This is a genomic window from Streptomyces sp. NPDC030814, from assembly GCF_055572155.1.
Genome location: NZ_JBVIDX010000043.1, coordinates 1 through 46829, shown reverse-complemented (window position 1 = coordinate 46829; position 46829 = coordinate 1). Strand labels below are relative to the sequence as shown.

Below are 46829 nucleotides of genomic sequence, written 5' to 3'. Positions count from 1 at the left end.
AGGGTCCCCGGTCGTTCGGACGCCGCACAGAGCCCCGCGCCCCCCCTCGGAGTGAGCACTTTTGTGCCTCTCCCCAACTGGCACCCCCTCGCCCCCCCCCCCCCCCACTTTTCCACTCACCCCCCCCCGGGGCACCCCCCCCTTTCGCTTGCTCCCCTGGCCCGCTCTTCCCCCGGCCCCCTTTTTTTTTCCCCCCCCCCCCGGCGCCGCTCTCACGGATTCAGGAAGTGGCCTCCCGCTCCCAGCGGTAGAAGCAGTGCGCCATCGCGTCCTTCGGCGAACGCCAGGTCGTCGGGTCGTACGCGGTGACGTACGCCGACAGCCGTTCGCTGACGTCCTGGAACAGGGGATGCCGGGCCATCTTCGCGATGGCGGGTCCGGGGTCCTGCTCGGACTCGATGAGGTGCAGGTACACGTCACCGAACTGGAAGAGGCTCCGCCGGGCGACCCCCACGAGGTGGGGCAGTTCTCCCCGGTCCGACTCCCCGAACACGTCGGCGATGTCGGGGGCCGACCCCGGGGCCATACGGGCGACGATCAGAGACTGGTGCATCGTCCTGTCCTCCGTAGGACTCAGTCGGACAGCGTCGGCACGAGCCGGCGTTCCTTGGCGGCCTGCTCGATACGGTCCCGGATCAGAGCCATCTGGACCTTGGAGTTCCGGTTGATGTTGTCCGTCATCCACGCGTCGTCGACCGGTGCGTCCGGCTTCATCTCGAAGTCCTGGGTCCACACCATGCGGGTGCCGTCGGGCACCTCCTCGTACCGCCACATGATGTTCATGTAGGCGAAGGGGCCGGTCTCGACGCGGCGAGCCCGCACGCTGAGCGTGTCGCGATCCGTTTCCCGTTCCGATACCCAGCTCCACACGGTGCCGTTCTCGTCGGGGTGCATGGTCAGCCGGAAGGTGGTCCGGTTCCCCTCCCGGGAGATGATCTCGGCGGAGGCGTACTCGCTGAACAGCCGCGGCCAGTTCTCCACGTCATTGGTCATGTCCCAGACCAGGTCGACCGGCGCGCCGATGGTGATCTCGTTCTGCGTGTGTCCGGCCATGTCAGGCTCCCGCGGGCAGCGCGCTGTTGACGGCGTCGAGGAACTGACGGGGCGTCTTGCTCTTCTCCGAGTCCGGAGGCATCGGCGCGCCGTAGCGCTTCTCCAGTTCGCCCACGATGCCGAGCAGACCGAGCGAGTCGATGCCGAAGCTGTCGAACCCGTCGTCTGATCGCTGTCGGAGGTCCTCCGGGGCCACGGTGACTCCGGCGGCCTTCTTCATCAGCTCGGCCAGCTCTTCCGCGGTGATGATGTCACTCATGCGGTTTCTCTCCTTGCTCCGTGATGGGTGCTGACGAGGCCTCGTTACGAGGCGTCGGTGGCGCCGAGCCGTAGCACCAGCGCCGAGTTCGACCCCATGAGTCCTCGGCTGAGGACCAGCGCCGTGCGCAGTTCGGTGGCGCGGGCGTGTGTGGTCACGAGGTCGAGGTCGTGGCAGACGTCATGGACGTTGGGGGTGGGGGGAATCAGGCCGTGCTCCAGCGCCAGCACCGCCGCGGCGGCGTCCAGGACGGGTGCCGCGCAGTAGCCCCGGCCGATGGCGGTCTTCGGTGCCGTGACGGGGACGCGTCTGCCGTGGGCGCCCAACGCGTCCGCGATCGCCAGTGCTTCGGCGCGGTCGGCCTCCGGGACACCGAGGGCGTCGGCGAAGACCACGTCGATCTCCTCGGGGGCGCAGGCGGCCTCCTCCAGGGCGCCCCGGATGGCCTGGGCCAGCCCTTCCCTGGATTCCCGCCAGTGGGAGGCGCCGGTGAACGTCGCCGCGTGTCCCGCCAGAGTCGCCCGGCCGGGCGCGCCCCGTTCCCGGGCCGCGGTCTCGGCCTCGACGACGAGCATGGCGCCGCCCTCGGCGGGCACGAATCCGCAGGCCGCGGAGGTGAACGGGCGGTAGGCGCACTCGGGGACGTCCACCGTGCTCAGCTCCTGGTAGCCGAGCTGGCAGACCATCGAGTACGGGGCCAGTGGTGCCTCGGTCGCGCCGGCCACCAGCACGTCCGTGCCGCGCCGTACGGCCCGCGCCGCGTGCGCCAGCGCGTCGAGGCCGCCGGCCTCGTCGGCGGCGACCACACCGCAGGGGCCCTTGAAGCCGCGGCGGATGGAGATCTGGCCGGTGCTCGCGGCGTAGAACCAGGCGATGGACTGGTACGGCCCGACGTGGCGACTGCCCTTGTCCCACAGTTGCTGCAACTCCCGCTGCCCGAACTCGCCGCCGCCGGAACCGGCCGCGGTGACCACACCGACGGAGAACGGCGAGTCGTCGGTGTCGGACCGGCTGAGGCCGGCCTCGTCGATCGCCATGTCGGCCGCGGCCATGGCGAAGTGGGTGAACCGGTCGGTCTGGACGAGGTAGCGTTCCTCGACCGCCGAGGGCGGATCGAAGTCCCGGACCTCGCCGGCCACCCGCAGCGGCAGGTGCCCGCATCCTTCGCGGGTGACCCGGTCCAGCACGCTGAGGCCTTCCCTGGTGGACTTCCAGAAGGTCTCGGTGGAGGTTCCGTTGGGCGCGACCACGCCGATGCCGGTGACGACCGCGCGCCGAGTGTGCGGTTCGCTCATCGCGTTCTTCCCTTCGGCAGGGTGAGGACCACCGCGGACTGAAAGCCGCCGAACCCGCTGCCCACGGACAGGACGCTGTTCAGCCGTCGCTCGCGGGCGACGCGCGGGACGTAGTCCAGGTCGCACTCGGGGTCCGGTGTCTCGTAGTTCGCGGTGGGCGGGACGACCTGGTGGGCCAGGGCCAGCACACAGGCGACGACCTCGATCGCCCCGATCGCGCCCAGGGAGTGGCCCACCATGGACTTGATGGAACTCATGGGCGTGTCGTAGGCGTGCGCGCCCAGGACCCGTTTGACCGCGGCCGTCTCGTGCCGGTCGTTCTGCTGGGTTCCCGACCCGTGCGCGTTGACGTAGTCGATCGCCGTGCCGTCGAGCCGGGCGTGGTCGAGGGCACCCTCGATGGCCCGGGCCATCTCCACGCCCTCGGTGGTCAGACCGGTCATGTGGTAGGCGTTGCCGAAGGTGGCGTAGCCGCCGAGCTCGCAGTACACGTGCGCACCCCGCGCTCGGGCATGTTCCAGCTCCTCCAGGACGAGCACCGCGCCGCCCTCGCCCATGACGAACCCGTTGCGGTCGGCGTCGAAGGGCCGTGAGGCGTGGGCGGGATCGTCGTTGTTCGGGGAGGTGGCCTTGATCGCGTCGAAGCAGGCCATCGTGATGGGAGAGATCGGCGAGTCGGAGGCGCCGGCTATGCACACGTCGGCCCTGCCCTCCTCGATCGTCTGGAAGGCGTATCCGACCGCGTCGAGCCCCGAGGTGCAGCCGGTGGAGACGGTCTGCACCGGCCCGCGTGCCTCGAACCGCTCCGCCACCGTCGAGGCGAGGGTGCTGGGCGAGAACGCCCGGTGCAGATGCGGACCGGCCTGCCGGTGGTCCACGTCCCAGCGCTGCCCGCGGTTGCTGACCAGGACGTAGTCGTGCTCCAAGCGGGTCGTTCCGCCGACCGCGGTGCCCAGGGAGACCCCGACCCGCCAGGGGTTCTCGGCGGCGAGGTCGATACCTGAGTCCCGTACGGCCTCCTCCCCCGCGACGAGGGCGAACTGGATGTACCGGTCGCAGCGGGCGATCTGCTCCGCCTCCAGCCCGTGGGCCGCCGGGGCGAAGTCGCACTCGGCGGCGATCCGTGAACGCAGCCCGGACGGGTCGAAGAACGTGATGCCCCGCGTCGCCGTGCGGCCGCTCGCGAGGAGGTCCCAGAACGCCGGTATGCCGATCCCTCCGGGCGCGACGACGCCTATGCCGGTGACCGCCACTCGCCTGGTCATGAGCGGACCCGACTTCGCTCGGCGATCCCGTGCCCGCCCTCGTGGGCGGCCTCCGCCGCGACGGGTACGGCGTCGGTCTCCTCGGTGTCGACGTGCCCGAGCGGCGGACTGGGGGCCAGCGGGCCGAGGTGGAAGACCAGACGGGCCTCCACGTTGCCGACGTTGCGGAAGCGGTGCCGCACATGGGCGGGGATCATGAGGCCCTGCTCGGGCTGCAGCGGATGGGGCTCGCCGTCCAGGTCCACCTCCAGCTGCCCGCAGATGACGTAGACGAACTCCTCGGAATACGGGTGGTAGTGCTCAGCGATGCGGTCGCCGGGCTGCACGATGGCCACACCCATGAAACCGCTGGTGGAGCCGACGGTGGCGGGAGTGAGCATGGCGCGCAGATCGCCACCGCGCCGGGTGTTGGGCTCGATCTCACTCAGATCCACGATCGCGGGATGGCTCTTGATCACGACGTTCCTCCGAACTTGTGCTGTCGGGAGACGAGGGGTGGCCGTCGCGGCCCGGGGACTGCGGTCAGGCGCCGGGCGCGCTGCGGTCGGTGACGAGGTGCATGTGGGCGGCCGTCACGAGGCGGGCGTGGGCGCCCTCCTTCGGCGCGGAACCCGCTGCCCCGAGGGCTCCGTCGTCGAGAAGCGCCGTCAGCTCGGCCGCCTGACCGCGGTCCGGGAGACCGAGGACGGGGCCGGAGTCCGTGTCGGAACCACCGCGGACGTCGACCAGCCGCACCACGACGTCGTCGCGCTGGAAGATCGTGCTGCGCAGCACCGGCCCGTGCGCGTCGTCCGCCGCCGCCTCGTCCTGCCGGGCGAGCAGTTCGGCCAGCCGCATGCCGCAGCCCTCACGGGCCGGGTAGTAGTACGCGTGCCGCTCGGCGTCCCCGCTCTCCTGGCCGGCCGTCACATGGTGGACGGCGGGCAGGGCCGCGCGGGTGAAGAAGAGGCGGGCGGACTCGGGGTCATCGAGGTCCCGGTCCTGTTCCAGATACGGGTTGATGGCCTCCTCGACGGCCCGCACCTCGGGCTGCCGGGCGACGTGGCGCAGCGCCGCGAGCAGATCCCCCCGCACCTCGATGGCCCGCACCACCCGGTTGCCGTACATGAACAGGGATGTGCGGCACAGCCGGGTGGTGGCGTCGACCTGGGGCTCCGGCGGATCGTAGTCGGCGAGGATCTTGGCGACGATGTCCTCGCAGCCCGGCTTGACGGTGAAGGTGAGCGCATGACGGATCAGGCCGTCACCGATCCGGGGTGACGTCTGGAGCCGGCGCTTCCCGGAGGCGGCCTCCGCCACCGGGCCGCCGGTCTCACGGACGATGTGGAAGCGCAGCGACCTGGTGTCCCGGACGCAACTGTGCAGTGGCTCCACCATCCGCACGTGTTCCTCGCTGTTCACCCAGGTGAGGAAGGGCGGGGCGCTCTCCCACTCACTCGTGATGAGCCATTGGGAGGGGTTCTCGATGGACTGGCAGAGCTGGTCGCTCACGTGGCCGGGAACGGACGCGACCTGGTTGCACAGACCCTCGTACGCCTCGAGGAACTGCTGCTGGGCTCCGTCGTAGACGTCCACCAGCAGGACGACGCGTAGCCGGGAGCCGTCGAACACGGACTGGGAGACGCGCTGCGATGCCTTTGACGTCGGCGGTTCCGAAAGGCGGTCAGATGTGGTGGTCATCCTGCGCACTTCTCCTTCGTTGGGGGGAGGCGGACGAATGTCGGTTTCTCGATCCTGTGCCCGCCCCGGGAAGCGCGCGACTCGTGTGCTCTGCCCAGGTGACCGCCACCAGTTCGACGGAAGGGGCCCGCTCAGGTGGGGTGATGAGGGCCGTGGTGTGGTGCGTGCGGTCGTCGGCCGGGCGGTCGCGGTCACCCGCACAGGTGATGAGCCGGACCCGGGCCCGCTCGCTCTCCGACCGCGCCGAGGCCCGCGAGAACGGCCGGCGCCGTGGCCGCGTCGATCGACGAGAAAGCCGACGGGGCCGCCACGCGGTGAGGGCGTGACGGCCCCGTCGGCGACGTCGTCTCCTGGGTTCAGAGGGCCAGCAGCGTGCTCAGGACCTGGCGCAGTGTCGACTCGGCGTCCGGGACCCGGTCCGGGGATCGCCACGCCACGAACCCGTCGGGCCGGACGAGTACGGCGCCTGCGGGTGTCGTGCCGTGGGCGGCCGTCCAGTCCGTGTCGCCCTCGGTTGTCAGCTCGGCGTCACGTCCGCTGCCCACCCTGTACGACATCAGGGGGATGGACATCGAAGCGGCCAGGCGGTTGGCGGCCTCGTGCCATCCACTCGGGTCGTCCGCGTCGCTGAGCAGGACGAATGACCGCTCGTAGAGGTCCAGAGTGGAGATGTGTTCACCTCGGTGGCGTACCGGCACATGGGGTGCCCTGCTGCCGGGCTCCCCGGACAGGTCGAGGCGCTCCGGCACGGCCGGCGTGGCCGGGTCGGCACCGATGACGGCGCCCTGCGGATAGCGGTAGCCGAGGGCCACGTTGAGGATGCCGCGCTGTGGGCCGCCCTGTACGCCGGGGGGCGGGGCGAAGCCGGGATGGCTGTGCTCGACCGACCGGGCGGCGGCGCGGGCGCTGGTCGCCTCCGCCACCGGGCGGCGCTCGGCGTCGTATGTGTCCAGCAGCCCCTCCCCCGCCCAGCCGCCCAGCACCGCGGCCAGCTTCCACGCCAGGTTGTGGGCGTCCTGGATGCCGGTGTTGGAGCCGAACGCCCCGGTGGGGGACATTTCGTGGGCCGAGTCACCGGCCAGGAAGACGCGTCCCGACCGGTAGCTGCGGGCGACCCGCTGGGCGGCGTGCCAGGGAGCCCTGCCGGTGATCTCCACGTCGAGGTCGGCGTCCCCGACCGCGCGGCGAATGTGTGCGACGCAGCGCTCGTCGGTGAACTCCTCGAGGGTTTCGCCGCGTTCGGGGTGCCAGGGAGCGTGGAAGACCCAGTTCTCGCGGTTGTCCACGGGCAGCAGCGCCCCGTCGGCGTCCGGGCTGGTCAAGTAGCAGACGATGAAACGACGGTCACCGACGATGTCGGCGAGCCGGCGGGAGCGGAAGGTGATGCTGACGTTGTGGAACAGATCTCCGGGACCGCTCTGGGAGATGCCCAGCTGTTCACGGACCGGGCTGCGGGGGCCGTCGGCGGCGACGAGGTACTCCGCGCGGATCGTGGTGTGCTCACCCGTCTCACGGCTCTTGACCACGGCGGTGACGCCGGTGGGATCGTCGGCGAACGACATCAGCTCGGTGGCGTACCGCAGGTCGCCACCGAGCTGCGCCGCGTGATCGAGCAGCACCGGCTCCAGGTCGTTCTGGCTGCACAGACACCATGAGCTGGGGCTGAACCGGGCGAGTCCGCCTCCCGCGTCGATCTCCCGGAAGAGCCACTCACCCACGTCGCCGACCAGGGTGGGTGTCTGCAGGATGCCGTGGTTGTCGGCCAGGGTGGCGGCGGCCTCTCGGATCATCGGCTCGACACCGGCTGTCCGGAACAGCTCCATGGTGCGGACGTTGTTGCCCCGCCCGCGGGGGTGGATGGAGGTGCTGGCGTGGCGCTCCACCAGCGTGTGACGTACCCCCAGCCGGCCCAGGAACAGCGACGTCGACAGGCCGACGAGGGAACCGCCGACGATGAGGACCGGGACCTGATGGGTCGGGGGGTCGGCTTGATCGTCTCTTTGGTTCACCGCTCGCCTCCAGTGGTGCGTGGCCGTCGGCTCGGCCGCCGCGTACGGTTGTGGATCTCATGCATGCCCCGCGGTTCGGACGCCTCGTCACGCTTCACCCGCTCAACCGCCCGTTTCGCCGAGTCGGCGGCCGGGGGCGGTCCGGATGCGCGTGGCTGACAGGGCGCCGAGGCGTCAGGGCCCAGCAGTTGGACGAGATCGGCCGACCTGGGCACAAGAGGGTGACCGCCTGTGCGCGGCGGCTTCACGGGCCTTGGCAAGAGTGCCTCACGCGGCGCGGCGAGAGGGGACGCTCGATCGGCATCCGGGTCGCCGGCGTTCGGCCGCCGGAGGTGGCCTCCCTGTTCCGCCCGCCGCGCCCTGTGGCCGGGGCGGGCGGAACAGAGGGTGAGCAGCGTGGCGTCAGGGTGTGAGGCGACCGTCAGTGCGACTCGCGGCTCACCTCGGACCCGCTGGAGCCGATGAGGAAGTCCAGGTCGGCGCCGGTGTCGGCCTGTAGGACGTGATCGACGTAGAGGCGTTCCCAGCCGCGGCGCGGGGCGGCGAAGCCGTCTACGGTGGCCTGGTCGGGCGTGCGGGCCGCGAGCTCGTCGGCGGGTACGTCGACGTCGATGCGGCGGGCCGCGACGTCGAGGGTGATGATGTCGCCGGTTCGGACGAGTGCCAGGGGGCCGCCGGCGGCGGCCTCGGGGGCCACGTGCAGCACGACCGTGCCGTAGGCGGTGCCGCTCATCCGGCCGTCGCAGACGCGGACCATGTCGCGGACGCCCTGTTCCAGGAGCTTCTTCGGCAGCGGCATGTTGGAGACCTCGGGCATGCCCGGGTAGCCCTTCGGGCCGCACCCGCGCAGGACCAGCACGGAGTCGGCGTCCACGTCCAGGTCGGGGGCGTCGATGCGCGCGCGGAAGTCCTCGATGGAGTCGAAGACGACGGCCCGGCCCCGGTGTCGGAGCAGGTGCGGGGAGGCGGCCGCCGGTTTGATGAGGGCGCCGTCGGGGGCGAGGTTGCCGCGCAGGACGGCGATGCCGCCCTCGGCGACCAGTGGTTCGGCGCGGGTGCGGATGACCTCGGAGTCCCAGACCGGGGCGTCGTCGAGGTGGTCGACCAGAGGTGTGCCGGTGACGGTCAGCGCTTCCGGGTCGAGCAGGTCGCGCACCTCGCGCAGGACGGCGAGCAGGCCGCCGGCGCGGTGGAGGTCCTCCATCAGGAAGCGGCCCGCCGGTTGCAGGTCCACCAGGACCGGCACGCGCGAGCCGACCCGGTCGAAGTCGTCCAGCGTCAGGTCGATCCCCAGGCGGCCCGCGATCGCGAGGAGATGGACCACTGCGTTGGTCGAACCGCCGATGGCGGCCAGCGCCACGATCGCGTTGTGGAACGACGCCTTGGTCAGGAAGGTCGCCGGCCGCCGGTCGGCGGCCACCATGTCCACGGCCAGCCGGCCGGTGCGGTGCGCGGCCTCCAGCAGCCGGCTGTCCGGAGCGGGGGTGCCGGCCACTCCGGGGACCACGGTGCCCAGCGCCTCGGCGACCAGGGCCATCGTCGACGCCGTACCCATCGTGTTGCAGTGCCCACGGCTGCGGATCATGGCCGACTCGGAGCGGATGAACTGCTCCTGGGAGAGCGTGCCGGCCCGGACCTCCTCCGACAGCTGCCACACCCCGGTGCCGCAGCCCAGCAGGCTGCCGCGGAAGGTGCCGTTGAGCATCGGGCCGCCGGGGACCACGACCGCGGGCAGGTCCACCGAGGCGGCGGCCATGAGCAGCGACGGGATCGTCTTGTCGCAGCCGCCGAGCAGGACGACGCCGTCGACGGGGTTGGCCCGCAGCATCTCCTCGGTGGCCATCGCGGCCATGTTCCGCCACAGCATGGCGGTGGGCCGCACGTTCGTCTCGCCCAGCGACACCACCGGCAGGTCCAGGGGGATGCCGCCCGCCTCGTACACACCGTTGCGGACCGAGGCCGCCACCTCGTCCAGGTGCGCGTTGCAGGGGGTCAGGTCGGAGGCGGTGTTGGCGATGGCGATCTGGGGCCGGCCGGTGAAGGCGTCGCCCGGCACACCCCGGCGCATCCACGCCCGGTGGATGTAGGCGTTGCGGTCCTGCCCCTCGTACCACTGCGCGCTGCGGAGCCTCACCATCGAGCCCTTTCCAGTAATCGGTACGACGATCTAGAGTCTGGAACGCCATGCAGCATACGCAGACACCACACGAATCGGCAGACCTCGGCGCGGTCGGTGCGGCCGGCCCCGACGGCGGCCGCCTCGTCGGCTCGGACCGGGTGCTGGCCGTCCTGAAGGAACTGGCCCGGTACCCCGACGGCGTGGGCCTGGACGAGCTGACCCGCGCGATCGGCAGCCCCAAGCCGACCGTGCACCGGGCACTGGGCGCCCTGCGCCGGGCCGGTCTCGCCGACCAGGGCCCCGACAGCCGCTATGTGCTCGGGGACGAGTTCCTGCGCATGGCGTTCGCCCACCACGAGGCGCGGCCCGAGCACGTCCGTGTCCGTCCGGTCCTGGAGGCCCTGGCGCACCGGTTCGGCGAGACGGCGCACTACGCGGTGCTCGACGGCCGGGAGGTCGTCTATCGGGCGAAGGTCGACCCGCCCACCGGCGCCGCCAGGTTGACGTCGACGATCGGCGGCCGCAACCCCGCCCACACCACCGCGGTCGGAAAGCTGCTGCTCGCCCGGGAGTTGACGTCACCGGAGGAGGTCCGGTCGTGGGTCGGCGACTTCCCGTTGGAGCGGCGGACGCCCAGGACGCTGTCCACGGAGGCCGAGTTGCACGCCGCGCTCCGGGCCGCGGTCGCCCAGGGCTACGCCTGTGACGACCAGGAGAACGAGACGGGCGTCAACTGTCTCGCCCTGCCCGTGTACCTCACCTCGCCCACGACCCCGTCCGGCGCGGTGAGCGTCAGCGCCCTCGCCTACCGGACACCCCTGGCCGCCCTGGTGGACGCGCTCGACGAGATCCGGGCGCTGCTCGGCCCGCTCGCCGAGCCGCACCCCTGACTCATCCCGCCCTCGCCACCCCACCCTGGAGACAGCCCCGTGTATCTCATGCGCATCGGCGCCCCCGGCGCCGAGAAGCCCGTCGCCCGTATCGACGACGAGACGTACGTCGACCTGTCCGACGCCGTCACGGACTTCGACGAGCGCTTCTTCGGTTCGGGCGGCCTGGACCGCGTACGCCCCCTCGTCGCCGAACGCGCGGCCGCGGGCCGGGTGTCGCGTTTCGCCGGGGAACGCGTCGGCGCCCCCTTCGCCCGCCCGCACCAGATCCTGTGCATCGGGCTCAACTACCGTGACCACGCGGCTGAGAGCGGCATGCCCGTCCCCGACGAACCGATCCTGTTCACCAAGTCGCCCAACACCCTGATCGGCCCGAACGACGACGTGCGCGTGCCCCGCGGCTCGACGAAGACCGACTGGGAGGTGGAGCTCGGCATCGTCATCGGCCGGCGTACCAGCTATCTCGAGTCGGTCGAGGAGGCCCGCGACGCCATTGCCGGCTATGTGACGGTCAACGACGTCAGCGAGCGCGGCTTCCAGCTGGAGCGCGGCGGCCAGTGGGCCAAGGGCAAGTCCGCCGAGACGTTCAACCCGGCGGGGCCCTGGCTCGCCACCGCCGACGAGATCGACGACGTCCTCGGACTCGACATGTGGCTGGACGTCAACGGGGTGCGGCGGCAGACCGGCAGCACCAAGACGATGATCTTCGACCCGTACTTCATCGTGCACTACCTCAGCCAGTTCCTCGTCCTGGAGCCCGGCGACCTCATCAACACCGGCACCCCGCCCGGTGTCGGTATGGGCCTCACCCCGCCCGCCTACCTCCGGCCGGGCGACGTCATGGAGTTGGGCATCAAGCACCTCGGCAGTCAGCGTCAGCGGGTCGTGGCCCCCCGGTGAGCGGTGGTCGCATGCGTGCCTTCGTGCTGACCGGCCCCGGCGCGTACGAGGTGCGGGAGCTCCCCTCGCCCATGGCGGGTCCCGGCGAGGTCGTGGTCGATGTCGAGCGGGTCGGGGTGTGCGGCACCGATGTGGAGTTCTTCACCGGCGAGATGGCCTACCTCCACCAGGGGCACGCGGCCTACCCGATGCGGCCCGGCCACGAATGGTGCGGACGGGTCGCGGCCGTCGGCGACGGCGTCGCCCCCGGCTGGCTGGGCCGCCGGGTCATGGGCGACACCATGCTCGGCTGCGGCACCTGCCGCCGCTGCCTGCGCGGGCGCCGGCACGTGTGCGACAAGCGGCAGGAGGTCGGTATCCGCGGCGCCCGGGCCGGGGCGCTGGCGGAGCAACTCGCCGTTCCGGCCGCCTCGTTGCATGTGCTGCCCGACTCGGTCGACGCCGTCCTCGGCGCACTCGTCGAGCCGGGCGGCAACGCCCTGCGCGCCGCGCGAGCCGCCGCACCGGACCCCGGCGACCGTGCCCTGGTCCTCGGCCCGGGGACGATCGGCCTGCTGACCGCGATGTTCCTGCGTGCGGCCGGTGCCGAGGTCCACCTGATGGGTGCCGCCGAAGGCTCCCTCGTCTTCGCCCGCGGGCTGGGATTCGAGCACGTCTGGAGCGAGGACTCGGTCCCCGACCTGCCCTTCGACACGGTCGTGGACGCCTCGAACGCCGCCTCTCTGCCTGCGAGAGCCCTGGAACTCGTCGAGCCGGGCGGCCGCCTCGTGTACATCGGGCTGGCCGGCGAGCCCAGTCCGCTGGACACCCGCGCTCTCGTCCTCAAGGACGTCACAGCGGTCGGCATCCTGTCCGCCTCCCCCGGCCTCGACGCCACCATCCGCGCCTACGCCGACCAAACGGTCGACCCCAGGCCGCTCGTCGCCGCCACCGTGGGCCTCGACGAGGTCGGCCCCGTCCTCGCGGGCCGGCGCCCGGCGGGCGCGGGCCCCGGGCCCAAGATCCAGGTCACCCCGCGATCAGCGACCGCGAGCTGAGGACTGTCCCGCAATCCCCGGTGGGCGCACGACGCCGCGGATCACGGGACAGCCCTCATGTTCGACTTCCACCAGAGCCGGGCGGTGGAGGCGCTCGTCGCGCGGTTCCATGAGACCGGCCGGATCGTCGCCGCCGTCTGCCATGGGCCGTGCGGTCTGCTCGACGTCACGCCGATCAACGGTGAGCCCCTGGTGAAGGGCAGGAACGTCACCGGCTTCTCCTGGCGGCAGGAGGAGCTCGCCCAGCGGGCCGACACCGTCCCGTACAGCCTGGAGGACCGGCTCAGGGAACTCGGCGCCTCCTGCAGCACCGCCGTGAAGCCCTTCGCGCACCATGTCGTGGAGGACGACCGCCTCATCACCGGACAGAACCCGGGCGGCGCCAAGGCCGTCGCGTAAGGCAGTGGTCCGAACGCTGTCCTGAGGCCCCGCCCGGCATGCGCCGGGTCACTCGTCACGAAGGGGGCCGGGGCATCGCCGGCCCCCGCGCGGGTCACAGCAGCCGGAGTTCACGTGCGCGGCGTACGGCGTCGTTGCGGCGGTTCACGGCAAGCTTCCGGTAGGCGCTCTTCAGATGGGTCTTGACGGTGTTGACCGACACGGACAGGTCGGCTGCGATCTCCTCCGTCGACATCATCTCGGCGGCCCGCCTCAGCACGTCGCGTTCGCGTCCGCTCAGCTGTTCCACGATCACCGCGGTGCCGTCCGTGTCCGGGGCGCCCGCCGGGTGAGGGGTGCCGGGCTGCAGCCAGCCCGCCGCCAGTTCCCGCAGGGGCGGTGCGGCGAGGAACGGGCGGATCCAGGGGCCCGCTTCGTGGAAGGGCCGGCGCAGTTCGTCGCGGCGCGCCCGGTGGAGGGCCCGGGCGAGGAGGCGGCGGGTGGCGGCGGGGTCGCCCGCCTGGTACGCGGCCTGCGCCCGCACCAGCGTGGCGCGGACGGACACCGCGGGGCCGCCCCGCTCCTCGGGGTGCGCCCGGTCGAGCAGGTCGAGCGCCGCGTCGGGCCGACCGGTCGCCAGCTGGGCCCGGGCGGCGCCCACCGCGCAGGCCGGCTGGTCCTCGGGCACCGACCGCAGGAGTTCGGCGGCCTGTTCCGGGCGGCCCTCGGCGAGGTGGACGTCGGAGGTGACCAGCGTGGTGCCGGCCTCGGCCCAGGGCGAGACCACCTCGGCGGGGACGGACGACCGTGCGGCTCGCAGCGCCGCCCGAGTCCGGTCGCGTGCCAGCAGCAGACGGGCGGTCGTGAGGGCCTGGCCCGCGTCCAGCACCGGGTCGCGCAGCACGGACTCGGAGTCGTCCACGGACTGCAGGAGGGACTCGGCGGAGGCGAGGTCGTCGCGGTCGACGGCCACGGCGGCCAGGACCAGTCGTCCGACGCCGCAACGGGACGGCTGGGGTGCGGCGACCCGATCCGCCGCGGCCGTCGCCGCCAGCGCGGCGCGCTCCGCCCTCCCGGGCCAGCCGTGCAGCCAGTCGATCAGCGCCAGGCGGCCCAGACAGTCGGCGCGCAGGACTTCGGTGGCCGCCGCACCGGAGGCGTCGGCCACCGAGGACAGGGCGGTGCGGGCGTCCTCGAAGCGGCCGGCCCACAGCAGGGCCGAGCCCAGATGGGCCACCAGTTGTGCGGTGAGTTCCGGATGCTTCTCCAGCAGCTCGGCGGGGACCCGGCTGCTCAGTCGCTCGGCCACCGCCACCGCCCTCAGCGCCTTGCCGGGCGAACCGGTCTGCCGCGCCACCACGGCCTCCAGCAGAGCACAGCTCAACCAGGCGGCCGCGAGGTCGGTGGCGTCCTCCGCCGGGCCCCCGGCCAGGAGGCTCTCCTCCGCGTGCCGCAGGTGGGCCAGACCACGGTCGATGTCGTGCCGGGCCAGCTCACGGGCCGCGCGAACCAGGTCGGTGGCGGGGCTCGTCGCCTCGGGGCCCATCCGGGAGAACAGGTCGGCCAGTTCGTCTGAGCGCAGTCCGGTGAAGAGCTGGCCGATGGCGAGGTCGTCGACGAGGACACCGGCGGTGAAGTCCCAGACGCCCGCCGCGGCGCCGTGGTCGAGGGTCTCCGTGAGGGAGCCGGAGTCGCGCAGCCACTCGGCGGCCCTCCGGTGCAGGTCGGGTTCGAGACCGGGCGCACGCACATGCAGGTGCGCGCGGAGTATCTCCCCGAACAGCGGGTGGAGGCGGTACCAGGTGTGGCCGAGGTGCTCCACGAAGGCGTTGGCGCGGTGCAGCCCGGCCAGGATGGGTTCGGCGTCGAGGCGTCCCGTCAGCGCGTTCGCCAGGTCGGGACAGAAACGGTCGAGGACGCTGGTCCTGAGCAGCAGGTCCTGCGTCTCGGGCGTCTGCCGCCTGAGCACCTCCGCCAGCAGGTAGTCGGCCATCGGGGTGCGGTCGGCCTCGAACTCCTTCAGATACGTCTCCGGGTGCGGGCTCTCGCGCGCCGCGAGGGCGCACAGCCGCAGCCCTGCGGCCCAGCCGCGGGTCCGCTCCACGAGCGCGTCGGCCTCGGTCGGCGGGAGGCGCAGTCCGTGCAGCTTCAGCAGGGTGGCCGCCTCCTCGGGTGTGAAGGCCAGCTCGGCGTCCCTGATCTCGGTGACCTCGCCCGCCACCCGGTAGCGGTGCAGCGGCAGCAGCGGTTCGGTGCGGGTGACGAGGACCAGCCGCAGGCCCGCTCCCGCGTGGTGCAGTACGAAGTCGAGCTGGTCCGGCACCTCGGGGGCGGTCACCCGGTCGAACTCGTCGAGTACCACCGTGACGGGCTGTTCGCGGGCGCTCAGTCCGGTGGCGAGCCGGGTCAGTGTCGCGGGGTCGACCCGGCGGGCGTCCGTGAGCGGGCCGATCCCGGGCAGCCCCGCGCCGGAGAGTCGGAGGGCCTCCAGGAGGTACGCCCAGAACATGCCGCCGGCCTGGCCGACGGTGTCGGTGGTGAGCCAGGCCACGGGGCCGTCCCGTCCGGCCGCCCAGTCTGCGGCCAGCAGCGTCTTGCCCGCGCCGGCGGAGCCCTCGACGAGGGTCAGCGGCGTCAGCACCGCCTCGTCCAGGCGTTTGACCAGCCGCTCGCGCCGGAGGAACGTGGTGGGGCGCACGGGTACGGCGAACCGGGTCCGCAGGAACGGGTCGCCCTTGGGGTCGGCCCGCTCCGGGGCGGCCCCCGTCTCGTTCTCCTCGGCCCCAGCCACGGCGCTCACCACCTGCGTTTGTCAGGTCGTGGACGGGTTGTCCGTCCTCAGCATCCCAGTGTTCGCGCCCACCCGCGCGTCCGGCCGCCCCCTCCCGCTAGGCGTGCGATCACGTGGTACGCCCCACGGACAGACGACGCGGACGGCACCTCGGGGCGCGCTGGGGCCGGGCGCGCCGACAGGACCCCTTAGGACTGCGGGCGGCGGCCGCTGCGGCGGGGGGCCGGGGGTGCGCCGTCGAGGAGGGCGAGGCGGCGCTCCTCGCCGTGCTCCTCGACCTGGAGGACGACACGCCGTAGTCCGTCGGCGATGCCGCGGCACTCCTCGACGTCGAGCTGCGCGGTGACGAAGGCCTCCTCCTCGTTGAACGCGGGGAACACCCGTCGCATCAGCTCCTCGCCCTCCTCGGTGAGGCTGAGCAGCACCAGCCTGCCGTCGGTGGGGTGCCCGGCCCGCCGCAGCAGCCCCCGCTTCTCCAGCGTCCGGGAGACCCCGGTGAGCGTCCCCTTGGAGATGCCCGCCTCCTCCGCGACGTGCCGGGTCTCCGACTCGCCCCAGATCCAGACCACCCACAGGACGACGAACGCCGTCCAGGTCAGGTCCGCGCCGCGCAGCACCGAGTTCTCCAGGTGCTGCCTGACCGCGGACGCGGCCCGGTAGATGTTGGCGACGACGGCCATCTGCTCATGACGGACGGGGATGCCGCCGAGCTTCGCCTCCGCCAGCTTCTCGGCTTGCGTGATGGATCGTTGGCCGGGCACGGGCACACTCCCTTGAGCCACGAGGGCACATCGGATCTCAGCTGTCATTCGGATCCAAATTGTACGGAGCGCCGCGCCGGAAGCAGTGCTCACGTCCCCGGCCCGGGGAACACCGCGGCCCTACCATGGCGTCATGTCCGTCGATCTGTTCGCAGGCATCCTCGTCAATGACTACGAAGCGGCACTCGCCTGGTACGAGCGCCTGTTCGGCTCGCCCCCGACGTTCATCCCGAACGACACGGAGGCCGTGTGGGAGCTGGCTGAGCACCGGTACCTGTACATCGAGCACCGGCCGGGGCGCGGCGGCCACGCCCTGCACACCGTGTTCGTCGACGACCTCGACACCCGTGTCGAGGGGATCACGGACCGGGGACTGAAGCCCGCGAACCGGGAGACCTACTCCAACGGCGTCCGCAAGATCACTTACCACGACCCGGACGGCAACGAGATCGGCTTCGGCAGCGCCCCCGCCCAGCTCTGACCGCCGGCCGCCCGCCGCCCACAGGACACCCAGGACGACACCCATGGCTTCCGGTACGCCACCCACCACCCCGGAGCAGGCCGTCGAACTCGTCCGCGCCCGGTACGCCCGGCCGCGGCTCCCCGACGGCACCCCCGCCGAACTCCACGTCCACGAGTTCGACATCGGCTACCTGGTGTACGCCGTCTTCCCGCCCCGCACCGACCCTGCCGGACGCCCGCTGCCCGCTCCGCCCGGTGGCGCCAAGGTCGTGGTCGCGAAGGGGACCGGCGAGACGGTCACGGTCCCGAACCTCCCGGCCGAGCAGGCCGTCGCCCTCTACCGGCGTCACCTCGCGCGCGGCGGTCGGCGCGTCCAGTAGGTGATGTCCGGAAGCGGGCCTCGGCGCGGCCGGAACCGTGGTGGCAGACGCCGTCCTTGACGTAGCGCGTGGCGGGGCCGCGGTCGGCGACGGTCAGGACGAGAAAGTCGTCAACCCACACCTTGACGGTGCCGGTTCCGCGGGCTTCCGATGGGCGATCTTCACGTTGAACCGGGTCTCGTACACGCCGACCCTGAGCACCGTGCCGTCGTGGCGCCGGATCGTGCCGCCGCCGCTGTCGAACACGTTGCGCATGTTGTCGGTGGGACGGCACGGACGGCACGGACGGGCTGGTCCGGGACCGGCGGGTGCTGCGCGGCGGCGACGCGCTCACCGTCGGCGGCGTCGCGGACGACGGCGTCGCGGACGACGGCATCGCGGACGACGGCATCGCGGACGACGGCGTCACCGCCCTCGCCCGGCCCTGGCGCCCGGGGCTCACCACCCGCCATCGCTGAGCACACACTCACCTGGGGGCCGCGGGGATCACCCGCGGCCCCCGCGGGCGTCACCCCTTGCCGAGGAGGCGCCAGATCTGGTTCTTCTTGGTGCTCAGCGCGCTCGCCGGGTCGCAGGGCCACTGGTGGATCTTCGCGCCCGGGTCGGTCGAGATCCCGCTGACGTCCACGCACTTGCCGCTGTGCACCGCGACCAGCTGATAGTCCTTGCTGTTGCCGAGCGCGGTGACGGGCCTGAGGGTGAACATCTGGTTGGTGCTGCCGCTGCACGTCCACTGGATGACGGCGGCACCGTCGGCCGTGGAAGCGCCCGAGACGTCCAGGCACTTACCGCTGTGCTCATTCTCGATGGTGTAGGTGTTCGTCCGGCCGGCGACCGGCTTGAGGTCGAGCATCTGCTGGTAGCCGCCCTCGCAGTGGTACTGCTGGTACTGCGTGCCGTCGGCGGTGCTCAGGTTGGTGTCGTCCAGGCACTGACCGCTGTGCTGTGCGACGGCGACCGTGGAGACGGTGGTGTTCGACGGCGGCAGCAGCGTGACCGAGTAGCCGTCGGCGGCATCCGTCCACGGCACGCTCACCGAAGCCGAGTCACCGCTGACGGTCAGAGTCTGGTCGGAGACCGTCACGGGCCCCGTCACCGCGCCGCCGCTGTTGTTCGGTATGCGCTGGACCATCGCGCGCACCCGGCTGTTCTCCACCACCGAGGTGGTGTCGAGACGGTTGAGGCTGACGGTGACGTTGCCGGTGTTGCCGTTGCTGCCCAGCAGGATCTTCGCGTTGCGCGCGGAGTTGTCCTTCGTCGCCACCCCGTCGGTGTTCGTACCGGGCGTGAACTTCACGACGGTGCCGGTCTGGGATCCGTAGTAGCGGTAGAGGAACCACTCCCCCAGCGGCAGGTACCGGCCCGCGCTGTTCTTCGTGAGCAGGTTGGCCTGGAAGTCGTGCAGGTTGGCGCCCCACGCCCAGTTGGCGCGCAGGCCGTCGGCTCCGGCGCGCTCCAGACGGGAGATGTACCAGCCGCCGCGGCCGGGGTTCTGCTCGGTGTTGGCGGCGTACTCGTTGACCTGGAAGGGGCGGCTCGTCGTCATCGACCGCGCCGACAGCAGGGACTTGAGGGAGTTGCTGTGCGCGACCGGGTCGCCGGGGAGGTCGTGCCAGCTGTAGATGTCCGGCTCGACGTTGTTCGCCTTCACGTAGTCGAGGTACGTGGTCCACCAGCCGTTGTCCACGGTGGGATGGCCGCAGGTGCTCGCGCCGACGACGACGGCGCCGGGGAGGGCGGCCCGGATCTTCCGGTAGGCGCGCTTCCACATCTCCAGGTACTGGGGCATGCCGGAGTCCCAGAACCCGGGGCAGTCGGGCTCATTCCAGATGTCCCACTGGATGTCGGTCATGCCGGCCGCGCGGACATCGGAGAGCAGGCGGTCGTAGAAGGCGTCGAAGCGGGACCAGTCGCCGTTGTCACCGGGGAACGTGGGCCTGGTGGTGCCGTCGGCACCCCACAGGTCGTGCGGCAGGATGACGAAGGTGCCGCCCAGCGCCTTGGTGCGCTTGTACTGGGCCAGGGTGGAGTTCCATCGGCGGTCGTACTTGCCGGCCACCCAGCCGCCGGGATTGTCCAGTTGGGCGCCGCCGGCCCGCATGAACTTCCACTTGATGTCCTTGTAGAAGTGGTCCTGGGGCAGCGAGCCGTCCTCGGCCATTCCGTAGATCGTGCCCGAGGCGCGGTACGTGGGGGCGCCCCCGGTGGTGGCGAAGTCGACCGCGACGCCGGTGTCGGCGGCCTGTGACGGGACGGCGGGCAGCAGCGTCGTGGCCAGTACGGCCAGGAGCACGGCGACGGTCGAGGTCGCTCGTCGCCCGGTGTGTGCTGCCGGTCCGGGAGGTGCGGTGCGCAACGTCATCGTGGGGCTCCTCTGGGCGAGGGAAGGGGGGAACGTGACCGGGCCCGATCGGTCCCGGAGGTTGGGGGGAGGCGGCTGGTCAGCGGCTGCCTCGGCGGGTGTGGTCCTCGGCGAGGAGGAGGTAGGCGGCCGCGGTCCAGGTGTAGGCGCGGTCGCGCAGGCCGGTGCCGGTGAGGGCGTCGAAGTTCTCGGCGAAGCCGGATGTCTCGCACAGGGCGAGGAACCGGGTGCTGATCTCGTCGGCGAGCCGGTGGTGGCCGGCACGGCGCAGGCCGTCCTCGACGAGCACGGTGGACGGCGCCCAGATCGGGCCGCGCCAGTAGCCGTCGGAGAGGTACTGCGGTGAGGCGGGCTGTTCCGTGGCCAGGCCGTACGAGGTGAGGTGTGTCCGGATGCGGTCGGCCAGGACGGCGCTGACGGACTCCGGCAGATGCTCGCCGAGGGCGATGGGCATCAGGTCGAGCAGGCTCGCGCTGGTCCAGGTGTCTTTGGTCTCGGCCGACCGGGCGGCGAACCGGTCGCCCTGCCACAGTTCGCGGAGCATCGCGGCCTGGGTCTCGTCGGCCGTCCGTGTCCATCGGCGGGCGTCGTCCGGCCGCCCCAGTTCATCGGCCAGTCGGGCGAGTTCGCGTAGTTGCAGGGTGAGGAAGGCGGCCAGGTCGGCGGTGACGACGACACGTTCGGGGTCGAAGGTGGTGGCGTTGTCCCAGCCGCTGTCGTTGCCGTGCTGGTAGTGGGGCAGAGCGGCACCAGGTGCGCGCCGGGCGGTGAGCCAGAAGTCCGTCCAGCGGGTCAACCGGTCGTAGACCTCCGTGAGTTGCCCGTGGGTGAGCGGTTCGGGGAGCCGTCGGCGGAGCCGGTCGAGGGCCCAGCCGTGGATGGGGGGCTTGACGAAGTTGTGCAGCACCTCGGAGTGGGTGACCGAGTCGGGCAGCGCACCGGCCTCGTCCTGGTGGTCGAAGGGCAGGGAGAACTGGTCCCAGGCGAGATCGGCGGCTCCGGGGGCGAGGGCGAGGGCGTTGAAGCAGTGGTCCCAGCTCCAGACCTTGTCCATCCAGTGCTTGGACATCAGCACCGCGGGCCGGGTCACGAAGCCCCGCGGGCGGACGGTCGCCGACCACAGCACATACGCGGCGAGTTCCGCGGCCGGAGTGGCGGCCGACCGCCAGGGCGCCACGGCGTCGGCGAACGCGGCGAAGGCGGTGCGCGCGGCTGCCACGACCCGGTCGAAGGCGGTGGTCGTGGTGTAGGGGCGGCGCGCGGTCTCGTACTCCTCGACCGCGACCTCCCAGGTTCCGTCGGCCCCGGCGCCGACCGTGACACCACGCTCGGCGCCGCCCAGCGCCTGCGCGCCGGGCACCGCGGTGACGGTGCCGGACAGGACGGTGATCCGGTAGCGCCGCCCGGTCTCGTAAGAGGTGAGGACGTACGCCTCGGTGCCGGGCTCCCGGTAGAAGTAGGTGCCGCTGAACGGGGTCAGGGTCTGCGCGGCCGCCCGCAGGGCAAAGGCGAGGCCGCTGCCCCGCAGCCGTACGGTGTCCGGCGTCTCGTAGGCGAGGTCCACGCGCCCGCCCCGGCCGGTCCAGCCGAGCAGGCCGGGGGTCGCCTCGACGCGGGTGTCGGCGCGGTCGCCCGTGACCGGGTCCAGGGGAACCAGGCGCAGCACGGCGTGCATGCCGTTCTGGTGGGAGACGAGGTGGAGGTCCTCCGCGTACGTCTTCTCCGCCACCACGGGCGAGATGTCGAACCAGGACCCGTACGTGCTGAAGGGGATGTCGTGGATGGGGAAGGGCGGGCCGGACGGTGCGGCGGTCATGACGTGTCACTCGTTTCTCGGACAGGGGGGATCGCGCTCCCGACCGGGAGGCGGTGGCGCCGTGACATCAGGGAGGAGGGAGGTCAGTCCTTGACCGCGCCGGCGGTCACGCCCGCGGCGACGTACCGCTGGGCGAGGACGAGGATGACCGCGGCGGGCAGCGAGGCCACGACGGCGGTCGCCATGATGGCGTTCCACTCCTGGTTGTTGTTGCCGATGTAGTGGTAGATGCCCAGCGTGATCGGCTCATGGGCGCCGCCGTTGACGAGGGTCCCGGCGAAGACGAAGTCGGACCAGGACCACAGGAACGCGAACAGCGACACCGTGACGACGGCGTTGCGGCTCATCGGCAGGACGATCGACCGGAAGGTGCGCAGGGCCCCGGCGCCGTCGGTCCTCGCGGCCTGGAGCAGTTCGCCGGGGATGCCGGACATGAACGCGGTGAAGATGAGCACGCCGAAGGGGACGGCCAGCGTGGAGTCGGCGACGATCAGGCCGGGGACGGACTGGAGCAGGCCGAGCTGGAGGTAGATGGCGTAGAAGCCCATCGCCATGATGATGCCGGGGATCATCTGGGCGGCCAGCAGCAGGAAGCCGAGGACTCCGCCGCCGCGCGGGCGCAACTTGGCCAGCGCGTAGCCGGCGGGGGCGGACAGGGCCACGGTGAGGACGACGGTGCCCAGGCCGACGACGAGGCTGGTGCCGAGGTAGGGCAGTTGCTCGGCCAGCACCGTGCGATAGCCGTCCAGGGTGCCGTTCGCGGGGAACAGGTCCGGTGGGCTCTTGCGCATGTCGTGCTCGGGGGTGAGGGACACGTTGAGCATCCAGTAGACCGGGAAGAGCATGATCCCGGTCAGGAGGAGGCCGAGGGTCGTCTTCCACCAGGAGCGTGCGGCGCGTCGGTTCATGACAGTGCCTGCTTTCGCTGGACCTTGAGGTAGATCAGGCCGAACACCAGGGCGGCGACCACGAGCAGGTTGCCGACGGCCGCGCCCGGCCCGAAGGCGGGCAGGAGGTTGCCGAAGCCGAGCTGGTAGGACCAGGTGGCGAACGTGGTCGACGAGTCGGCGGGGCCGCCCTTGGTCATGATCCAGATGATGTCGAAGACCTTGAGCGTGTAGACCAGCCCCAGCAGCAGCGTGATCGCGGACACCGGGCGCAGCAGCGGGAAGGTGATCCGCCAGAAGCGCTGCCAGGCGTTCGCACCGTCGAGGGCGGCGGCCTCGTACAGGCTCGCCGGGATGGACTGCAGACCGCTGTGGAGGACGACCAGGTTGAACGGGACGCCGATCCAGATGTTCGCGATGATCACCGAGGTCAGCGACCAGTCGGGGGACGTCAGCCAGTTCACGGGTCCGATGCCGAGGGCGTGCAGGGCCGCGTTGACGATGCCGGAGTCGCTGTTGAGCATCCAGGACCAGGTGGAGGCGGACACGATCAGCGGCAGCAGCCACGGCACCAGGAACAGGGCGCGCAGGGTCGCCGAGAGCCGGAAGTGCTGGTGGAAGAAGACCGCGAGGGCCAGACCGATGCCGTACTGGAAGGCCAGGCACACGACGGTGAAGACCACCGTGTGGGTCAGGGCCGGGGCGAAGACCGGGTCGTCGAAGACCTTGGTGTAGTTCTCCCACCCGGTGAAGGGCGCGTCGCCCTGGACGAAGGAACGGACCGTGTAGTTCCGCAGGCTCAGGTCGAGGTTGCGGTAGAGCGGATAGGCGTAGAAGAGGGCGAGATAGAGGGTGACCGGGGCGAGGAACGCCCAGGCTGCCCACTGCGAGGAGGTCGGAGCGCGCCGTGCTCGCGTACGGGCCGGTCGAGGGGCGGCGATGGCTGCCGCCCCCTTGCGGACCGGTACGGGCCGGCGGTCCCGCATCTGTGTCACGTGGTTCATATCCGCGGACCGCCCGTTCCCGGCTACCGGGCGGCGGACTGCGCCTTGGCCAGCGCGTCCTTCGGCGACTGGGCACCGCTGAGGGCGGACTGCACGGCCTTCCACAACTGCTCGGAGATCTTCGGGTACTTGGTGCCCAGGTCGTCGCTGGTGCGGCCCTTGGCCGCCTTGACCGCGTCCACCCACGGCTTGAGCTGGGCGTTGGCCGCCACCTGCTTGTCCTGCACCTCGGTGGTGGGCGCCACATAGGACAGGGTGGTGTCGGTGTCGTACAGGTTCTGCGTGCTGGTCAGGCACATGGCCAGCTTCTGCGCGGTGGCGTAGCGTCCGGTGTCGCTCTGGACGGGGAGGGTGACGAACTCACCGCCGGTGGGCGCCGCGGCGTTGCCGCCCCCGGAGCCGGGTATGGGCAGGACGCCGTAGTCGAAGCCCGCCTTCTCGGCGTTGGCCAGCTGCCAGGTGCCGTTCTCCGCGAACGCGTAGTCGCCGCTCGCGAACTCCTGCCAGCTGGTGGTCTGCGTGTTGTTGATGACCGAGTTGGGGGCGTACCCCTTCCGCAGCCAGTCCTGCCACAGGGACAGCGCGGAGACGGCCTGGTCGGAGTCGAGGTCGGTCAGCTGTGCGCCCGAGCCCCAGAACCACGGCAGGAACTGGAAGCTGCCCTCCTCCGTGCCGATCGCGGAGAACGTGATGCCCTTCTTGCCCGCCTTCTCGACCTTCTTCAGCGCCGCCGTCAGCGACGCCCAGTCCTTGACCGAGGCGATGTCCACACCGGCCTTCTTCAGCACCTCCTTGTTGTAGTAGAGGGCGAGGGTGTTGGCGCCGATCGGAGTGCCGTAGGTCTTGCCGCCCGACTGGCCGGCCGCGAGCAGGTTCGGGTCCACCGTGGAGGTGTCCAGCTTGTTCTCGTCGGTCGTGGTGAGCACACCGGCCTCGGCCAGGGTCGACACGACGGGGTTGTCGACGATGAGCACGTCGGCGGAGTTGTCCTGCTGGGCCGCCAGCAGCGCCTTGTTCGACAGGTCGCTGGTGTCGAAAGCGGTCCGCTTGATCTTCACTCCGGCCTTGTCGCCGCAGGCGTCCAGCAGCTTCGCCCAGGCCGAGCCCTTGTCGAACTGCGGGTACGGGTCCCAGATCGTGTACGTGCCGTCCGCGTCCTTGGCGCCGGTGCTGCCCGAGCCGGAGGAGCAGGCGGTACCGACGACGGCGACGACGGTCGTCAGGGCCGCGGCGGTGAGACGACGGCTGATGGTTCTACGCATGGCGGGTTCCTTGGTTCCAGGCACAGCTGTGCCGTGAGAGGGGCGGAGAGGGGCATGCGGGCACGCCGAACGGCCGGGTGAGAGACGAGAGGCGCGGGTTCGGGTGTCCGGTGCAGAGAGGGGGGAACGGGAAGGCCCGTGATCTGCGGTCAGGAGTCGCTGTTCGGGGTGTCGCGGTGCAGGGGGTCGGGTCAGGCAGTCGCGGTTCAGGAGGGGCTGACAGGTGTCGGGGCTTCGGCGAACGAGGTGCCGCCGGCGGGTCCGGTGCTGGCCCGCAACGAGATCGGCGGTGCGAGGAGATGGTGCCGGGGGGCCGCGCCGGGGTGGTCGAGCCGTTCGATGAGCAGGTCGACAGCCCGCCGGCCCATCTCCTCCGCCGGTACGTCCGCGGCGGTGAGCTGCGGGGTCACCGTCTGAGCCCACCGGGATGCCACGACTCCGGTCACGGAGAAGTCGCGCGGCACATGGCGGCCCGCATGCGCGAGCCCCCGGTAGAGACCGCCCAGGGCGGCCTCGTTCAGGGTGACCAGGGCCGTGGTCGCGGGGTCGTCGTGCAGGATCTGCTCCAGGCAGGCCTGGCCCGAGGCGGCGTCGTCGCCGCAGCGGTACGTGCGCACGGTCAGTCCGCGTTCCGCCGCGGCCTTGGTGAAGCCGTCCAGTCCCCGGTGCGCGGACTCGTAGCCCGCCCGCAGGAGCTGCTCCGGCCGGTTGACGAAGGCGACCCGGCGGTGGCCGAGGTCCGCGAGGTGGTGGACGCACGCCGCCGCCAGCGCGGTGTGGTCCAGGCCCACCCACCAGGTGCCCTCGGGCCGCGCGGTGCGCCCGATGGTGACGGAGGGGAAGTCCAGCTCGGCCAGGTGATCGACCCGGTCGTCCTGCAGCCTGATCTCCATCAGGATCGCCCCGTCGACCCGTCGCTCCCCCAGCAGCCGCTGGAACGAACGGTCGCTGTCCACTCCGCTCGGCGAGAGCAGCACGTCGTAGTCGTGGACGGCCGCGGCCTCCACCACACTCCCGATGAAGTCCAGCTGCATCCCGGTGTAGTGGTTCCCGGCCGGCGGGAACACCAGGCCGATCGTGCTGGTGCGGCCATTGGCCAGGGCACGGGCGCTCGCGTTCGGCCGGTACCCCAGCTCGTCGATGACCCGCTGGATCTTCTCGCGGGTGTCGTCCGACACCGGGCGCTTGCCGCTCAGCGCGTACGACACGGTGCTCCGCGAGACACCGGCCCGCTTGGCGATCTCACCGATGTTCACGGCACTCCTTCGTCGAACCGGTTCGAGAGCGAATCGGTTGTCGAACCGGTTCGCGTGAAGGGAAGGTAGGAGCCGACCGGGGCACTGTCAATCCCCTGCGCCGCACGTCCGTCCCGCCTCGCGCAATCCATGTCGTACGTATTGCTGGACGTGGTCGTCGATGCTAGTTTCCGGCGAACCGGTTCGACAGAGCCGCACAACCCGTCGCAGCACCCCTGGCTCGCCCCCGGGATGCCGGGCTCCCCCCATCCCCCATCCCGTCGAATCGGTTCGACCTGGGGACGGATCACCTCACGGAGACCTCAGTGCGACGCACTCGCAGCAGAACAAGAGCCGGAGCCGGAGCCACCGCGGCCACGGCCCTCGCCACCCTGCTCGCCGTACCCGCCGCGGGCACCGCCGACGCAGCCGAGCCGGAACGGCTCGTCATCGACCTCGGCACCGACACCGGCGCCTTCCACGGCGGCGCCTCCGGCTCCCTGTACGGCGTCTACGGCGACGGCGTGCCGAGCCGCAACCTCATCGAGGGCATGGGCCTGCGCACGGTGTCGACGAAGGCCCAGGACGGCCCCCAGCACCCGGGCGCCGACGCGCTGGAGATGCTGCCGCCCTTCGTGGACTCCGGCGGCAAGGACGTCTACATCTACATGACCGACATCTACCGTGGCTTCCCCTACCAGTGGCCGGGCGCCGACGGCCCCGCCCGGCTCGCGGACTTCCTGGAGAAGATCAGGAAGCAGGTCGCCCAGGTCAAGACCATGGGCAGCTACAAGGACCATGTCGTCTACGTCCCCTTCAACGAACCCGAGGGGAACATGTTCGGCACGGGCGAGTGGAGCTACAACAAGATCTCGTGGCTGAACGACCCACAGCACTTCTTCGCGGCCTGGAAGGACACCTACCGGCTCATCAAGGACCTCGACCCCGAGGCGCGGATCGCCGGCCCCAACACCTCCGTCCTCTACGACCAGATCAAGGGCTTCCTCCGGTACGCGAAGGCGAACGACGTCGTGCCGGACGTGATGACCTGGCACGAGCTGTCCTCGCCCGCCAAGGTCCGCACGAGCGTCGCCACCTACCGGCAGTGGGAGAAGGAGATCGGGGTCGGCCCGCTGCCGGTCAATGTCAACGAGTACGGCCACAACTACCACCTGTCGGTGCCCGGGCAGGTCGTCCAGTGGGTCTCCGCCATCGAGGAGTCCAAGATCGACGCCGACCTGGCTTACTGGAACATCGACGGCAACCTCAACGACTCGGCGGTGGAGGCCAACAAGGGCAACGGCCAGTGGTGGCTGTTCCACGCCTACGGCCAGATGTCCGGGCACACCGTCGAGGTGACCGCGCCGCACCCCAACCAGCAGTACACCCTCCAGGGCGTGGCCACCCTGGACGAGGACAAGCGGCAGTCCCGGGCCCTCTTCGGCGGCCAGGGCGGTGACGCGGACATCGTGTTCAGGAACATCGACCCCGCGCTGTTCGGGAAGACGGTCCGGGCCACGGTCCAGGAGATCCCGTGGACCGGCCAGGTCGGTGACTCGGCCCAGCCGCTGCGGCTCTCCGACGAGGACGTGACGGTCGGCGCCGACGGCTCGGTGACCCTGCCGATGACCGGCATGAACGAGATGTCGGCGTACCAGGTCATCCTCTCCCCCGGCGGCAACGGCGGGCATCCGGCCGCGCCCTCGGTGAGCTGGCGCCGAACCTACGAGGCGGAGAACGCCACCTACACCGGCAGGGGCTACTCCAGGAACGGCCCCGAGGGCACGCCCTCGGACGTGGGCAGGTTCGCGACGTCCGGCGCCTACAACGTGGGCGGGCTGCGCACCGGCTCCGACGGGGTCCTCGCCTTCGACGTCGAGGTCCCGCGGGACGGCGCCTACGACCTGAGCGTCTTCGCCAACTCCTACAACCTGTACGACCTGGTGAAGGAACAGGGCCCGACCAATGTCTTCCTGCGTGTCGACGGCGAGGACCCGCGGGAACTGCGCCTGCCGCTCGGCTACAAGTGGGTCGTCTGGGGCCACACCGACACCAGGGTGGAGCTGACCGCCGGCAAGCACCGGATCACGCTCGCCGCGCGGGACCCCGAACTCGGTGTCACCAAGGGCGACGCGATCATCGACAAGATCGACCTCGCCCTGCGCGACGACCACGTGACCGCGCCCGCGATCTACGAGGCCGCGTACGCGTCGCTCTTCGGGGCACGACCCGACTACAGCAGGCCTGGCGCCTCGGGTCCCGGCACGGTGCCGCTGGCCGAGGGCGACTCGGCGACGTTCTGGGTGTACGCACCCCGCGACGGCGCGGCGACGGTGTCGGTCGACCACCTCGGCGGCGGCCGGGCGGCCCTCTCGCTCAACGGCGAGAGACTCGATGTCCCCGAAGCGGGAGGCGCCAAGAAGGGCACGGACCGGGTCCGGGTCTTCCTCTCCGGTGGCATCAACAAGATCACCGTCACCGGCGCCGCCCGTGAACTCGCCCTCGACCGGCTCCGGGTCGCCCCGTCCACCGGCGCCCTGAAGACCCGGGTGTACCAGGCCGAGGACGGCACGGTGACGGGGGCGGCCAGGGTGACCGACGCGTACACCTTCGCGACCGGCGGCAAGGCGGTCACCGACATCGGCGACGGCAGGGCCAACGCGCTCACCTTCGACGTCGTCGCCGACCGACCCGGCCGGCACGCACTGACCATCCGCTATTCCAACGCGGAGCAGGCGCCCGCCACCCACTACAACCCCGACCCGATCGCCCGCCACGCCGACCTGTCGGTCAACGGCGGCCCGGCCCGGCGTGTCCTGTTCCCGACGACCTTCCACTTCAACAACTTCTGGGAGCTGACCGTCCCCGTCACCCTCCGGATGGGCAGGAACCAGCTGACCTTCACGGCCGAGGAACTGCCCGACTTCGACGGCGCCACCTACAACCAGTACGACCAGCGGTCGCCGTACGCCCCGGTCATCGACCGGATCGGCGTGACACCGCTGACGGCGAGGTAGCGGGCGACGGTTCCCCGTACGTCATCCGCCCGGGGCCTGCGCGCACCACGCGGCCGTGCCCTCACAGGCCGGCGGGCGCCGCTCCGTCCTCGCAGCGGCGCCCCTTTGCCGTCGCAACGGCACCGAGGCGTCGCTGGGATCGGCCTCGGCCGGCAGCGGCAACTCCTGGAACACGGGCGGAAGTTGGCTCGTGGCCGGGAACGGCACCGGCACGATCACCGGCCCCGGACGGCCGGCGGTGCCATTCCCCCGCCGGACTTCCAGCGTCCCGTGAACGAGGCGGCCGTCCGGGCGCGGTTCCGAGGGCACCCGCGCGCGAGTCTCCGTTCCGGGTCGGCGCAGGGTGGCGCTCGTAAATCGGTGGAGCGGCGCCCTCGTGCGCCACTACCGTGCTGCCGACCCAAGTCGTCGGACCAAGGACGTGCCGTTGTACACCGTGTGAGACCTCCCGAGTGCTGATTGGTCGCGCGTCGCGCCCGTTCGTGCGCCGCGCCGCTTCCTGCTGCGGACTTTCTCACTGAAACCGGTGTACTTCTGTGCTCACCAACTGGGTGGTCATGCCCACCTGCCTGCCGTTCGTCGTGCGTCGCTGCCCCGCGTGCACGTCCGACCGCTTCCGGGCGAACGGCAAATTCCGTGTCAACGCGAACCACAAGCTCCTCGACGCCTGGCTCCTCGTGCTCTGCGCGGGGTGCGGGGACACCGCGAAGCTCACGGTCCTGGAGCGGGCGCCTGTGCGTTCCGTACGACCCGGACTGCTGGACCGGATGCACGGCAACGACCCCGCTCTGGCGGCTGAGTTGCTCCAGGATCCGGTCGTGCGGCGCCGCAATCGCGTCGCCCTCGACTGGGACGGCGCCTGGCGACTCGACACCGGCGGTTCGGATCATCTGGACCGCGAGGTGATCGACGTGTCGGTCCGCTTCGCGGCGCGGATCCCGGTCCGCCCGGTACGGCTGATCGCTGAGGGCTGCGCCCTCTCCCGGTCCGCGGTCGAGAGGCTGGTCACGGAGGGGAACCTCGTCTCGGCGGTCCGGCTGACCAGCAGACTCTCCGGCGACTTCACCTTCACGCTCAAGCGCTGAGCGCTCTTCGCCGGCTGGGGCCTGTCCGGCGACGCCTGCCGGACAGGCCCCCGGGCTCTCTCGGCGCTGAGGAGTCACCGGGCGGGGAGGAGGAGATCCGCCGGGGATGGACGGGCGGGCAGCGATGTGTGTGCACGCGGCCGAGCGGGCCTAAGGTCCCGGTATGAGCAACATACGGATCTCGGCACGTGCCCGGGCGGTCGCCCCGTTCTACGCGATGGAGTTCGGCAAGCATGCCGCCGCCCTGGAGGCCCAGGGCAGCCACGTCGTCAAACTGAGCCTCGGGGAACCGGACTTCGGTGCGCCGCCCGCCGTTCTGGACGCGATGCGGGACGCCATGGACGGACGGCCCCTGCCCTACACGGCGGCCCTGGGGCTGCCCGCACTGCGGCAGGCCATCGCGCGGTTCTACGCGGACCAGCACGGCGTCGAGGTCGATCCGGCGCGGGTCGTCGTGACCGCGGGTGCCTCGGCGGCGCTGCTGCTGGCCGCCGCCGCGCTCGTCGACCCCGGTGACGAGGTGCTCATCGCGGACCCGGCGTACCCGTGCAACCGGCAGATCGTCGAGAGCTTCGGCGCCCGCGTCACCCTCGTCCCCACCAGCGCCGAGGGCCGGTATCAGCTGACCGCCTCGTCGGTGCGGTCGAGCTGGACGGGCAGCACGCGCGGGGTCATGGTGGCCACTCCGTCGAACCCCACGGGCACCTCGGTGCCGGCCGACGAACTCGCGGCGATCTGTGAGACGGCCCGCGAACGGGACGCGTGGCGTCTCGTCGACGAGATCTACCTCGACCTGGGCGACCATGACGCGCGGGGCCGGCCGCCCCGCAGTGCGCTGTCGTTCGACCCCGGTGCCGTGGTCATCAACAGCTTCTCGAAGTACTTCGGGATGACCGGCTGGCGGCTCGGCTGGTGCGTCGTACCCGAGCCGCTCGTACCGGCGCTGGAGCGCCTCGCCCAGAACTACTTCCTGTGCGCGTCCGCCCCGGCGCAGCAGGCCGCCCTAGCCTGCTTCACCCCGGAGTCCCTGGCGGTCTGCGAGGCCCGCCGGGTGGAGTTCACCGAACGCCGGGCACTCGTGCTCGACGGCCTGGAGCGCATCGGACTGCCGGTGCCGGTGCCGCCCGACGGCGCCTTCTACGTGTACTTCGACGTCAGCGGCACCGGGCTCACCTCGTGGGAGTTCTGCGAACGAGCCCTCCAGGAGGCCCATGTCGCACTGACACCGGGCAAGGACTTCGGCGTGGGCACGGCTCAGAGCCATGTACGGCTGTCGTACGCGGCGTCGGCCGAGGACCTGCGCGAGGGCATCGCCCGGCTGGGGAAGTTCCTGGCGACGCTGCGCTAGGTCGTGTCCGCGGACCCCGCCGGTCAGCGGGTCTCGGGCACCGCCGCGTCGAGGAGGGGGCCGAGTTCCCGGGCCACGGTGGTCAGGGCGCGGACGTCGCGCTCGGCCCTGGCCATCAGAATCGCCCCCTCCAGGGCGCTGATCATGAGTGTGGCGAGCGCGTGGGCCCGCTCCTCGGGTACGCCCATGTCCGTCAGGGCCCCGGCCACCGGCCCGGTCCAGGCGGCGAACGCGGCGGCCACCGCCGCACGCGTGGACGCTGTGGACTCGGCGCAGTCGACCGTCGCGGCGGCGACGGGACAGCCGCCCGCGAACCCGGCGGTGCCGTACTCGTCGGTCCACTGGCGCACCATCGCGGCGAACAGCCCGCCGGGCGTCGGCTCGTCCAGCGCGGCGAGGAAACGGGCGACGCGCCGGGCGGCGTACCGTCCCGCCCAGTCCACCGCCTCGTTGACCAGTTGTTCCTTGCCGCCGGGGAAGTAGTGCTGAAGTGAGCCGCGCGGCGCGCCCGCGTGGGCGGCGACCTCACGCATACCGGTGGCGGCGACCCCGTCGCGCCGGATCAGCTGGGCCGCGCTGAAGACCATGCGTTCACGCGGCCCCCGTACGGACTGCGCCATTCCTGCCTCCAGCATGCCGATTCGCACGACCTGACGCCGCCATCCTATGACCGCCGTCATAACGACGGCTACTATGAGATGCACCCCAGCGTCAGGCCGAACAGGGCGTAGGACACCGCGACGGTGGTCCGGTCCGGGGCCCAGCCGATCAGCAGCAGGGCGGTGGCAGTCGCGGCGGCGGCCCGCATGGCCGCGACCGGTCCGAGGCGCCGGATCACCCCCAGCCCGGCGAAGCTGCCGAGGCCCGCGCACAGCGCGAGGGCGACGACGAGTGCGGTCGTCGTCTGCGGGGAGAGGGCGAGACGCTCCTTGACGGCCGGCACGGTGGTGGACACGGCGGCGACGGCCGCTCCCTGGGCGGCGAACACCGTCGCCGTGACCCGCCGGGCGGGCGCGAACGGGCTGCGGCGAGCCGAGCGTCGGAGGGCCGGGGTCTGCGGAGGTGCGGTCATGGCGTCCTTCGTCTCTCACGCTCGCGCGCCGCGTGCCCTGAGGGGTCACGGCGGCAGGGGGCGGGCTCCGTGGCGCAACCGTAGGGAGCCGGGGAGTCCCGGAGCAGGGCGTCGGAGGCCGCAAAGGGGGCCTCGGCGGCCACACCCACGACAGGCCGGTGCTCCGTTGCCTACAGTGAGGCGAGGGACGGCCCGGGCGAGAGGGAACGCGATGCACGATGCTCCCGGCCAGGCCGCCACCGAGGGCCCCGCAGGCAGCGCCCCGGCCACCGTCCCGGAACCCGCTCACGGCACCCCGGCCGGCCGAGCGGACACCGGCCGCGGCACCCCGGCCACCACCGCCGCCACCCACCCGGGCACGAGCCGCAGCACCTCCGCCACCATCGCCCCGAACATCCTGCGTTACCTCGCCCGGGTCGCCGAGGAGGACGGTGTCGATCTGCGGCCGGTGCTCGACAAGGTCGGTCTCGCCCCCTCGGTGATGCGTTCCGCCGCGCTGCGGGTCTCCTACCGGCAGGGCAGCGACGTCATCCGCCGGGCCTTGGAGCAGACCGGCGACGAGCACCTGGGACTGCGGGTGGGCGCGGCGCAGCATCTCACCGCGTGGGGGCCGCTCGGCCTCGCCATGATGGCCGCCGAGACCTTCCAGGAGGCCATCGAGACGGGCTTGCGTTATCAGAACCTCTCGGGGGCGATGCTGGTGTGGTCGGCCCGCTGGGAGGGCGACGGCTATGTGCTGCGCGCCGATCTGCCGGACCCGGCGCTGGACCCGGCGGTCGCCGTCTTCCTGATCGAGGAGGCGTACGCCAGCGCCACCACCCTCACGCGGCTGAATCTGGGCGCCTCGTTCGCGCCGCAGGTGGTCGACTTCACGTTCCCCGCGCCGCGGGACACGCGCCGGTTCGGCGAGGTGTTCCGCTGCCCGCTGCGCTTCGGCGCGCCCGGCAACCGCCTGGTCCTCCCAGCCCGCTGGGTGCGCGCGGCCCAGCCGGGCCGGGACCCCATCACGTACGCCTCGACCCTGGAGCTGATGGACTCGCAGCTGGCGTCCCGCCGTGACCAGCAGGACCTCCTGGAAGTGCTGGAGATCTCCATCGCACAGAGCCTTCCGGACGTCCCCTCCTTCGTGGAGCAGGCCCGCAGACACGCGTCCAGCGAACGCACCCTGCGGCGCCGGCTCGCCGAGTGCGGCACCACGTACGAGGCGCTCGTCGACGGAGTGCGCCGGGAGAGAGTCGAACAGCTCGTTCTGCGGCCCGAGTCGACGCTGCGTGACATCACCCGGCAGGCCGGTTTCGCCGACGTCCGGGCGCTCCGGCGGGCGGTGCGCCGCTGGCACGGTGTGACACCGATGGAGCTGCGTACGACCTTGCTGGAGCGCCGGGCGTCCGTCGGCGGGTCGTTCGGCTGACGCACGGCCGGTCGCGCGGCCGAGCCCGCGCCGGCCCTGGTCGCACCCGGATCAGCGAGTGCGGATCCAGACCGTCTTCTCCCGGGTCCACTGGTGGAAGGCGTCGGTCGACTTCTCCGCACCGCCGAAGCCGGACTGTTTCCAGCCGCCGAAGGGCGTGGTGATGTCGCCCTCGCTGTAGGCGTTCACGGAGACCACACCGGCCTGGACGCCGTGCGCGAGCCGGAGGGCGGTGTCGAGGTCGCGGGTCCAGACCGAGGCGGCGAGCCCGTACTCGGTGGCGTTCGCCAGCCGTATCGCCTCGTCCTCGGAGGTGAAGGTCTGCACGGTGACGACCGGGCCGAACAGTTCCCTGGTGAGGACGTCGCTGCCCTCGGGGGCACGGGTGATCACGGTGGGTGGGTAGTAGGCCCCGTGCCGGGGCAGTCCGTGGGGCAGTCCGCCGGTGTGGACGCGGGCCCCGCCGTCCCGGGCGGCGTCGACCGCCGCCGCGACCCGGTCGAAGGCCGCCCGGTCGATCAGTGGTCCCACCTGGGTGCGTGGGTCCGCGGGGTCGCCGATGACCAGGCGCCGCGCGGCGGTCGTGAATCGCTCCAGTACCTCCTCGCCGATGTCGCGGTGGACCAGGACACGGGAACCCGCCGTGCAGTTCTGGCCCATCGTCAGGAACGCGGCCTCGATCATGTGGTCGATGAGTTCGTCGCCGTAGGAGAGGGCGTCGGCCATCAGCACCTGGGGGCTCTTGCCGCCCATCTCCAGTGAGACGCGTTTGAAGTTGCTGTCGGCGGCGTCCTTGAGGACGCGCCGACCGGTGGCGGTGGAACCGGTGAAGGACAGGGCGCCCACGACGGGGCTCCGGGCGAGAGCGGCGCCGGTGACGGAGCCGTGGCCGGTGAGGACGGTGAGGACGCCGTCGGGCAGGCCGGCCTCGGCGGCGAGCCCGGCCAGGTGCAGGGCCGAGCGCGGGGTCGCCTCGGCGGGCTTGACCAGCAGACAGTTGCCCGCGGCGAGTGCGGGCCCGACCTTCCAGGCGGTCATGGCGAGCGGATAGTTCCAGGGCAGGATCGCCGCGACCACGCCGACCGGTTCCCGGGTCACCAGGCCCAGACCGTCCGGCCCTCCCGACGAGACCCGGCCGAAGACCTTGTCGGCCGCCTCGGCGAACCAGCGGATCGACTCGACGGCGCCCGGTACATCACCGGTGAGACACTCCGTGACGGGCTTTCCCGCGTCCTCGCTGTCCAGCCGCGCGAGAATCCCGGTGTCGCGTTCCATCAGGTCGGCGAGGCGCAGCAGCACCGCGGCACGGTCCCGGACGGGCAGCCGCGACCACACACCGGACTCGTGGACCCGGCGGGCCCGCTCGGCGGCCTCGGCGACCCCTTCGGCGCCGGTGGCGGCCACGGTGGTGATCAGTTCCCCCGTGGCCGGGTTGACGACGGCCAGGACGGCGGGGCTGTCGACGACGGTCATTTCTCCTCCACCAGTTCCCAGCGTCCGTCGACCTGCCGGGCCAGTCCGCGGCGGCGCAGTTCGTCGAGATAGCGGGCCATGCCGCGTTCGCCGCGCTGCCGGAACAGCGGGAACATCCTCGGCAGCAGGTTCGGCGCCAGCATCGCGAGCCGGACCAGACGGGACTCGCCGGGGCGGGGATACGCCTCCAGGCGGGGCCGGTCGAGGAGGCTCACCACCGCCGCCACCACGTCGGCGGGCTGCTGTGGCGCGTCCTGGAACTGGAGCGAGTTCCCGCCGTCCACCGCTTCCTGGCGCAGCATCCGGGTGTCGGTCGCCGACGGCAGTACGGATCCGGCCAGGATGCCCTTGCTCCGTAGGTCCAGGCCGATGGCGAGCATCGCGCCGCGCAGCCCGAACTTCGAAGCCGTGTAGATCGGGGTCTCACCCAGGGGAAAGATCCCGCCGAGGGAGACGGTGGTGACCACCCGGGCGTCCTGCGACGCCCGTAGCAGCGGGACGGCGATCCTGGTGGTGACGAGCGGCGAGACAAGGTTGACGGTGATCTCCCGCTCGATGCTCTCGACGCTGCGCACGTCGAAGCGTTCGGCGCTGGTCATGCCGACGTTGTTGACCAGCACGTCCAGCCGGCCGTACAGGTCCGAGACCTGTTCGAAGAGGTGCTCGACCCGGGACCGGTCCACCAGGTCGCAGCCGAGGGCGGTGTGGCCGGTGCCGGGCAGTTCGGCGGCGACCCGCTCGGCGCGGCCTTCGTCGAGGTCGACGACGACGCAGCGGGCGCCGCCGGCGGCGAAGCGGTGGCACAGCGCGCTGCCGATCCCCCCGGCGCCGCCGGTGACGAGCATGACCTTGTCGTGGAAGTCGTAGCGGCTCATGACAGCGCCTCCATGCGCCGCGCGGACCGCACGGGCGGGGGCTGGCCCTCGGTGCGCCAGCCCATGTCGGCGGCGATCCTGGACAGGTGCTTCACGGTGGCGGTGCTGTCCACGTAGCCGGTGTGGCGGGGCGAGGCGACGAACTTGATGCCGCCGGACAGGTCGGGGCGGTCGGTACGGATCATGCGGGCGAACCGCTCCGCGTTGGGCAGCCGGTGCCGTGCGTCGTGGATGTACCCGGCGATCAGCTGGGCCTGGGTGTCGAACAGCTGGTACGCGCCGGAGTTGGTCTCGATGAAGCCGACACCGAACAGGCCTTGGTGCTCGCGGGAGAACGACGAGAGATACAGGTCGGGGTGCTGCTCGTCGCCGAAGTACTGCTGGGCGACCGGCACCCTGTGGACGTATCCGGTGGCCAGCAGGATCAGGTCGAAGTCGTCGCGGGTGCCGTCGGTGAAGTGGACGGTGCGGCCCTCGGTGCGGGCGATCCCCGGCCTGGCGGTGATGTCCCCGTGCTGGAGGTGGTGGATCAGCAGCGAGTTGATCGCGGGGTGCGTCTCGAACAGCTTGTGGTCCGGCTTCGGCAGGCCGAGACGCGTCGGGTCGCCGTTGAGGATCCGCAGGAGGGCGCCGAAGACCCGCTGGGCCAGCCACATCGGCAGGTGCGGCCCGCTGCTCGCGATGGTGTCCACCGGCCGGCCGAAGAGGTGCTTGGGGATGAACCAGTAGCCGCGGCGCATGCTGATCACCGCGTGGTCCGCGCTGCGGGCCGCGTCGCAGGCGATGTCGCAGCCGGAGTTTCCGGCGCCCACGACCAGGACCCGCTTGCCGCGCAGTTCCTCCGCGCTGCGGTAACCGACCGTGTGGCGGATCTCGCCGGTGAAGTCGCCGGGGAGTTCCGGGACGTTGGGGTGCCACTGGGCGCCCGTGCACACCACGACCTCGCCGTGCGTGGTCCGCCGGCCGTCGGTCCGGGTGACCGTCCAGGTGCCGTCCGCGTTCTTCTCGACACTCTCGACCTCCACGCCGAACTCGATGCGCTCGGTCAACCCGTAGGTGTCGGCGAAGGAGGTCAGGTACGAAAGGATCTGCCGGTGCGGCGGGTAGTCCGCGAAGGTGTCGGGCATCGGGAACCCGCCGAAGCCCGAGAGGGTCCTGCTGGAGATGAAGTGGGCCGACTCGTACATCGGGCTGCCCGGGTTGTCGATGTCCCAGATGCCGCCCGGCCCGGTATGCCGTTCGAGGTGGGTGTACGGCAGGTTCCGCTCCGACAGGGCCCTGGCGACCGCCAGCCCCGCGGGCCCCGCCCCGATCACGCATGTGTCGTACCGGCTTGTTTCCATGAACCCGATCCCTTGTCCAACCGTTCGCGGTCCCCTCGTCGGGGGGTTGAAGGGAACCTACGGAGTGGCGGTTCGGGAAGAACTGGTCCGCGCGGTCAAAGAGGGGACCTCAGCGGCCAGCGGCGGGGCCGCCCCGGCGCCGGGCGCCCGTGACCGTCGTGCGTCCGCCGTGGACCTACGCGGCGGCGCGTGCCTTCTCGAACAGGAGCGGGTCGTGTGCGTTGACGATGGTCAGGTCCCCGTCGGCGCGCCGGTACAGCTCGGCCAGTCGGGCGTGGTTGGCGCGCACCTGCGTGAAGTCGTGGGCGAGCAGCGCTTCCGTGGCACGCAGGGCGCGCGGCACCGGGGTGCGTCCGTCGATGAGGCCGCGATGGAAGAAGGAGTCGCCGGCGTGCAGGATCCAGCGGTCACCGGTGTCGACGGCGACACAGGCGTGGCCGCGGGTGTGGCCCGGCAGGGCGATCAGGACGATGCCGGGGGCGATGGTGTCGAGCTCCTTGGCGGCGGCGAAGCCGCGCCATGCCTCGCCGTCGGGGGTGTGTTCGACGAGTTTCGGGCCGTGCGCCCACTGGATGGGCCGGTAGCGGTTCTGCTCCCGCCGGGACGGGGAGGTGATGGCCCCGCGGATCTCGGCCGCGGTGATGTGCACCTGGGCGGCGGGGAAGTCGGACAGCCCGCCGATGTGGTCCATGTCGAAGTGGGTGAGGACGATGTGCCGGACGTCGTCACGGCGGAAGCCGAGGGCCTCGACCTGGCGGGCCGCCGTCTCGTCCGCCTTCAGCACGGGCCTGATCAGACGGCGTGACCCTCCCAGGCGCCGTCCGGGATCGTCGACGTCGTGCAGTCCGAAGCCGGAGTCCACCAGGACCAGCCCGTTCGGCGCCTCGATGAGCAGGACGTGGCAGACCAGCCGGGCGGTGGGCGGGAGCATGGTCCCGCAGTTGAGGTGGTGGACCCTCATGGCGGCGCGACCTCCAGAGGTCGACGAAGGGGGTGGGTTGGGGGACGGAGCCGGAAACGGCCCGGCGGGTGCCCCGCGGCCATCACGCGACGGTGCGGGTGTCGTCGCCGTGCCGTGGGGCGAGGGTGTCCGGTGGCGCCGGGACGGCTGACGGCCCGGCCCCACCGGTCAGGTGTGCTTCAGCGGTACCCGCCACACCAGGCAGGTGCCTCCGCCGGCGGGCTGTGTCAGGTCGAACCCGCCCCCGAGCTGTTCGGCGCGTTCGGCCATGTTGCGCAGGCCGCTGCGGCGGCCCGCGGGCGGGACGCCGACGCCGTTGTCGGTGACCGACAGGCGCAGCTCGTCCCCGTCGGTGGCGAGGACGACCTCGGCGCGGTCGGCGCGGGCGTGGCGGGCGATGTTGGTGAGGGCCTCGGAGAGGACGGCCACCACGTGGTCGGCGATCTCCTTGGGCACCTCGGTGTCCAGCAGGCCCTCCATCCGCACGCTGGGCGCGAAGCCCACAACGGGCGCCGCGTCCCCGACGACCCGTGTCGCGCGGGCCCGCAGACCGCTGCCCGCGGCTCCCTCACGGGTGCGCAGGCCGAAGATCGTCGACCTGATGATCTTGATGGTCTCGTCCAGGTCGTCCACGGCCCGCGAGACGCGCTCGGAGGCTTCGGTGTGCTCGATGAACCGGCCCGCGCTCTGCAGGGTCATACCGGTGGCGAACAACCGCTGAATGGCCAGATCGTGCAGGTCCCGGGCGATCCGGTCCCGGTCCTTGAGGACCGCGACCTCCTCGGCCTCCAGTCTGCGTTCCGCGAGCTCCATGGCGATCGCCGCCTGCGCGGCGAAGCCCCGCAGGAGGTCGATCTCCTTCTCGGTGAACGGCGTCCGCCCCGCTTCCCGCACCAGCAGCAGCACGCCGCGTACGCCGCTCTCGCCGGTGCCCACGGGGACGGCCACGGCCGGTCCGAGACCGGTGAACCCCGGTGCCCCCGCCGAGAGGCGTACGTCGTGGACGACGTCCGGGCTGGTGACGGCGGTCGCCCCGGCGAAGGCCTCACCGAGCAGGCTGCCCTCCACGGGCAGGACCAGACCGTGGAGTGTCTCGGCCTCCTGGCCCAGGGCGAGTTCCACGGACAGCGAGTCCGTCTCCTCCATCGGCATCGCGACCCCGGCCAGCGCGGCGCCGGTGATCTCCCGGGCCCGGTCGGCGATCAGACCGAGGACCTCGGTGCGGTCCCCTCCGGCCATCAGACGGTGCACGATCTCGGCGTTCGCCCGCAACCAGCGCTCACGGAGCCGGGACTCCGCGTACAGCCGGGCGTTGTCGATCGCCACACCGGCCGCGACGGCCAGGGTGAGGGTGACCGAGACGTCCTCCTCGTCGAACTGGGCACCGCCGCGCTTCTCGGTCAGATACAGGTTCCCGAAGACCTGGTCGCGCACCCGGATGGGGACACCGAGGAAGGTGTTCATCGGCGGGTGGTGCGGCGGGAAGCCGTACGACGCCGGGTGGTCGGAGAGCTTCGCCAGGCGCAGCGGCTCGGGGTGGCGGATCAGCTCGCCCAGGATGCCGTGCCCCTCGGGGAAGGGGCCGATGCCGGCGATCTGCTCCTCGGTCACTCCGACGGTGTGGAAGGCGGACAGACGCTTGCCGTCGGGTCCGATCACCCCGAGTGCCGCGTACTCGGCGTCGACGAGTGCGGCGGCGGCCTCCACGATGCTGCGCAGGGCCTGCTCCAGGTCCAGCTCCCGGCCCACCGAGAGCACCGCCTCCAGCAGGCTGTGCACCCGGTCCCGGGTGCCACGGGCCGCGTCCAGGCGGGCCTGCAGCTCCTCCAGCAGTTCGTCCAGCCTCAGCTGCGGCAGCCTTACCCGGGCCTCCTCCGAGCTTCCCACCTGACGGCCCCTCCGGTCCCCTGTCCGACGGACCCCACCGGTCCGGTCATGTGGCCAACGTACTGGTCGGCCCCCTGGCACGGTAGCGAATCCGGTTGACCCGGCGGGGACCGGGCGGGCAGCTCCGCCTGTGACGAAGGGCAGCGACCGGCGCCGAGAGCGGCCCCGGGGTCGGGACCTTCGGCCCCTGCGGGACGGGGGTGACCGGAGGGACAATGGAGTCAGGAGCGGCACCGATCCCCCGCGGTGTCGCTCCGTTCCGGGTGCGCGCCGGCGGCCGGCCCGTTTCGATTCAGGGGCCCTCGCCATCGCGCTGTCGCGCGGCGGGGCTCAGGCCGCGGGGACGGCGACCTCCCGGTGCGGCAGGTCGCCGAGCACCACCTTGAGGGCGCCGGTGTCGGCGGCCCGGCCGAAGATGTCGTACGCCTCCTCCATGTGGCTCAGCGGGAAGGTGTGGGTGACCAGTTCCGCGGTGGGCAGGCGGCCGGCGGCGGCCATGCGCAGCAGGGTGGGGGTGGAGCTGGTGTCGACCAGGCCGGTGGTGAGGGTGATGTTCTTGATCCACAGGTCTTCGAGGTGCAGTACGGCGGGCCTGCCGTGGACGCCGACGTTGGCCACGTGACCGCCGGGGCGCACCATGCGGGTGCACGCCTCGAAGCTCTCCGGCAGGCCGACCGCCTCGATGACCACGTCGGCGCCGAGTCCGTCGGTGAGGTCGGCGATCAGCTGCTCGGGGTCCTCGCGGGCGTCGGCCACGGCGTCGGAGCCGAGCCGCTTGGCGGCCTCCAGCCGTGCCGCGGCCGGATCCACGGCGACGATCCGCTCGGGGGCGAACAGCCGCGCCGTGGCGATCGCGGCGAGGCCGATGGGACCGGCCCCGACGACGGCGACGGTGTCCCCCGGCCGGACGTGACCGTTGAGGACGCCCACCTCGTAGGAGGTCGGGAAGATGTCCGCGAGGAGCACGGCGTCCTCGCTCGCGACCGTGCCGGGGAGCACGTGGACGGACAGGTCGGCGAAGGGGACGCGGACGTACTCGGCCTGGGTGCCGTCGATCAGATGGCCGAGGATCCAGCCCCCGCCGCCCCGGCACTGGCCGTAGGCGCTCTCCCGGCAGTAGCGGCAGCGCCCGCAGGCGCTGATGCAGGAGACCAGTACCCGGTCGCCGGGGCGTACCGTCCGGACGTCGCTGCCGACTTCCACGATCTCGCCGACCGCCTCGTGCCCGAGGACCGTGCCGGGACGCACGTCGGGGACGTCCCCCTTCAGGATGTGCAGATCTGTGCCGCATATGGTCACCGCGTCGACTCGTACGACCGCGTCGGTGGGGTCCATGAGCTCGGGGTCGGGGATGTCCTGCCAGGCTGACTGCCCGGGTCCGTGGAAGACGAAGCCTTTCATGACGCTCCTCACCGTCTTTCGCCGAGTTGCCGGAAAAGCCCGACACATCCAGCTTGTCCGCTGGGCGCGCACCTCGCACGGGCCGCAGGGGCCGTGGGGAGGGTCCCCGGTCCCGGTCGGACCCGCTCGAAAGGGACCGAACGGCCCTACCGCGGACCCCGTCACCAGGGCTTGTCTCGTGTCATGGACGAGAACGACACCGGGTCCGCGCCGTACCGCACGCACCGCACCTCCGCCGGCGCGACCGTCGTGACACTACGGGGCGAGATAGACGTCGTGACGGCTCCCGCGCTCGCGGCCCGTCTGGATGCCCTGACCTCCCGTCCCCATCCCGACCTGGTGCTGGATCTGCGCCCGGTCGACTTCATCGACTGCTCCGGGCTCGGTGTGCTGTGCCGGGCCCGCAACCGCGCACGGACCCAGCACGGCCGGCTCCGGCTGGTCACCGACAACTCCCGCTTCCTGCGGCTGCTGCGCTGCACCGGCCTGACCGATGTCTTCGAGGTGCGTCCCCGGCTGCCCGAGCCCGAGGAGCCGGCGGGCCCGGTGCCCGCCGCGGCGGGCTGAAGCCCCGGGGCGGGCGGCGGCCGGCGGTCCGCCGGTGGAGGGCGGCCTGCCGGGGACGGTGACCGTCAGGCGTTCCAGGCCCATTCGGCGACCTCGGGCAGGTCGGTGCCGTGTTCGCGGATCCAGGCGTGGTGGCGGGTCCGGGCGTCGGCCATCTGCTGGCGGACGGCGGCGGCGCGGACGGCGAGGCCGGGGACGCGGTCGATGACGTCCATGACGAGGCGGTAGCGGTCCAGGTCGTTGCGGACGACCATGTCGAACGGTGTGGTCGTCGTGCCGGACTCCTTGTAGCCGCGGACGTGCAGGTTCCTGTGGCCGGTACGGCGGTAGGCGAGGCGGTGGATCAGCCACGGGTAGCCGTGGTAGGCGAAGATCACCGGCTTGTCGGTGGTGAACAGCCCGTCGTACTCGAAGTCGCTCATTCCGTGCGGGTGTTCCTCCCGCGGCAGCAGCCGGGTCATGTCCACGACGTTCACCACCCGCACGGCGAGTCCGGGCAGGTGGCGGCGGAGCAGTTGGGCGGCGGCCAGCACCTCCTGGGTGGGGACGTCACCGGCGCAGGCGAGGACGACATCGGGTTCGCCGCCGTTCTCCGTGCCGGCCCAGTCCCAGATGCCCGCGCCGCGCGCGCAGTGGGCGCGGGCGGCGTCCATGGACAGCCAGTCGAAGCAGGGCTGCTTCCCGGCCACGACGACGTTGACGTAGTCCCGGCTGCGCAGGACGTGGTCCGCGACGGAGAGGAGGGTGTTGGCGTCCGGCGGCAGATAGACCCGTACGACCTCCGGGCTCTTGTTCAGGACGTGGTCGACGAAGCCGGGGTCCTGGTGGGAGAAGCCGTTGTGGTCCTGCCGCCACACATGGGAGGTGAGCAGGTAGTTGAGGGATGCGATGGGGGCGCGCCAGGGCAGCTCCCGCGAGGTCCGCAGCCATTTGATGTGCTGGTTGACCATGGAGTCGACGATGTGGACGAACGCCTCGTAGCAGGAGAACAGTCCGTGCCGGCCGGTGAGGAGGTAGCCCTCCAGCCAGCCCTGGCAGGTGTGCTCGGAGAGGATCTCCAGCACCCGGCCGTGCCGGTCCAGGTGCTCGTCCACCGGCAGCATCCGGGCCTGCCAGGCCTTGCCGCTGGCGTCGAAGACAGCCTGCAGCCGGTTGGAGGCGGTCTCGTCGGGGCCGACGACCCGGAAGTCCCGGCGCCCGCGGGTGTCGTTCATGACCGCTTCCAGGAGGCCGCCGAGGACCCGGGTCGGCTCGTGCAGGGTGGTGCCGGGTTTCTCCACCGGGACGGCGAAGTCGTCGAGGGACCGGACGGGCAGGTCGCGGACGAGGAGCCCGCCGTTGGCGTGCGGGGTGGCGCCGAGGCGGCGGGCGCCCTCGGGGACGCAGGCGAGCACGTCGGGGACGGGCCGGCCGTCGGGGCCGAAGAGTTCCTGCGGCCGGTACGACCGCAGCCAGGCGTCCAACTGCCGCAGGTGGTCCGGGTTCTCCCGCACTCCGGCGAGCGGGACCTGATGGGCGCGCCAGGTTCCCTCGACGGGCTCCCCGTCCACCTCGGCGGGGCCGGTCCAGCCCTTCGGGGTGCGCAGCACGATCACCGGCCAGTGCACGCGCTCGGTGACACCGTCCTCTCGGGCGGTGCGCTGCATGAGGTCGATCCGGTCCAGCGCCTCGTCGAGGGCCGCGGCCATCGCGCGGTGCACCTGCGCCGGGTCGTCGCCGGTCACATGGATCGGGATGTGGCCGTAGCCGCGCAGCAGCGTGTCCAACTCGCTCTCGGGGAGGCGGGAGAGGACGGTCGGGTTGGCGATCTTGTAGCCGTTGAGGTGGAGGATCGGCAGGACCGCCCCGTCGTGGACCGGGTCGAGGAACTTGTTCGAGTGCCAGGCGGCGGCCAGCGGCCCGGTCTCCGCCTCTCCGTCCCCGATCACGCAGGCGACCAGCAGACCGGGGTTGTCGAAGGCGGCGCCGTACGCGTGGGCCAGCGAGTAGCCGAGTTCGCCGCCCTCGTGGATGGAGCCGGGTGTCTCCGGAGCGACATGACTCGGTACTCCGCCGGGGAAGGAGAACTGCCGGAACAGCCGCTCCATGCCCTGCGCGTCCCGGGGGACGTCGGGGTAGGTCTCGCTGTAACTGCCCTCCAGCCAGGAGTTGGCGAGCACGGACGGCCCGCCGTGGCCGGGTCCCCAGACACACAGGGCGTCGAGGCCGCGCGCCTTGATCACGCGGTTGAGGTGGGTGTGCACGAGGTTGAGGCCGGGCGAGGTGCCCCAGTGGCCGAGGAGCCGCGGTTTGATGTGCTCCGGCCGCAGCGGCTCGGTCAGCAGCGGGTTCGCCATCAGATAGATCTGCCCGACGGCCAGGTAGTTGGCGGCCCTCCAGTGGGCGTCCAGGGTGCGCAGTTCGTCGTCGGAAAGTACGGTGACGTTCTGGTGTTCGACCTTGGTCATGGGTGACTCCGGAACTCATCGACGGGGGTCAAAGGGCGGTGGAGGCGGCATGGCCGGCAAGAAGGCGACGAAGGTGCCGCGTGCGGCGTACGAAGAGGAACTGCTGCGTCTGCAGACGGAGTTGGCGAAGCTTCAGGAGTGGGTGCGGACGACGGGCGCCCGACTGGTCGTGGTCTTCGAGGGCCGGGACGCGGCGGGCAAGGGCGGCACGATCAAGCGGGTCGCCGAGCATCTGAACCCGCGTGTCGCCCGGATCGCCGCGTTGCCGAAACCGACCGAGCGCGAGCGCGGCCAGTGGTACTTCCAGCGGTACATCCAGCACCTTCCGGCGGCCGGGGAGATCGTGCTGTTCGACCGGTCCTGGTACAACCGGGCCGGCGTCGAGCATGTGATGGGCTTCTGCACCGAGGAGGAGTACCAACTTTTCCTGCGGCAGTGCCCCATATTCGAGCGGATGCTGGTGGAGGACGGGATCCTGCTGCGCAAGTACTGGTTCTCGGTGAGCGACACCGAGCAGCAGGACCGGTTCCGCAAGCGGCTGGACGATCCGCTGCGACGCTGGAAGCTGTCGCCGATGGACCTGGAGTCGATCTCCCGCTGGGAGATGTACTCGCGGGCCAAGGACGAGATGATGGTGCACACCGACATCTCCGAGGCGCCCTGGTTCGTGGTGGAGAGCGACGACAAGCGGCGGGCCCGGCTGAACATGATCGCCCACCTGCTGGACTCGGTGCCGTACCACGACGTCCCGCCGCCGGTGCTGGAACTGCCCGAGCGTCCCCCCTCGACCGGATACCAGCGTCCTCCGCGCGATCTGCGGACCTATGTCCCGGACCACGCTGCGAAACTCTGAGCGGCGCGCCACGACGGTCACACCCGAGGGGTGCTCGTGTACGGCCATGGCGATGCTTCCCTTCGTATGCGGCCGGACCGGGCCCCGGCATCCCCCACCCTCGCATTCCGCGCCCCGCCGCGCCGGATGCCGAAGGGCCGCGGCGACGGGGCCGGAGGGTCCGGGCGGCGGGCCTGGCGGCCCATGGCCCGGCTCCGGGGCACGCCCGCGGGCGGAAGGGCGGTGCCCGAGGGGGCCGATCGGCCCTAGTGCGGTCGCCCCTGGCGCGTGATGATCGTCACCATGGGCAGACCGTGGGCTGTCCTCTTCGCCGGGTAACGAGGGGCCACGATGTCCGAGCCGCGTACTTTCACCGAGCAGAACCCGATCCGCGTGTTCCTGCTGGACGATCACGAGGTCGTCCGCCGGGGCCTCGCCGATCTGCTCGACTCCGAGCCGGACATCTCGGTGATCGGCGACGCCGGCAGTGTCGAGCAGGCCCTGGTGCGCGGCCCCGCGCTGCGGCCCGACGTCGCCGTCCTGGATGTGCGACTGCCGGACGGCGACGGCATCTCGGTCTGCCGTGAGCTGCGCAGCCGCATGCCGGAGCTGACCTGCCTGATGCTGACCTCGTTCGACGACGAGGAGGCCCTGCTCGACGCGATCATGGCCGGTGCCTCGGGGTACGTCCTCAAGCAGATCAAGGGGTCGGACCTGGTCTCGGCGGTCCGCACGGTGGCCTCCGGCCAGTCGATGCTGGACCCCGCGACCACCGCCCGCCTGATGCGCTCGCTGCGCACCGAGCCGGTGCAGAGCCCGGCCGAACCGTCCGAGCTGGCGAGTCTGTCGCCGCGGGAGCGGGACATCCTGGCCCTGATCGGCGAGGGGCTCACCAACCGGGAGATCGGCAAGAGGCTCTACCTGTCCGAGAAGACCGTCAAGAACCACATCTCCCGCCTCCTGGCCAAGCTCGGCGTCCAGCGTCGCGTCCAGGCCGCCGTCCTCGCCACCCATCTGGAACAACCGGACACGAGTGAACACCGGACCGGGTGAGAGGACAGGGCGCATCGCCTGAGGGGTTAGGGGTCCTTTCACTATGCCCGCCCGGGTCGCGTGGTCTGGCACCGCACCTCGCAAGGCACCAGACCACGCGACCTGATCGGACGCTCCTACTGACCTTTTCGTAAGTTCGGTGGATGTGCTGACCTTGTGAGTGGGAGGCTTCCGGGGTGGCTTATCGACCCTCGCCTTCAGATGCCAGCTCG

The 46829-nt window shown here is 71.6% G+C and carries 41 protein-coding genes; 14 read left to right on the top strand and 27 right to left on the bottom strand.

The window, feature by feature from the left end; all coding sequences use genetic code 11:
• Positions 1-220 precede the first annotated feature (220 nt).
• The 9 genes from ACZ43N_RS41335 to ACZ43N_RS41295 form a co-directional block, all read right to left on the bottom strand.
• A complete protein-coding gene (locus ACZ43N_RS41335; RefSeq protein WP_468104826.1) occupies positions 221-553 on the bottom strand; it encodes a TcmI family type II polyketide cyclase in 333 nt (110 codons plus the stop codon).
• A 20-nt stretch (positions 554-573) separates the two neighbouring features.
• A complete protein-coding gene (locus ACZ43N_RS41330; RefSeq protein WP_468104824.1) occupies positions 574-1053 on the bottom strand; it encodes an SRPBCC family protein in 480 nt (159 codons plus the stop codon).
• A gap of 1 nt (position 1054) precedes the next feature.
• Entirely contained in the window at positions 1055-1312 is a 258-nt protein-coding gene (locus tag ACZ43N_RS41325) for an acyl carrier protein (protein WP_468104823.1), read from the bottom strand.
• A gap of 44 nt (positions 1313-1356) precedes the next feature.
• Positions 1357-2607: a beta-ketoacyl synthase N-terminal-like domain-containing protein gene (locus ACZ43N_RS41320; RefSeq protein ID WP_468104821.1), complete on the bottom strand. Its 1251-nt coding sequence runs from the start codon at positions 2605-2607 to the stop codon at positions 1357-1359.
• Positions 2604-3872: a beta-ketoacyl-[acyl-carrier-protein] synthase family protein gene (locus ACZ43N_RS41315; protein ID WP_468104820.1), complete on the bottom strand. Its 1269-nt coding sequence runs from the start codon at positions 3870-3872 to the stop codon at positions 2604-2606. Before ACZ43N_RS41315 ends, ACZ43N_RS41320 begins: the two co-directional genes overlap by 4 nt.
• Positions 3869-4330, bottom strand: coding sequence for a cupin domain-containing protein (locus ACZ43N_RS41310; protein WP_468104818.1), 462 nt, complete (start codon positions 4328-4330; stop codon positions 3869-3871). Before ACZ43N_RS41310 ends, ACZ43N_RS41315 begins: the two co-directional genes overlap by 4 nt.
• Positions 4331-4394: 64 nt before the next feature.
• Positions 4395-5552 carry a SchA/CurD-like domain-containing protein gene (locus tag ACZ43N_RS41305; protein WP_468104816.1) on the bottom strand — a complete coding sequence of 386 codons (1158 nt, stop codon included), beginning with the start codon at positions 5550-5552 and terminating at the stop codon, positions 4395-4397.
• 356 nt (positions 5553-5908) lie between these two features.
• Positions 5909-7561 carry an FAD-dependent oxidoreductase gene (locus tag ACZ43N_RS41300; protein ID WP_468104814.1) on the bottom strand — a complete coding sequence of 551 codons (1653 nt, stop codon included), beginning with the start codon at positions 7559-7561 and terminating at the stop codon, positions 5909-5911.
• A 421-nt stretch (positions 7562-7982) separates the two neighbouring features.
• Complete coding sequence (locus tag ACZ43N_RS41295) at positions 7983-9698, bottom strand: IlvD/Edd family dehydratase (protein ID WP_468104812.1); 1716 nt, start codon at positions 9696-9698, stop codon at positions 7983-7985.
• A 47-nt stretch (positions 9699-9745) separates the two neighbouring features.
• Between ACZ43N_RS41295 and ACZ43N_RS41290 the strand changes: the two genes are divergently transcribed.
• From ACZ43N_RS41290 to ACZ43N_RS41275, 4 genes are read left to right on the top strand one after another with little or no spacing between them, the layout of a single operon-like run.
• A complete protein-coding gene (locus tag ACZ43N_RS41290) occupies positions 9746-10570 on the top strand; it encodes an IclR family transcriptional regulator (RefSeq protein ID WP_468104810.1) in 825 nt (274 codons plus the stop codon).
• Between the two features lie 39 nt (positions 10571-10609).
• Positions 10610-11470, top strand: a complete 861-nt coding sequence (locus tag ACZ43N_RS41285) for a fumarylacetoacetate hydrolase family protein (RefSeq protein WP_468104808.1) — start codon at positions 10610-10612, stop codon at positions 11468-11470.
• Positions 11471-11481: 11 nt separating this feature from the next.
• A complete protein-coding gene (locus tag ACZ43N_RS41280) occupies positions 11482-12507 on the top strand; it encodes a zinc-dependent alcohol dehydrogenase (protein ID WP_468104806.1) in 1026 nt (341 codons plus the stop codon).
• 57 nt (positions 12508-12564) lie between these two features.
• A complete protein-coding gene (locus ACZ43N_RS41275; protein ID WP_468104804.1) occupies positions 12565-12906 on the top strand; it encodes a DJ-1/PfpI family protein in 342 nt (113 codons plus the stop codon).
• Between the two features lie 94 nt (positions 12907-13000).
• On the opposite strand, the gene ACZ43N_RS41270 is transcribed toward ACZ43N_RS41275, so the two are convergent.
• Both ACZ43N_RS41270 and ACZ43N_RS41265 read right to left on the bottom strand, forming a co-directional pair.
• On the bottom strand, positions 13001-15685 hold the full coding sequence (locus ACZ43N_RS41270; protein WP_468104802.1) for a winged helix-turn-helix domain-containing protein: 2685 nt from the start codon (positions 15683-15685) through the stop codon (positions 13001-13003).
• A gap of 179 nt (positions 15686-15864) precedes the next feature.
• Complete coding sequence (locus ACZ43N_RS41265; RefSeq protein ID WP_468104800.1) at positions 15865-16437, bottom strand: MarR family winged helix-turn-helix transcriptional regulator; 573 nt, start codon at positions 16435-16437, stop codon at positions 15865-15867.
• A gap of 133 nt (positions 16438-16570) precedes the next feature.
• Between ACZ43N_RS41265 and ACZ43N_RS41260 the strand changes: the two genes are divergently transcribed.
• Together ACZ43N_RS41260 and ACZ43N_RS41255 are read left to right on the top strand one after the other, a co-directional pair.
• Positions 16571-16918, top strand: coding sequence for a VOC family protein (locus ACZ43N_RS41260; RefSeq protein ID WP_468104798.1), 348 nt, complete (start codon positions 16571-16573; stop codon positions 16916-16918).
• 43 nt (positions 16919-16961) lie between these two features.
• Complete coding sequence (locus ACZ43N_RS41255; protein WP_468104796.1) at positions 16962-17279, top strand: hypothetical protein; 318 nt, start codon at positions 16962-16964, stop codon at positions 17277-17279.
• Positions 17280-17372: 93 nt separating this feature from the next.
• Here ACZ43N_RS41255 and ACZ43N_RS41250 read toward each other — a convergent pair whose 3' ends face one another.
• Complete coding sequence (locus ACZ43N_RS41250; RefSeq protein ID WP_468104794.1) at positions 17373-17525, bottom strand: hypothetical protein; 153 nt, start codon at positions 17523-17525, stop codon at positions 17373-17375.
• A gap of 62 nt (positions 17526-17587) precedes the next feature.
• On the opposite strand from ACZ43N_RS41250, the gene ACZ43N_RS41245 reads away from it, so the two are divergent.
• Positions 17588-17737 (top strand): hypothetical protein, encoded by a 150-nt coding sequence (locus tag ACZ43N_RS41245; protein ID WP_468104792.1) that lies wholly within the window; start codon positions 17588-17590, stop codon positions 17735-17737.
• Between the two features lie 50 nt (positions 17738-17787).
• Here the strand turns inward: ACZ43N_RS41245 and ACZ43N_RS41240 are convergent, their stop codons facing one another.
• From ACZ43N_RS41240 to ACZ43N_RS41215, 6 genes are all read right to left on the bottom strand, one after another.
• A complete protein-coding gene (locus ACZ43N_RS41240) occupies positions 17788-19641 on the bottom strand; it encodes an RICIN domain-containing protein (RefSeq protein WP_468104790.1) in 1854 nt (617 codons plus the stop codon).
• A gap of 79 nt (positions 19642-19720) precedes the next feature.
• Complete coding sequence (locus tag ACZ43N_RS41235) at positions 19721-21457, bottom strand: amylo-alpha-1,6-glucosidase (RefSeq protein WP_468104788.1); 1737 nt, start codon at positions 21455-21457, stop codon at positions 19721-19723.
• Positions 21458-21540: 83 nt separating this feature from the next.
• A complete protein-coding gene (locus tag ACZ43N_RS41230) occupies positions 21541-22365 on the bottom strand; it encodes a carbohydrate ABC transporter permease (protein WP_468104786.1) in 825 nt (274 codons plus the stop codon).
• Positions 22362-23348, bottom strand: coding sequence for a carbohydrate ABC transporter permease (locus ACZ43N_RS41225; RefSeq protein ID WP_468104784.1), 987 nt, complete (start codon positions 23346-23348; stop codon positions 22362-22364). The genes ACZ43N_RS41230 and ACZ43N_RS41225 overlap by 4 nt, the downstream gene beginning before the upstream one ends.
• A 23-nt stretch (positions 23349-23371) precedes the next feature.
• Positions 23372-24610 (bottom strand): sugar ABC transporter substrate-binding protein, encoded by a 1239-nt coding sequence (locus ACZ43N_RS41220; protein WP_468104782.1) that lies wholly within the window; start codon positions 24608-24610, stop codon positions 23372-23374.
• 206 nt (positions 24611-24816) lie between these two features.
• Positions 24817-25866 (bottom strand): LacI family DNA-binding transcriptional regulator, encoded by a 1050-nt coding sequence (locus ACZ43N_RS41215; RefSeq protein WP_468104780.1) that lies wholly within the window; start codon positions 25864-25866, stop codon positions 24817-24819.
• Between the two features lie 305 nt (positions 25867-26171).
• Between ACZ43N_RS41215 and ACZ43N_RS41210 the strand changes: the two genes are divergently transcribed.
• The 3 genes from ACZ43N_RS41210 to ACZ43N_RS41200 all read left to right on the top strand — a co-directional run bounded on the left by ACZ43N_RS41210 (position 26172) and on the right by ACZ43N_RS41200 (position 31295).
• Entirely contained in the window at positions 26172-28862 is a 2691-nt protein-coding gene (locus ACZ43N_RS41210) for a cellulosome protein (protein ID WP_468104778.1), read from the top strand.
• A 536-nt stretch (positions 28863-29398) separates the two neighbouring features.
• A complete protein-coding gene (locus tag ACZ43N_RS41205; RefSeq protein WP_468104776.1) occupies positions 29399-29947 on the top strand; it encodes a DUF1062 domain-containing protein in 549 nt (182 codons plus the stop codon).
• A 172-nt stretch (positions 29948-30119) separates the two neighbouring features.
• Complete coding sequence (locus ACZ43N_RS41200; RefSeq protein ID WP_468104828.1) at positions 30120-31295, top strand: pyridoxal phosphate-dependent aminotransferase; 1176 nt, start codon at positions 30120-30122, stop codon at positions 31293-31295.
• Positions 31296-31318: 23 nt separating this feature from the next.
• Here ACZ43N_RS41200 and ACZ43N_RS41195 read toward each other — a convergent pair whose 3' ends face one another.
• Entirely contained in the window at positions 31319-31915 is a 597-nt protein-coding gene (locus tag ACZ43N_RS41195; RefSeq protein WP_468104827.1) for a TetR/AcrR family transcriptional regulator, read from the bottom strand.
• A 71-nt stretch (positions 31916-31986) separates the two neighbouring features.
• Positions 31987-32367, bottom strand: coding sequence for a hypothetical protein (locus ACZ43N_RS41190; protein WP_468104774.1), 381 nt, complete (start codon positions 32365-32367; stop codon positions 31987-31989).
• A 211-nt stretch (positions 32368-32578) separates the two neighbouring features.
• Between ACZ43N_RS41190 and ACZ43N_RS41185 the strand changes: the two genes are divergently transcribed.
• Positions 32579-33778, top strand: a complete 1200-nt coding sequence (locus ACZ43N_RS41185) for an AraC family transcriptional regulator (RefSeq protein ID WP_468104772.1) — start codon at positions 32579-32581, stop codon at positions 33776-33778.
• A gap of 51 nt (positions 33779-33829) precedes the next feature.
• Here ACZ43N_RS41185 and ACZ43N_RS41180 read toward each other — a convergent pair whose 3' ends face one another.
• From ACZ43N_RS41180 to ACZ43N_RS41155, 6 genes are all read right to left on the bottom strand, one after another.
• Positions 33830-35251, bottom strand: coding sequence for an aldehyde dehydrogenase family protein (locus ACZ43N_RS41180; protein ID WP_468104770.1), 1422 nt, complete (start codon positions 35249-35251; stop codon positions 33830-33832).
• The gene (locus ACZ43N_RS41175; RefSeq protein WP_468104768.1) at positions 35248-36126 is read right to left on the bottom strand and encodes an SDR family NAD(P)-dependent oxidoreductase; all 879 of its coding nucleotides are present in this window, start codon (positions 36124-36126) and stop codon (positions 35248-35250) included. The genes ACZ43N_RS41180 and ACZ43N_RS41175 overlap by 4 nt, the downstream gene beginning before the upstream one ends.
• The gene (locus tag ACZ43N_RS41170) at positions 36123-37469 is read right to left on the bottom strand and encodes a flavin-containing monooxygenase (protein WP_468104766.1); all 1347 of its coding nucleotides are present in this window, start codon (positions 37467-37469) and stop codon (positions 36123-36125) included. Before ACZ43N_RS41170 ends, ACZ43N_RS41175 begins: the two co-directional genes overlap by 4 nt.
• 175 nt (positions 37470-37644) lie before the next feature.
• A complete protein-coding gene (locus ACZ43N_RS41165; RefSeq protein ID WP_468104764.1) occupies positions 37645-38430 on the bottom strand; it encodes an MBL fold metallo-hydrolase in 786 nt (261 codons plus the stop codon).
• A gap of 168 nt (positions 38431-38598) precedes the next feature.
• A complete protein-coding gene (locus ACZ43N_RS41160) occupies positions 38599-40317 on the bottom strand; it encodes a sensor histidine kinase (protein ID WP_468104763.1) in 1719 nt (572 codons plus the stop codon).
• Positions 40318-40647: 330 nt separating this feature from the next.
• A complete protein-coding gene (locus ACZ43N_RS41155) occupies positions 40648-41718 on the bottom strand; it encodes a zinc-dependent alcohol dehydrogenase family protein (RefSeq protein WP_468104761.1) in 1071 nt (356 codons plus the stop codon).
• Positions 41719-41901: 183 nt separating this feature from the next.
• On the opposite strand from ACZ43N_RS41155, the gene ACZ43N_RS41150 reads away from it, so the two are divergent.
• Positions 41902-42285 (top strand): STAS domain-containing protein, encoded by a 384-nt coding sequence (locus ACZ43N_RS41150; protein ID WP_468104759.1) that lies wholly within the window; start codon positions 41902-41904, stop codon positions 42283-42285.
• A 65-nt stretch (positions 42286-42350) separates the two neighbouring features.
• Here the strand turns inward: ACZ43N_RS41150 and ACZ43N_RS41145 are convergent, their stop codons facing one another.
• Entirely contained in the window at positions 42351-44732 is a 2382-nt protein-coding gene (locus ACZ43N_RS41145; protein ID WP_468104757.1) for a phosphoketolase family protein, read from the bottom strand.
• 49 nt (positions 44733-44781) lie between these two features.
• Between ACZ43N_RS41145 and ppk2 the strand changes: the two genes are divergently transcribed.
• The gene (gene ppk2 / locus ACZ43N_RS41140) at positions 44782-45585 is read left to right on the top strand and encodes a polyphosphate kinase 2 (RefSeq protein WP_468104756.1); all 804 of its coding nucleotides are present in this window, start codon (positions 44782-44784) and stop codon (positions 45583-45585) included.
• Positions 45586-45915: 330 nt separating this feature from the next.
• Positions 45916-46617, top strand: a complete 702-nt coding sequence (locus ACZ43N_RS41135; protein WP_468104754.1) for a response regulator — start codon at positions 45916-45918, stop codon at positions 46615-46617.
• Positions 46618-46829 lie beyond the last annotated feature (212 nt).

Excerpts from the sequence above, each read along its gene's own strand:
- ACZ43N_RS41335 (WP_468104826.1), bottom strand. The coding sequence starts at position 553 with ATGCACCAGTCTCTGATCGTCGCCCGTATGGCCCCGGGGTCGGCCCCC.
- ACZ43N_RS41330 (WP_468104824.1), bottom strand. The coding sequence starts at position 1,053 with ATGGCCGGACACACGCAGAACGAGATCACCATCGGCGCGCCGGTCGAC.
- ACZ43N_RS41325 (WP_468104823.1), bottom strand. The coding sequence starts at position 1,312 with ATGAGTGACATCATCACCGCGGAAGAGCTGGCCGAGCTGATGAAGAAG.
- ACZ43N_RS41320 (WP_468104821.1), bottom strand. The coding sequence starts at position 2,607 with ATGAGCGAACCGCACACTCGGCGCGCGGTCGTCACCGGCATCGGCGTG.
- ACZ43N_RS41315 (WP_468104820.1), bottom strand. The coding sequence starts at position 3,872 with ATGACCAGGCGAGTGGCGGTCACCGGCATAGGCGTCGTCGCGCCCGGA.
- ACZ43N_RS41305 (WP_468104816.1), bottom strand. The coding sequence starts at position 5,552 with ATGACCACCACATCTGACCGCCTTTCGGAACCGCCGACGTCAAAGGCA.
- ACZ43N_RS41295 (WP_468104812.1), bottom strand. The coding sequence starts at position 9,698 with ATGGTGAGGCTCCGCAGCGCGCAGTGGTACGAGGGGCAGGACCGCAAC.
- ACZ43N_RS41290 (WP_468104810.1), top strand. The coding sequence starts at position 9,746 with ATGCAGCATACGCAGACACCACACGAATCGGCAGACCTCGGCGCGGTC.
- ACZ43N_RS41280 (WP_468104806.1), top strand. The coding sequence starts at position 11,482 with ATGCGTGCCTTCGTGCTGACCGGCCCCGGCGCGTACGAGGTGCGGGAG.
- ACZ43N_RS41275 (WP_468104804.1), top strand. The coding sequence starts at position 12,565 with ATGTTCGACTTCCACCAGAGCCGGGCGGTGGAGGCGCTCGTCGCGCGG.
- ACZ43N_RS41260 (WP_468104798.1), top strand. The coding sequence starts at position 16,571 with ATGTCCGTCGATCTGTTCGCAGGCATCCTCGTCAATGACTACGAAGCG.
- ACZ43N_RS41255 (WP_468104796.1), top strand. The coding sequence starts at position 16,962 with ATGGCTTCCGGTACGCCACCCACCACCCCGGAGCAGGCCGTCGAACTC.
- ACZ43N_RS41240 (WP_468104790.1), bottom strand. The coding sequence starts at position 19,641 with ATGACGTTGCGCACCGCACCTCCCGGACCGGCAGCACACACCGGGCGA.
- ACZ43N_RS41235 (WP_468104788.1), bottom strand. The coding sequence starts at position 21,457 with ATGACCGCCGCACCGTCCGGCCCGCCCTTCCCCATCCACGACATCCCC.
- ACZ43N_RS41230 (WP_468104786.1), bottom strand. The coding sequence starts at position 22,365 with ATGAACCGACGCGCCGCACGCTCCTGGTGGAAGACGACCCTCGGCCTC.
- ACZ43N_RS41225 (WP_468104784.1), bottom strand. The coding sequence starts at position 23,348 with ATGAACCACGTGACACAGATGCGGGACCGCCGGCCCGTACCGGTCCGC.
- ACZ43N_RS41220 (WP_468104782.1), bottom strand. The coding sequence starts at position 24,610 with ATGCGTAGAACCATCAGCCGTCGTCTCACCGCCGCGGCCCTGACGACC.
- ACZ43N_RS41195 (WP_468104827.1), bottom strand. The coding sequence starts at position 31,915 with ATGGCGCAGTCCGTACGGGGGCCGCGTGAACGCATGGTCTTCAGCGCG.
- ACZ43N_RS41190 (WP_468104774.1), bottom strand. The coding sequence starts at position 32,367 with ATGACCGCACCTCCGCAGACCCCGGCCCTCCGACGCTCGGCTCGCCGC.
- ACZ43N_RS41185 (WP_468104772.1), top strand. The coding sequence starts at position 32,579 with ATGCACGATGCTCCCGGCCAGGCCGCCACCGAGGGCCCCGCAGGCAGC.
- ACZ43N_RS41180 (WP_468104770.1), bottom strand. The coding sequence starts at position 35,251 with ATGACCGTCGTCGACAGCCCCGCCGTCCTGGCCGTCGTCAACCCGGCC.
- ACZ43N_RS41175 (WP_468104768.1), bottom strand. The coding sequence starts at position 36,126 with ATGAGCCGCTACGACTTCCACGACAAGGTCATGCTCGTCACCGGCGGC.
- ACZ43N_RS41170 (WP_468104766.1), bottom strand. The coding sequence starts at position 37,469 with ATGGAAACAAGCCGGTACGACACATGCGTGATCGGGGCGGGGCCCGCG.
- ACZ43N_RS41165 (WP_468104764.1), bottom strand. The coding sequence starts at position 38,430 with ATGAGGGTCCACCACCTCAACTGCGGGACCATGCTCCCGCCCACCGCC.
- ACZ43N_RS41155 (WP_468104761.1), bottom strand. The coding sequence starts at position 41,718 with ATGAAAGGCTTCGTCTTCCACGGACCCGGGCAGTCAGCCTGGCAGGAC.
- ACZ43N_RS41150 (WP_468104759.1), top strand. The coding sequence starts at position 41,902 with ATGGACGAGAACGACACCGGGTCCGCGCCGTACCGCACGCACCGCACC.
- ACZ43N_RS41145 (WP_468104757.1), bottom strand. The coding sequence starts at position 44,732 with ATGACCAAGGTCGAACACCAGAACGTCACCGTACTTTCCGACGACGAA.
- ppk2 (WP_468104756.1), top strand. The coding sequence starts at position 44,782 with ATGGCCGGCAAGAAGGCGACGAAGGTGCCGCGTGCGGCGTACGAAGAG.
- ACZ43N_RS41135 (WP_468104754.1), top strand. The coding sequence starts at position 45,916 with ATGTCCGAGCCGCGTACTTTCACCGAGCAGAACCCGATCCGCGTGTTC.